Raw genomic sequence first — 53044 nt, 5'->3', positions numbered from 1 at the left:
AAGCCTCCGCTTGACAACACTCCTCACAGATCTTGGTCGACTGCTGTCTTACCTGGAGCCTCGCCCTCATCGGTGCCCGGGTCCGCCACACCCGCCTTGAGCTGCAAGGTCAGCTTGAAAATGGCTCAATGACCTGCGCGACGCCGTCACCGGACGTGACCCCACGATCGATGATCTCGTTGGGGAAAGCGACCGCGCAGGCGAGTTTCGCCCAGTCATCGGAGAGCCAGATGCGTCAGCACCTATCCCTCTGACCGGGTCATCCGGGGCCATGAAGCCTGGCGAGCAATTCGACGGCCTCCTTGACATCCTTCAGCCCAGTGCCGTCGCCTGCCGCACCGACCAGCGAGGCGCACAACCCTGCACCACGAACTCGTACCAGCGACTGCCGTTCAGCTGAAGCTCCAACGTCACCGTCCGGCGCGCGCCGTCGGCGGTGGCCACCGAAAGGCCCACCGGCACAGGCATTGCCGTTGCGCCGTCAACGCAGGTGACGGTCGCGCTCACAGGAAACCAGCCGGTCGCAGCTGGCGCGATCCGCTGCTGCCCCCTGACCATGACGTCGGCCGCCTTATCCGCGCCGGTGACTTCGACCGGCATCGGGCTGCCATTGGTAACCGCAATGCTCCCTTCGATGGTCACTCGGCCATCGCTGCCCGTTACGCTGTCCAACCCTGCGACAGCAAGGAACAATGATGCCTCAGCAGCCTGCCGGCTCCGCTCCTGACCGGCCTCCCAGCGCTGCCCAACTACTGCACCGACCAAGACGCTGAACAGCACCAACGCCACCACGCTGAACACCGGAACCCTCATCGACGCCACACGACGCCAACGACGCCACAACGGAGCAACAGGCTGCGGCGAGTGTTGCCCAGCCACATCGAGGTCGATAACACCGTCCATCGAAACCTCGCTCGCAGAATCGCGCACCGCGTCAGCCTACAGACGTCAGGCCGCACGTCTTGCGGCGTTGGCAATGGAACTACCGCTCCACCAGCCGGTAGTGCACCACGGGCGGGACCAAGTAGCACGACGCCGCGAACGCATGAACCGGCTGGACCGATGACACCAACCAGCCCAGCTCGCGCACCTCGAACAGCCGCCCCTGCTCCGCCCGGCCATCGACATCAGGGTCAACAGCAATGCCGTCCGACTCCACGATCCGAACCAGCGCCAAGGTCGCATCACGCAGCGACATCCCGGCGTGTTCCGCCAACCGAGTAGCGAAGACCAGACTCGCATGGCGGACCGGCCACCACGGATCTCCGCAAAGCCCGTCAACCGAGAACGACCACACCGTCACCCCGGCCTCATCGGCTCGCGCGTCTGGCTCGTCAGGCGACGCACCGCGCACACGCGACACCGCAACCACAACACGGTCATGCACGATCGAACTGCGCCACTGCGGCGACCCCGGCAGGTCAACTACCGCATCCCAGACCGGAAACGACACCGCTGCACCAGCAGCAACATCCGGCCCGCTCATAGCCTCAGCCTAACGAACACGAGCTTGTCCATCGCCACGCCGTGCCCGCCAAAGCGAAGCGGCGCCAGCTCCCCGGGCCGGACATCCAGGCCCTGCACGCTACCCGCGCCAGCCCCGATGGATGACTGCGAACGACATCCGAACTCCATGGGGCAACGTTGGCCCAGCGGGCGCATCCACCGTCACGGCAACGCAACCGTCAACGCTGCCAAGCCACCATCAAAACCCCGGCAATGTGCAGCGCCATGAGGAAAACGGCAGATCGATGAGACAGATCGCGGCGACAAATACGTGAGACGACCCGAGAAAGCCCAGCTCGGCCCTCAGCCCGGCGACACCTTCGATGAGATCCCACAATGACCTTTATGTGATTCGTACCAACTATTGCAGAATCTCAGCTCAAATGAATTGTCCCGTGAGCGGTCAGTGCGAGATTGCGATGGTGGAGTAGCTTGACCAGGTCGCCGGGATTCTGAAGCCCACGGAGGTCCGACGCGGTGATCACAAGGATCCGAATCCCGCGAACGAGTGCGGCAGCGCCGATTGCATGGGCGCGGCTCCGGTGTTCCTGGTGCCCCGTTATACCGTTCGCCGCGGCGAGGATTCCCAGGGAGCAACCTCGGTCAACTACGACATTGACAAAATAGCCGAGGGTCGTACTGTCAACCGGGTGTGACCAATTTTTGCACTCAACTAGGAAGATTTCAGGAAGCATGCGCAATCCACCATCCGCCTTCTCGTTGGCGACGGTGATGTCAACCTCTTCGGTGCCGTAGTAATTGAGTGTGTTTCGCTGCACATGGCATCCTGAAACTGCCTCAAGCAGGTAAGCCAGCATGTTCTCGTAGTGCCGTCCGTGACGTTCAGGAGGAACTCCGACCGCGCTAGCCCGCCTCAGGTAAGCGTCGACTCGGGGTTGGAATATGGACGTCATCTATTGCCCATTCCATGGACAATTGCATTCCGTTCGTTGTTGAGAATCTCTGCAAGACTTCTACGGGAAAGCTCTCCTGCGAGTTCTTCTATGTCGAAAATCATGACCAAGGGCCAAGTTCCGTCCCTTGGCAACTGAATTCTCTGGTTGCGATCCCATCTGTAATAGAGCAACAGCGACCATTTGCGCGTCGCGCGAAAGGGCGTAGAGTTGCAACTGGTCAAGCTTTGACCTATCAATTATGGGATCGCGCACCACGCGCAACTCGACGAGCAGCGGCCCGGGTATGAAGTTCTCTGTTCCTGGAACCCATACTGCGATATCTCCGATGCCATCCGCCCCCGTGGTCGCTTGGGCTTCCGCCCCGGCGGCGCGCAGCAAACGTATTGCGAGTTGTTCGACGCGACGTGCGGTCACGTGCATCGCCTCGCCGCTGCCGCCAACTGCAGTCGTTGGACGGAGAGATGCAAGCTCGTCTCGAACTGATCGCAGTTCAGCCGCATCAGGGCTGCGAGGTGGGGCGGCTGCTACAGGCGGACGTCCAATCGACTTCATAAACAACTGGATGTGAGCAGCCAGCACGGCCGAGCTTCTGGCAGGAACGCGAATAACTGGCAACAAGGACAGCGCTGCATCCAGGCGACGTGGCGGTTCGGCGATCACCAGGACGGGGATGGCCGACACGACTGCCTGACCGATCTCCAGAAACACGGATGCTGGCGTCTCCCAGCCGCGTTCGGCGGCGAAGAGCACACAGAGGAAGTCAACGTCTGGAAGCCAGCCACGACCCGAGTGGATTGAACTGTCGAAGGCATGGGCCGGCTCCACGACCTCCACACCGAGATCGCTCAGCGCTGCACGCACGGGCGATAGATCTGCGGGAGGTTCGGCGATCAGATAGCAGCGCACGCGGCAGACGATAGTCGCCCTGACGGCGTCGTGGTGGAGACAGGCTGGACCGAGCGCCGTAGCCAACACAGGGCCGCCGACGCGCCTCATGGTCGAGCCGGGTCCGGAGGATCAGGCAACCAAGCTCGTCCGCTCGAGGACGTCAGGCCTGGCCGGAGGTAGGTTCAGCGGCCAGCGGAATACAGGTCAGCTCGCATACAAGCGCCGCACCAGTTGTGGACGATCACCTAATTCGGTTCTGGCACGGGAAGTGTGGAGATTGCGGCTGTAGGTCAACGTCGGCGGGTCCGAGATCTTGACGGTGTCGACAGTGGACCGTGTGTTCCCTCGCCAGGTTGAAGTTGTTGACCAGCACCGCTTTGCGTCCGCTGCTTGATTGGTGATCGTGTCGCGGTGCGTGATGAGGGTGTTGACGGAATATTCCTGCCGCATCTGGTGGGCCTGATTGTTGACCGGCTGGAGGTCAGTGAGGGTCACGGCCGTCCCCGCCTCGCTTTAGACGTTGGCCTATCTACCGGAAGTTGATCTCGATTTTCGACGGTAGATAGGCCAACGCCGAGGAGGAACGCCCCAAACGGCGGCCAGCTCTGACAGTTAGGTTTGTCTATTGATTGACGGTCATCAGCACAGTACGCTGCGCATAGTCCGCCCCGGGGTCGGGCAACCTCACGCGTCAACGCTCATCAATGCCCTGACCTTCGACGGGAAGGATCTCCCCGTGCGCAAACCTGCCCGGGCCCTCGTACCCCTGGCCGGCGCCACCATCGGCGCGTTGCTCACCGCGCTGCTCGCCGCACCGGCCGGCGCCGCCGCACCGCAGTACGCCCATTACGGGTGCGCCGACAACACGACCTTCACCACCTGCGTCTCGGTGAACCCCGCACCGGCCATCATCGGGCAGGTCACCGTCGACCACCCCGGCTACTGGTCCGCCTGCTCCATCACGCTGACCGTCTTCGAGCCCGGCGGCGGCGGTACCCCGGTCAGCTCCGGCCCGGTCAACTGCCTCACCACCAGCGCCTGGGCGAGCACGCCGGCCGTGCTCGGCCACACGTACGTGGCCTGTTTCAGCGGTACCCTCGACTACCGCCAGGTCAGCGGGTGCAGCCCGTACCAGCTCGCCCAGCCGTGACCGCGCGCCTCGGGAGAGCCGGCGGCTCTCCCGAGGCGATGTCGGGCGCAGGCTAGGCGTCGCGGCTGACCCGCCAGGCGCCCAGTCCCAACGCCACCACCAGGTACCGGGCCAGATCCAGGTACGCCATGCCCAGCGACGGCAGCCGCGGCCCCACCGGGGACGAGGCGTGCACCCGGGCCAGCACCGTCGCGGCGTTGCTCAGGTTCAGGTGATCGGGCAGGTACGACCAGCTCTCCAGGGCCCGGGCGGCCGACCAGGACAGGGTGGCGCCGGCGAGCATGGTCGCGCAAGAACGGATCCGGCTGGCCCGCGAGCTGCTCGACGTGGTGGCGCACAGCGTGAGCGCGATCACGGTACAGGCCGGGTACGCCCATCTGGTCATCGACGAACACCCGCAACCGGCCCGCGCGGCGCTGGCCACGATCGAGACGCTGGGCCGCGACACCATGGCCGAGCTGTGCCGGCTGCTGTCGGTGCTGCGCGCCGACGACGGCCCGGGGCTCACCCCGGCGCCCGGGCTGGCCGACCTGAACCGGCTGGTGACCAGCAGTGGTCGGGCCGGGGTACGGGTGGACCTCGCCATCGAGGGCGAGCCGCGCCGGCTGCCGCCGGGCATCGACCTGGCCGCGTACCGGGTCCTGCAGGAGGCGCTGACCAACGTGGCCCGGCACGCCGCCGTGGACACCGCATCGGTACGCGTCGCGTACCGGCCCGAGGCGCTGCTGCTGGACGTCGTGGACCACGGCCGGGGGCCCGCCCGACACCGGCGGGCTGGGGCTGACCGGGATGCCGGAACGGGCCGGCCGCCGTCGATCGCCCTGGACCGGGTCGAGGATGTCGCCGGCGGGATCGCGTTCCCGCATGCCGAACAGGCCGTCAGGATCACCCGCACCCGCATCACCGCCGGCCGGACCAGCCGCGAAACCGCGTACCTGACCGTGTCCCTGCCCACCGCCGACGCACAGCCATCCGACCTGCAGCACTGGATCCGCCGCTACTGGCACATCGAGAATCGCCTGCACCACGTGCGGGACGTGACATTCCGCGAAGACCAACACCAAGCCCGAACCGGCACCGGACCCGCCGTCATCGCCACGCTGCGTAACACCGCGATCGGCTACCACCGCACCAGCAACGCAACCAACATCGCCCGCGCCACCCGACGCGCCAACCGCCGCTCACACGACCTCATCGACGCCGTGACCAGCGCCTACCCGACAACGCAATGACCCTGGAGGTCAGTGCCGCCGGCACGCCTGTGTTCGCTCGGGCCCGCGCCGAGGCCGTACCGTGTCCGGTGTGCACGATGGAGTCCACGTCGGTGCGCGGCCGGTCGCTGATACGCCGATCGGTGGCCGGCCGGTGTGGCTGCAACTGCAGGTGCGACGGTTCAATTGCCGTAACGACGGCTGTGTGGTGCGCACGTTCGTCGAGCAGGTGTCGGGCTTGACCGTCCGGCGCCGGCGGCGCAGTCAGCCGCTGCAGGATCTGCTGCACGGCATCGGCCGTGCTCTGGCCGGCAGGGCTGGGATGCGGCTGGCCGCCCACTTGTCGATGGATGCCTCTTGCACCACCCTCCTGCGACTGCTACGAGCCGCGCCGGAGCAGCCACTGGCGCGCTCTCCGCGGGTCCTCGGCGTGGACGACTTCGCCCTGCGCAGAGGACTGGTCTACGCCACGATTCTGCTCGACATGCAAACCCACCGGCCCGTCGACGTCCTGCCTGACCGAGAGGCCGGCACGCTCGCCGACTGGTTACGGGCCCATCCGGGCGCTGAAATCATCTGCCGGGACCGCGGCGGCGCCTACTCTGACGGCGCTCGCGCCGGCGCGCCGGACGCCATCCAGGTCGCTGACCGCTGGCGCATCTGGCACAACTGTCAACGGCGGACTAGAACTGGTTCTGGTTCTGGCCCCCTTTAGTCCGCGTCTCATTTGGGGCTGACAACGGCTCAAGGATGATGTTCAATCGGCATCCCGCGCTCGGCGAACTTCGCGAGTACCTCGGCTCCAGGCGAATGGACCCGTCCGACGAAACGGTGTGGTTGCCGAAGTGGGGACGCGCCTCGTGAGGCCGTCGCACACGTCCCCGGCCCCCGTTTGACGGCTGCGGCTACCTTCGGCGCGGTGAAACGGTTGTTCTCCCTCGTGCACGTCCGCACGCCGATCCTCGGCGTCCTCGGTGGCTGCCTGGCGATCGCTGTGGCGATCGGCGCGCAGCTCGTCGCCTGGGACAGCGATCCCGCGACGATCTGGGGCGCGGCGGTCGGTGTTCCGCTCGCCGCGCTGGCCGTCGTGCTGCCGGTCGTCGTATGGGCGTCGCAGCCCCGCCTGCACCTCGACGACCTCGACCGCATGCTGGCCGGCCAGGCATGGGCGCACTGGCGCTACGACGAGGCGGACTGGCGGGCCGCGAACGAGGCCGAGGCGCGCCGGGACCGCCGCAGCGCGCACGGCGCGGCATGGATGGCGCTCGTCGTCGGCCTCGTGATACTCGGCGCCGGTCTGCTGGGCGTTCCGGGGCTGGTCTCCGTCGGCGCGATGATCACCGGTCTCTACCTCGTGCTCATAGCCGTCGTCGCGGTGGCCGGCACCGGACCGGCCGCCCGCCGCGCCACGACGGGCGAGATCTTCGTCAGCCCGCTCGGCGTGTATCGGCGCCCGGGTGGCTACGTGATGCTGTTCGCGGTCGGGGTGGGGCTCGTGGCGGTCGAACTGGTCGAGGGGGACGTGCTCGTGATCCGGTTCATCGTGCAGGTGGTGAACCGGTTCGGGACGCGTCGTCTGGAAACGGCCGCCGAGGTCGCCGTGCCGCGTGGGCACGAGGCCGAGGCGAGGGCCCTCGTCGAGCGGTTCCGCACCGAGGTCCTCGCGGAGACCCGCTAGGCCGTTTCGCGCGCCTCGGTCGGAAGAATCCGGACAAGGAGGCTGGCGGGTATAAATCCGATAAGACCATGTCTCATTTGGGGTGTTTCGTGAGTTTGCGGTAGCAGATGAGGGTGCAGGCGATGGTGGTGAACGCGGCGAAGTGTTCGGCGTGGCGGTCGTAGCGGCGGACAAGGCGCCGGTAGCGCATGAGCCAGGACATGGTGCGTTCGATGACCCAGCGGTGTCGGCCGAGACGTTGGGAGGACTCGACCTTCTTGCGGGCGATCCGCACGGTGATGCCACGCCGGCGGACCTCGGCCCGCAGCGCTTTGTGGTCGTAGGCCTTGTCGGCGTGCAGCTTGTCCGGTCGGCGCCGCGGGCGGCCGACCCGGCCAGCGACCGGCGGCATGCCGTCCAGCAATGGCAGCAGCACCGCCGCGTCCGGGGTGTTCGCCGCGGAGATGGCGGTGGTGAGCGGCAGACCGCCACGCTCGGCCATGACATGGATCTTGCTGCCGGGTTTGCCACGGTCGACCGGGCTCGGCCCGGTCAGATCGCCCCCTTTTCAGCCCGGACCTGGATCGAGTCAATCACCGCCCGGGACCAGTCCAGGTCGCCATGGGCCTGGAGTTGTTGCAGCACCGCCAAGTGCAACGCCGGCCACAACCCGGCCTTCGTCCACTCGGTGAAGCGGCGGTGCGCGGTGGCGCGGGTGACGCCGAACATCGCCTCGGGCAGCTTCCACCACGAGCACCCAGCCTGGGTCAGATAGCAGATCGCGGCCAGCACCGCCCGGTCGTCCACCCGCCGCCGGCCCCCACCCTGCGGCCGCACCGGCGCAGGCGGGATCAACGGGGCTGAGATCTCCCACAGAGCATCAGGACACCAACGCTCCACATCGGACACGCCGAAGATTGAACATCATGCTTGAGCCGTTGTCAGCCCCAAATGAGACGCGGTCTTAGTTGATCGACGCAGACCGCTGTGCGGGCGCTGGTGTCCACTGTGTACGGTCCTGCCGGTGCACTAGCGGATCGCTCATCGTGTTGTTGCCGCATCTCGCACGGCTGGTGGTGGAGCGAGCCGAGGCCGTGAGCAGCAAGGTCCGTATCTGGGGTAGGTCGGCGCAGGCATCGGCTCGATGTCCTGGCTGTGGTCACCTGACGCGGCGGGTGCACCGCCGGTACCGGCGGCGAGTCGATGACATCGTGGTCGGCGGGCGGCAGGTCGAACTGGTGCTGCGGATGCGGATCTTCGTCTGCCAGCAGGGCGACTGCACGGTGACGAGATTCGCGGAGCAGATCGACGGTCTGACCCACCGCTACGGCCGGCGGACGTTACCGGCTCGGCACATTCTGCAGACGCTCGGGCTGGCCCTGGCGGGACGGCCGGCCGCCCGGCTCGCCACCAGTCTCGGGCTCCAGGCCGGGCGCAACACCCTGTTGCGGCTGGTCCGCGCGATCCCGGAACGCCAGGCCGGCGCAGTGACCGTGCTCGGCGTCGACGACTTCGCGCTCCGGCGTGGCCACCGCTACGGCACCATCCTGATCGACCTGGACACCCGCACCCCAGTCGACGTGCTGCCAGACCGCGAAACGGACACGCTCACCGCCTGGCTGAAAGCGAATCCGGGCGCGCAAGTGATCTGCCGCGACCGCGCTGGCGCCTACGCCGAAGCGGCCCGCCGCGGCGCTCCGGACGCCATCCAGGTCGCCGACCGGTGGCACCTCTGGCACAACCTCGCCCAACACGTCGAGAAAGCCGTCGCCCGCCATCAACGCTGCCTTACCCCACCTCCGCAGCCTGCAACGCCGCAGCCGACGCTCGACGCGGAACTCGTGGCGGCCCACGCAGCAGCCGCCGAGCGAGAGAGCCGTCTGGCCCGGCGCACCCGCGACCGTTTCGAGCAGGTCCAACGGCTGCGCAACGAAGGTCGCAGCATCAAGGCCATCGTCCGTGAACTCAGCCTGGCCCGCGAAACCGTCCGCCGCTACGCCCGGGCCACCGACATCGAAGACCTCGTCACCACCACCCGAACCGGCGCCCGGGCCAGCATCCTCGACCCCTACCTCGAGCACCTCCACCAACGATGGACCGCTGGCGGCACCGACGCCAAGGCGCTCTTCCACGAGCTCCGCGGCATCGGCTATCTCGGCAGCTACAGCGTGTTGCGCGACTACGTCCGAGCGCTGCGGTCCCTTACCGCAGCCCCGCCTCCAACGCCGCGGCCGCCCAAGGTCCGCCACGTGGTCAACTGGCTGCTACGCCACCCGCAACGCATGGAACCCGACGACCAGGCCAGCATCGCCGCCGTCCGCGCCCGCTGCCCCCACCTGGACCGCCTCGCCGCACACGTCACCGCCGTTGCCGTCATCCTCACCCAGCGCCGCGGCCACGAACTCGACGCCTGGATCAGCGCCGTCACCAAGGACGACCAACCCGACCTGCACTCATTCACCACCGGCCTGCAACGCGACTACGACGCCGTCCGCAACGGCCTCACCCTGTCCCACAACTCCGGCCCCGTCGAAGGCCACGTGAACCGGATCATTCTGTGGAATCAGAATTTGTCGATGGGTGCTGCTGATTCGTTCGGCGCCGGAGTCGGTGGCAGCACGGTCAGGGGCAGTTGCCTGCCGGGCTCGGCGCGTAGTTGGTTCGGCGTCGGGCCGGCCGGGGTGGCGACGTCGGCAAGGCGTTGCAGGAGGCGGTCGATGGCGGCTTGATCGTTGTCGACCGCGGCGCGTTCGTCGTCGGTGAGCGGGACGCCGATCAGCATGCGCTGCAGGCCTGTCTTCGCCTCGAGTAGCTGAGCGGAGCTGGAGGTCTTCGGGGCGTAGAAGTCGCAGCGGGCGCAGGCCATCCGGTGCTGGCACTGCTCGAAGAACGTGTAGCTGCAGTAGCCGTGGCCGAGGTCGTAGTGCTGCCAGGGTTCGCCGTTGGTGGTGGCCCCGGAGGCGACGGCGTCACGGTCGACAAGGACTTCGATGGTGCGCACGTTGCGGGCGAAGTAGCCGGCGTCCTGGTAGGCACGGGTCAAGGTGGTGGGGCTGATCTTCGTGTAGTACTGGGTCGATTGCGGGGACCGGTGGCCGAGCCAGGCTTGCAGCTCGAACAGGGTCATCGGTTCCTTGGCGTTGTAGAGCTGGCTGGCGATGATGGATCGGGCCCGGTGGCTGGTGATCGCGCCGCGAACGTCGGCGGCCGGGACGCCGCCCTTGCCGCAGAGCATCGGGATGACCGTGTTGTTGATGTAGGCGGTGGACACCCGGCTGGCGCGGGCGGCGAACAGCAGGTCGACGCTGTCGCCGGTGCGGCGGTCGGTGAACGGCGGCTGAGCGGGTCGGATGGCCTGCCAGGCTTCGATGGCGTGACCGAGGATCGGGTCGACCGGCTTGGTGAACGCGGTGCCAGTTTTGTGGGTGGGGACGTCGAGCAGGCAAACGGCGTCGCTAGCCAGCACGGTGGTGGAGTCGCCTGTGATTGGGGTGCCGTGGTGTTGCCAGCGGATGCAGCCGACGCGCAGCCGGGCGATCTCGTCGCTGCGCTGGCCGGAGAACAGACAGGTCAGAGTGACCGCGCGGACCAGCTCGAACGGGTAGTAGGGGCCGGACTGCGTGGTCGGCAGGTCGCCGGTGGTCAGGTTGAGCCCGGCCCAGAGCAGCTTCGCCCAGATGTCATCGGCGATCACGCGCGGGTTCGGGCCGAGCAGGGCGGCGATGCTGCGTGGGACGGCCAGTGCGCGTTGCGGGTCGAACCGGCGGGGCAGCCATTCCCATTCCTGGCAGTCCCCGAAGAATCTGCGCATTGCGCTGATCTGCCCGGCCTTGGTCGCTGCGGTCAACGGCTGGCCCAGCCGGTCGGTGAGGCCGGCGGTGCGCTGGACGAAATCGCCGACCCGCATGCGGTCCAGCGCGGCGATCCACGTCGCGCAGGTCTGCCGCGTCCACGCCGCCGGGTCGGCGACCTCGGGATGTTCCGCAGCCAGCCACCGACCGACCTTGAGCAGGTTCGCGCGGACACTGCCGCGGACCCGCCGGGTGAGCGTGGACGTGTCATACCAACGGTCCGCGGCCTGCTGCCAGGCCTCGGCGCCACCACTGGCCCTCGCGTGCTGGCCGGTGCGACCAAGCGGGGCCGCGCAGAACCCGAGCTCGGCGACCGCTCGCTGCACCGCGTGCACGGTGTTGAGCCGGACGCCGTCGAGCAGCCGCTGCTCGCGGACCCGGTCGAACAAGTCGGTGGTCATGTCCTGCAGGTGCGGGCTCCGGTTGGCCAGCATCAGCTGCGCGACGGTCAACGGCAGCAACGGGTCGTCGGCCCGGCCGAGCTGATAGCCCCAGCCGCCCAGCACCCGGCGGAGCTGACCGAGTTCACCATCGACGCGGCCACGGCCGAAGATCCGCCAGCACAGCACCAGCCGTTGGAAGCTGCCGAGCCGGTGAAACCCGGTGAACCCGCCCAGCAGGAACGCGTGCGCCGCCAGATAGGGACGGACCTCGTCACCCACCCAGGCCGGCGCACCGGCCCGGAACTCGGCCACGGTGCGGCCCAGCATGGCCTCCCACTGCTCGGCGGTCCAGTCCCAGTAGCTGCCGGCATCGGGCTGCGCGCAACGCGTCAGCAGCAAGGCGACAACGTCGAGCATGGCGCGGCGCCGGTGCGGCGTCGGCGGGGAGTCCAACCCGGCGTTGACCGCTTCCAACGGCCGCACCAGCCGAGCGATGACCGGCCAGCCCGGCGCGGCCGGATCGCCGGTCTTGAGCCGGCGCAGCGTGGCCAATCCGAGCGTGGTGATCGCGGCGGCTTCCTCGGCCCGCACGACGACCCGCAACCGCGGGCGGGTCACCGGCGGCAGCCACCGGCTCGGTCCCGTCGGCGACGGCTGCAACATCGCCGCGCTCATCAGCTTGTTCCTCCGCTGGCCATGCCGGCGAGCATCTCGACGCGCCAGGCGGGGATGTGCTGCATCCCGGCGGGGAGCTTGTCGGCCAGGTCCCGCCCGGACAGATGAATGTATTGCAGCGTGGAATCGGTATGCCGGTGACCGGCGAACGCGGCGATCGCATGAACCTCCCACCCCATCCGGGCCAGATCCGTCAGACAAAGATGCCGGGTGGTATGCGTCGAGAACCTCGGCAATCCCGCCGCCGACGCGACCCGCCGCACCACCTTCGACCAGGTCCACAACGTCACCGGCTGCGCAGTGTTGCGCCGCGACTCCGACAACAACAGCGGCCCCCGGGCCCGGCTCAACGCCGCCCGGTGCCGCAGATAGTCCGCCAGCAACACCCCGGTCGACGCCGAGTACGGCACCATGCGCTCCAACCGGTTCTTCGTCGTCTCCGCCCGCACCCGCAGCATCCGCCGTCCCGGATCGAGATCGTCGGTCCGCAGCGAACACAACTCCTCCCGCCGCAACGCCGCGTCATACGCCAACGCGAGCATCAACCGATTCCGCGCCGACTCGCCGCGGAACACCGTCAGCAACCCCAGCCACTCGGCCTCGGACGGGATCCATGGCAGCTTCGTCAGCCTCGGCACCAGGCCGCGCTGCTGCCCACCGAACCGGCGCCCAGGGGTATACCGACCCCGACCGACCGGGTTCGACTCGCGCACGCCCTCCTCGATCAGAAAGTCGAAGAACAGCCGCACCGGCACCAGACGCTGCTGCAACGTCGCGTTCGCCAGCCCCGAGCCCGAGTCGATCGACACCACGTTCGCGCCGTGCCGGCTCGGCCGTGATGTCAACACCCGGATGAACACCGCCACGTCCGCCCGCGACGCTCGGACCGGATCAACACCGGCGTCCTCGCACACCTCGAGGAACTCGGCCAAGCCCCGGGCATATGCGTCGATCGTCCGAGCAGCCCGACCCAAGTCCGTCCACACCCGCAGCCACTCAGCCGCACGCTCATGCCGGGCCAGAACCGGCCACTTCTCCTCGAGGATCATCACATCGTCAACCAGGGCGTCAACGCCCGGCAACGCCCTCGACCAGGGGTTCAGCCCACCGCGTGATTCCAAGTAACTTTAAAAATGCTGAAGCGACAGATGTATGGACGCGCTAACTTCGATCTCCTCCGCCGTCGCATCCTCCAACCCAACTGACGCAGCCATCGGCGGACCGACCACCATTCCCGTGCCAGAACCGAATTTCGTGATCGCCGACAAGCGATCCGGGCGCCGAGGGCTGAGGGTCGCGGACGTGTGTCGACTGTACGGCCCTGCGTTTGCTGGTTGGTGTGACCGGGGTGTGAGTGCCCGGGGTGAGATGTGCTGCTGGCGGATCTGTACTGGGGTTGGGCGCGGCATGCTGCCCGCATGGTTTACGGCCTCGGCGCGCCAGCGCCGGGGCCGGTTGCCGTGCGAGGCAGGTTCCCGCGCCCCAACATGCCAGTGCCCCACCACCTGAGCGGAGTCTCCCCGTATGCCGTCGACCACCCCGCACGGAAGCGGGTCGGTGCCGGGTGGGCCAGGCTCGCCGTAGGCGACCGCGTAGCGGCTTGGCCTGGCGCGCTCGGTGCCGGTCTGCTCGGCTGGCCTGGTCGATGGCGTGCGGGAGCGTAGCGACCCCCCGGAGCCAGAGATCCCGCCGGAGGCAAAGAGCGTGACTACCAGCGTAGGGCGAGGCTGCGGGAGCTACGGTCCTGTGCCCGACGAACATCGCGGTAGCTCGAAACTTCAACAGCACCCCGACGCAACGCCGAACCTGACCGTGCGGATTCCGGCTGGTTCCTCGACCCGTTGGAAAGCATTGCGGTCGGCCCAGCGTCGTGGAGCTGGACCGACCGGACTTGCGATGCGGTTTGCGGTTACGGCCCGCTGGACGTGCGTACGGGGAGGACTCGGGTAGTTGCCACCGTCGTCTCACCGATCACGACGTCGATGTGCAGGACTTCGCTATCCGCCGGCGGCGGGTCGAACACGGCGACGTGGAGGTATCGACCCTGCACACCTCCGGTCCCGACGCCGGTGGTTGCACGCCGTTGCAGCGTCACGCCTCGATCGGTCGTCACGACCACCTCGGGTGTCGGGTCGGCTGGGCCGGCGGGCGGCGGGCTGTCAAGGATGATGTGCAGGGCGGTGTCCTGGAGGCCGAGCACCACCGCGACGCCGTTGGTCGGTGGTGGTGCATCCCTGCTCGCGCGCCAGTACGTGTTCAGCGGCATGGGCAAGTATGGCTCATACGCAGGGGAAGTTGTGCGCTGGGCTGAGCCCCGGGTACGGAAGGAACGGGCCGGTCAGGTTGGCGTTGCCCCAGAACTTTGCCTGCCACGTGCCGGTGTTGCCCGCAAAGCACGCCGTCACGCTCCCAACGGAGCCGGTACTCCCGATGGTGGTCACGGAGACGGGGTTGTCAGCGGCCTCGTACGGCCCGGTAGGGGGCTTCACGAAGATCTGCACCTTGAGGCTGAGCTCTATTTCGGCAACGTCGAATACATGGCCTTGCGCCCACTTCTCCGTGGTGTCAACGTCAGGCCAGCCTCTGCTGCGGAGCGAGAACTGATCCGTGATCGCTATGGGATCGAAGCGGATCTTGATTGACTATGCATTTGTTGTTGATGATGGCCCGCCGCTTATCTTTGTGATATCGGGGAACCCGTCGTGGCGAGAGGCTCTCCGAGATGTGGATGAGCCGTCACTATTCGACTTCTCGCAGCCGTGGCCGCCCGGCCCGGAAATGAAATGGGGGACTGTTGAGTAAGCGGCGAACGATGGTGGGCCGTCGTAAGCGTTTGTGTATAGCTGATGACTACGCTGCGCGCTGACGTTCGCTGTCTACGGTTCCCGGGGCGGCGCCAGCCAGCCGGCCTCGATGCGTTCCCGCGGGGCCTGACACCAGGATCAGCTGGACGAGATGACCCTGGAAGCAGGCCAGCGTCTCCCGCCGTCTACACCAAGCGATCACGGCGACCTGCCGCCCCGCTCCGCGCCGCTCGCAAGGCCGCTGGCCTCCCGCCGCGTCTGCGTGCCCGGGTGAACGCATTGCGCGCGATGACCGTCTCGCCCATGGCCGCGGGACCGGTCGTGCCCGCCGAGGTGCTCACGGTGATCGCCCAAGCGTGCCGGGACAAGGAACGGCTGCGATTTCGTGACACCGCGCGCGGCGACCCCGACACCGAGCGGGAGGTCGAACCGCACCGCCTTGTCGCGCTCGGCGGCCGCTGGTACCTGGTCGCTCCGGACGCCGCCGAGCAGGTGTGGCAGAACGTCTACCAGGGCGTGGCCCTGGCGGAGCGGACCGGGTCGGCGGCCCTCGCCGACACCGTGCGCACCGCCTTCGTGGCCGGCGTCGACGCATCGCTGCTCTTCTCCATCGGCACCGCCGTCGCCGGCATCGCCATCGTCCTTGCGTTCCGGCTGACCCCCGCACGCGACCGGCGCTGAAATGCATCGCGGTTTCGTGCGCTACCTCTGCCGTGCATCACCGCCGTTGCTGCGCCTGGTCGATTCCCCACCGAACGAGTTCGGGAAAGTCCTCGGTGCGAAGATCCGGCGCGAAGTCGTACGACAGGAATGGCTCGAGGGCCCGGCCGATGTAGTCACCCACGACATCGGCGAGTTCTGGGTCGCGGGCGGCCCGCAGCAACGCGTCGAGCGCGTGTGGATGCTTCCAGTGCGCGAGGTCGATGAGGCCGATGGCTCGGAACTCCAGATCCTCCGACTCGTCGTGCAGCAATGTCGCGAGACGCTCGGCACGCCAGTCCCATGCCGGTTCATCGCTCACTCGCAGCGACTCCAGGAATACCTCGGGCGGGCGGTACCCGTGCTCCGTGACGTAGTGCAGGATCATCTCGGGAGCGGCGTATACCTCCCCGTCCGGGGCGTAGTAGTGGTACTCGCCGTTCCCCTCGTACCGCGCATGACTCGGACACCACTCGCATTGATGTCGGCCGAGCATCTCGCTGGCCACCCGCTGGGAAGCAGCGCGGAGTCGCTCGAGATCGGCGTTCGTCATCGGAGGTGCGTCCGCGCTCTGCAACCCATGCGTGCGGCCCAGCCAGCCGATGTTCCGCATTCCGAGCGGGAACGTGTAGTACGTGTATGGCGAGAGATCGATGTATTCCATGTGCACTTCCGGTGAGTCGTTGAGCTCGAGGGAAAGGGCCCGGCCAGCGGCGACGATCTCGGCCACGACGGCTCGGGCCTCGCCCGGCCGGTCCTGCCCGAGGAGCAAGAGGCATAGCGGGCGGACGAGGGCCGGGTCGGCGGAGGCCGCCGGCCCGCAGCACGGTGGTCGCCTGTCCTGAGCGAAGGTCGTCAGCACACGGCCGCGGACGCCAGCAGGGCGGCGGTCGGCAATGCCAGCAGTCCGTCGTCGCTGCGGTAGGCGGCGGTGAGCCGCTCGTACTCGTGCCGAATGCGGGTGATCATGCTCGGTGGCTGGTGCTCCATCAGCAGGCCCAGGGCGCCGATGCCGTTGGCGGGTCCGCTCCACCAGTCCTCTGGATCAGCGTGATGCGTCCAGGCGATCGTGCGGCAACGCACATCGGAGAGTCCAGCGCCGGCCAGTAGCGCCGAGAGGCCCGCGGGGTTGCGGGGAAAGTCCTTGTCGGCGTCCAGTCTGGGCATGGCGGCCGGGCGTCGGGCGCCGGAGGCATCGAAGATCTGGCCCCAGAGTTGTTGCAGGGGCGGCTGGGGGTGGGGCCACACCGTCACGGCAACCCGCCCGCCGGGACGCACCACGCGGCAGAGTTCGGCAACCGCGGCCGCAGGGTCGCCGACATGGTTGATCACAAAGTTGGCCACGGCCGCGTCGAAGCACCCGTCGGTGAACGGCAGGTGCGGCAGCATCGCCTGGTGCACTTCGGCATCGGGAACCCGTAGGCGTGCGGTGTCCACCATGCTCGGTTCCGCGTCGACCGCCACGACGGCAGCACCGCGTGCGCGTGCCAGAGCGGCGACGGTGCCGGGGCCGGTACCGGCGTCCAGCATCCGATGGCCGCCCTCGACCCCGGCCGCATCCAGCAGGGCCTCTGCAGGGTAGGCACACAGGGCTGCGAAGCTGCGTTGGTACGCCGCTGCGCGTCCCGTCCACCGTGAGCGTTCGTGCTCGTCGAACAACGTCATTGTCACTCCCTGCCCTCCGCCAGCAAGCTTGATCGACGAGGGTAGTCGTGATGCCCACGCGGCGTGGGGCCGCGGGCGGCGAGCTGTGCACCTACGCGGCGGCGCGGAAGGCGGGGATGCGGCCGCCGGCCAGGATCAGGCCGACCTGGCGGGCGGAGAGGCGGTGGCGGCAGCGGATGGTGCTGCCGCGGGTCGCGTTGCGGACCTCGACGTCGTGGCCGTCGCGCAGGGCGTCGGGCACGCCGGACACCTCCAGGCGGTCGCCGGCGGCGGGGATATCGGAGTCGTCGCCGTACTCCAGCGGCAGCACCCCGAAGTTGACCAGGTTCTGCCAGTGGATGCGGGCGTAGGAGCGGGCCAGCACCAGCCGCAGGCCGAGGAAGCGCGGGGCCAGCACGGCGTGCTCGCGGGAGGAGCCCTGGCCGTAGTTGCGGCCGGCGACGATCGCGTGGGGGTGCTCGGCGCGCTCGACGTAGCCGGCGTCGACGCGGCGGAAGGTGAACTCGGCGAGCTTCTCGATATTGCTGCGGAAGGGCAACGCTGATGCGCCCGCCTGCAGGATCTCGTCGGTCGAGATGTCGTCGCCGACCGTGATGGCGACGGTCGCCGCGAGGTCGGCCGGCATCGGGTCCAGGTCGGGCATGGAGCCGATGCTCGGCGCCTTCTCCAGCTCGGCCGGCTCGTCGGTGGGCGGCTCCAGCATCGCCCGGTTCACCGCCGAGCGCGACGGCAGCGACAGCGTCGGGTAGTCCATGTCCAGGGTGCGCGGGTCGGTGATGCGGCCGGTGAGGGCGGCCGCCGCGGCGGTCTCCGGGGAGCACAGCCAGACCCGGTCGTCGGCGGTGCCGGAGCGGCCGGGGAAGTTGCGCGGCATCGTGCGGAGGCTGTTGTGGCCGATCGCCGGGGCCTGGCCCATGCCGATGCAGCCCAGGCAGCCGGTCTGGTGCAGCCGGGCGCCGGACTGGATGAGGGCCGTCGTCGCGCCCATCGCGGTCAGGTCGGCGAGAATCTGCCGCGAGGACGGGTTGACGTCCAGCGACACCTGCGGGTGGGACTGCCGGCCCTCCAGGATCGCGGCCACGACGGCGAAGTCGCGCAGGCCCGGATTGGCCGACGAGCCAATGACCGCCTGGTGTACGTCGGCCCCGGCGACCTCCTGCACCGGCACCACGTCGCCGGGCGATCCCGGGCGGGCGATCAGCGGTACCAGTGCGGAAAGATCGATCTCGTCGGTCACGTCGTAGCCGGCGCCGTCGTCCGCCACGAGCCGCGTGAAGTCGTCCGCCCGGTCCTCGGCCTCGAGGAACTCGCGGACGCGGTCGTCGGCGGGCAAGACGCTCGTCGTGGCGCCCAGCTCGGCGCCCATGTTGGCGATGACGTGGCGGTCCATGGCGGACAGGCAGGCCAGGCCGGGGCCGTGGTACTCGATGATGCGGTGCACCCCGCCGGCCACCCCGTGGCGGCGCAGCATCTCCAGGATCACGTCCTTGGCGCTCACCCACGGCGGCAGCTCGCCGGTCAGGCGCACACCCCAGATCTCGGGCATGACCAGGTACAGCGGCTCGCCGGCCATGGCCATCGCCACGTCCAGGCCGCCGACGCCGATGGCCAGCATGCCCAGCGAGCCGGCGGCGCAGGTGTGCGAGTCGGAGCCGGCGAGCAGCTTCCCCGGCACGCCGAAGCGCTGCATGTGGGTGGGGTGGGACACGCCGTTGCCGGGCTTGGAGTACCACACGCCGAAACGCCGGCAGGCGGAGCGCAGGAACAGGTGGTCGGCCATGTTGCGCTCGTCGGCCTGCAGCAGGTTGTGGTCGACATACTGCACCGACTCGGTCCGCACCCGGTCGATCCCCAGCGCCTCGAGCTCCAGCATGACCATCGTGCCGGTCGCGTCCTGGGTGAGCGTCTGGTCGACCCGCAGCGCGATCTCCTCGCCGGGCGCCGGGTCGCCGCCTGCCAGGTGGGCGTGGATGAGCTTCTGTGCGAGGTTCATCGCCACGGTTGCCACGCTACCGCCGCCAGGTACTCTGGCCGCCGCCGACGCCCGACGAATGGGGATTCATGCGGAAATCAGCGGTTATCGTGGGTCTGGTGGTTGTCGCCGTGCTCGTGGCCCTTGCGCTGCACAGCCGGCCCGTGTCGAAGGGCTTGGCCACGCCCGCCACGCACAAAGGGCTGCACGTGAAGGGCTCGCAGATCGTCGAGGGAGACGGCAGTCCGTTCGTGATGCGCGGGGTCAGCCACCCGTACGCCTGGTACAAGGCCCAGAACCAGGTGTACGCCGACGTCAAGCGGCTCGGGGCCAACACGCTGCGCGTGGTCCTCGACGGCCAGGTCACGGCGAGCGAGGTGGCGGATATCGTCGCACACTGCAAGGCCAACCGGCTGATCTGCGTGCTGGAGTACCACGACACCACCGGACACGGGGAACAGGCCGGATCCGTCGGCCTGGACGCGGCCGCCGAATTCTGGGCCGGGCTCCGGCCGGTGCTGCAGGGCCAGGAGGACTACGTCGTGGTCAACCTCGGCAACGAGCCGTACGGCAACGCCGGCAACGAGGCGTGGACCGGCGCCACGAAGGCGGCGATCGCCCGGGTGCGCGCCGCCGGACTCGGCAACCTGCTCATGGTCGACGCGCCCGGCTGGGGCCAGGACTGGCAGGGCGTCATGCGCGGCAACGCACCGGCCGTGCTCGCGAGCGACCCGCGGCACAACGTCGCGTTCTCTGTGCACATGTACGGCGTGTACGACACCGCCGCCAAGGTGACCGGCTACTACGACGCCTTCGAACGGGCCGGCCTGCCCCTGGTGGTCGGCGAGTTCGGGTGGAAGCACACCGACGGCGCCGTTGACGCCGACACCATCATGCGCGAGGCCGGTGCCCGCGGGATCGGCTACCTCGGGTGGTCGTGGAGCGGCAACACCGGCGGCGTGGAGTACCTCGACGTGGCCACCGGCTTCGACGCGTCCAGCCTGACGCAGTGGGGCAAGCGGCTGTTCGACGGCCCGGACGGTATCCGGGCCACGGCGCGGGAGGCTGAGGTGTACGCCGCCCAGGCCGGGTAGACACCGCGGCGTGGAGCGATCGGAGGAGCTGCACCGCCGGCTGGCACGGTGGAGACCGACGTACCTGCCCCTGATCCTGTCCTTCGTCGTCGTCGTGGCGGGCGACCTGTGGCTCACCGGGTCGTACTCCGGGCGGCTCGGCTGGCCGCTGACCGTCGTCTGGACGTGGCCGCTCTTCACCACGCTGACCGGCATCGTCGGCATCCGAAGAACCCGCCGGGCCCTGCGCGAGTCGCACGAGCGCTGGTCCGGCCGCGCCCTGGAGCAAAGCGGCGAACAGCTCATCGTCGCGGTGCCCACCGTCGGGCGGCACGACACCTACCCGGCGCTGGAGCGCTCGGTGCGCTCGTACCTGAGCCACCTGCCGGACCGTTTCCCGCGGCTGCGGGTCGACGTCGTCGTCGACGAGGGCTGCGAGGCCGCCGGGCCCATCGCCGACCTCGCCGCGGGCAGCGACAAGGTCCGCGTGGTGACCGTGCCGGACAGCTACCGCACCCCGAACGGCACGCGGTTCAAGGCGCGCGCCACCCACTACCTGGCGGAGCAGCGCAGCCGGGAGGGGGAGGCGCGCGACGACGTGTGGGTGCTGCACATGGACGACGACACCGGGGTCGGCCCGGACACGGCCCAGGCAATGGCCCGGTTCGTGGCGGAGCAGGCGCAGGCCGGGCCCGAGCGCAAGCACCTGGCGCAGGGGATCCTGACGTACCCCCGCGAATATGCGGCGAACCGCCTGACCTGGCTCGCCGACTCGGCCCGCCCGGCGGAGGACGTCGGGCGCTTCTCCGCGTGGACCGGCGGCGGCACGCCACGGGCCGGCGTGCACGGTGAGCTGCTGCTGGTGCGGGCCTCGATCGAGGCGAGCATCGGCTGGGACTTCGGCCCCCGCAGCCTCGTCGAGGACGCCCAGTTCGCGTTGCTGTTCAGCGCCCGCTACGAGGGGCGCAGCGCCTGGTTCGGGGGCCGCTGCTACGGCGCCTCCCCGGCCAGCCTGCGCGACTTCGTCAAGCAGCGGGAGCGCTGGTCGTGGGGGCTGGCCGGGCTGGTCTTCAACCGCTCCCTGCAGCTGCGCAACCGGCTGCTGCTGGGCTACTCGGTCATCTCGTGGGTGATCGGCCCGTTCCAGAACGTGGCCGTGGTCATGCTCCTGGCCTTCCTCGTCGCGGACCGCAACACCTCCCCGGTGACGAACATCGTCATCCCGCTGTGGGCGCTGAACATGGCGTACGTCATCTGGATGTACTGGGAGGGCCTGCGGGTCAACGCCGCGGTCTCCGAGAACGGGCGCCGCCGCTGGTGGGAGCCCTTCGCCGTGATCGCGCTGATCCCGGTCTTCGGCCTGATGGAGGGGCTGTCGGGGCTGCGCGGCTTCGTGAAGTTCGCCCGCCGGGCCGAGAACAAGTTCCAGGTCATCGCGAAGCCGTCATGAGCCGGCTCAGTCGCCGGTGAGCCCGGCCTCGCGGGCCAGGACGATGGCCTGGGCGCGGTCGGCCACCTGCAGCTTGGTGAAGATGTTCGACACGTGGTTGCGCACGGTCTTCTGGCTCACCCCGAGCCGCTCGGCGATCTGCGGGTTGGTCAGGTGCCGGGCGATGTGGGCCAGGATCTGCCGTTCCCGCTGGGTGAGCTCCGGGAACGGGTCGGGGGCGGTGCGGTCCAGGGAGGCGAAGTACCCCATGAGCCGGGTCGCGATGGCCGGCCCGAAGATCGCCTCGCCGTCGGCGACCACCCGGATCGAGCGGATGATCTCCGACCGGCGGGCGCCCTTGAGGATGTAGCCGCGGGCGCCGGCGCGCACGGCGGCGAAGACCGAATCGTCGTCGTCGGCCATGCTCAGCACCAGGACCCGCACGTGCGGCATGTCGGCGGCGATCCGCGCGGCCGCCGCGATGCCGCCCATCCCGGGCATGACCAGGTCGAGCAGGACCACGTCGGGTTGCAGCCGGGGCAGCGCGGCCAGGGCCTCCTCGGCGCTGGCCGCCTCGCCGCACAGCTCGACCTCGGCGCTGGTGGCCAGCAGGGCGCGCAGCCCGGCCCGGAACTGCTCGTGGTCGTCGACGACGAGGACCCGCACCGGCTCGGTCATGCCTGCGCCGCCATCGGCAGGCGGGCGGACACGGTGGTGCCGCCCCGCGTGGACGTGACGGTCAGCTCGCCGCCCAGCTCGGCGGCCCGCTCACGCATCGAGTGCATCCCCACCCCGTCCGTTCCCGGCCGCGTGCCGCGCCCGTCGTCGCTGACTGTCAGCCGGAGCCCATCCTCGCCCAGACCGAGCCGCAGGTGTACCGCACCGGCCCCGGCGTGCCGGCGGGCGTTCGCGAGGGCCTCGATCGCGATCCGGTACGCCGCCACCTCGGTCGCCGCCGGCAGCGGCCCCAGGTCGTCGGGTGCGTCGAGCCGGACCCGCGGCCCGGCGGGCCAGCCGGCCAGGTGCGCCCGCAGCGCGCCGACGAGCCCGAGCGTGTCCAGGGCCGGCGGGCGCAGCCCCTCGACGAGCCGCCGCACGTCGGCGACCGCGGTCTGGGCGTCGGCCACGATCTCCTCCAGCAGCTGCCGCGCCTCCTCGCCGCCCACCTCCTGGGCCGCCTCGGCCCGCATGGTGAGGCCGGCGAGCGTCGGCCCGAGCCCGTCGTGCAGGTCGCGGCGCAGCCGCCGGCGCTCCTCCTCGCGGGCCACGACGAGCTGCTCGCGGGAGCGCTGCAGGGCCGCGGAGTAGCGCACCGCCTGCACGGCGACGCCGATCGGCCCGGCCAGGTCGGCCAGCAGCCGACGGTCGCGCCGCCCCAGGGCCGCCTCCCCGGGCCGCGGGCTGAGCCGCAGCGTGCCGACCGGCTCGCCCCCGGCCACGAGCGGCAGCGTGACCGGCTCGGCCGGCCGGGTGCCGAGCTCGTAGAGCGGGCCGCCGTCGACCTCGACGCCGACGTAGGACAGCCGCAGCGCCTCCCGGACCGTGCCGGTCGCCGTGGCCAGGATCGCCCCCGGGTCGGGCACGGCGGCCAGGCGCTCGCCGAGCCGGGTCAGCACCGTGTACGGGTCGTCGCGCTCGCCGTACACCAGGAGATTGACCCGGCGCTGCACCCACTCCCGCAGCCCGCCGAGGACCAGCGCGGCGGCCACGGCGGCGAGCACCGACGACGCGCCGAGCGCCCCGACGGCCAGCAGGTAGGCGCCGCTCACCGCGGCGGTGAGGACGGCGAAGACCGCGGTACGGCTGATGAGCAGATCGATGTCGAAGAGCCGGTGGCGCAGCACGGCCACCCCGACGCCGGCCGGGATGAGCGCGATGGCGAGCCCGTCGGCCACGTCCCAGGCCGCCCCCTCGTCCGGCCAGACCCGCTCCGGATGGCCGTCGAGCAGCCCGGCGGCCAGCCGCGCCAGCACGACGAGGGCGACGATCCCGCAGGTGTACGCCAGCCAGCGCGCCTGCTGCCGGGGCACCCGGTCGAGCCCCCGGGCGCGCAGCACCACGCCGGCCGCCCCGGCCACGAACACGAGGGCGGCGGCGAGCGTGAACGCCTTCTCGGCCACCGGCGTGACCCCGGCCATCGCGGCCACGCCGAGCGGGTTGGCCGGCGCCGCGGGCCGCACCTGGCCGTTGACCCCCGGCCGCAGCGCCCCGGTGACCGCGGCCACCGCTGCCAGCCCGAGCAGCCCGCGCACCGGCCATCGCCACCACCGGGCCGGCCGCCCGTCCGGGAAGTAGACGGGCAGCAGCGCGAGCCCGAGGTTGGCCGGCACCCACAGCCACGTCTGCGGCCACGCGAGCGCCCGGACCCCGGCCACCGCGGCCTGCCCGCAGCACTCCAGCAACGCGAACGACAGGCCGCTGGTGAGCAGCAGCCAGCCGACCGGGTTCCCGGGCCGCCGGGCGGCGATGAGCGCCCCGGCGACCGCGCACGCCGCGACCGCCGGCAGGTACGCGACCTCGCCCGCGGGCGCGCCGTTGCGCACCGCGAGCCATACGGCCACCCCGGCCAGCACCAGCCCCGCGGCGCCCAGCGGCCACGCCCTCATCGGCTGCACGTTAGACGACCGCCGCCCGTCCGCGCCCGCCGAAGGCGAAGCCCAGCCCGGCGACGAACACCCACAGGGCGCCGGGGAAGAGGGCGGCGTACTGCACCGGGAACGCCTGGGTGGCCAGGACGAGCACCGCGCAGACCCCGCTGACCGCGCCGAGCCACCGGCTCGCCGACCCGTGCCGCAGCCCGCCCACGGCCACCGCGGCGGCCGCGATCCCGGCCCCGGCCCACAGCCACGGCAGCGTGTTGTAGACCTCGACCAGCGCCGCGATCGTGTCGGGGTCCCAGCGCTGCGGCTCGCCGAGGGCCCAGTACAGCTCGGTGGAGATGCCGCCCCCGACGAGCAGCAGCACGGCGACCAGCCCGACGCCGCCCGCCGCCACCGCCGGCACCAGCCCGCCGGCCGGCTCCTGCGCCGCGAGGTGCCGCCGCAGGCCGGCCGCGAAGACGACCAGCAGCGCCGCCACCACGAAGCAGATCACCTGGGTGGCCCAGACGTACCCGCGCTGGCCGCTGATGGCCGCCACCACCAGCGCGTTGTCCTTGATCCCGTCGCCGACCTGCGCGGTGAGGTTGCTGCAGATGAAGAGGCCGATCAGCCCGGTGAGCCCGCCGAGGGCCCCGGCGAACGCCCATGTTCTCGAAGAAGTCATGCCGGCACTGTCCGGCGGGGCCGCCCCGGGCCGCAGGGTCCACCTGTCCTGGCCGCCCGGGAACGTTGTCCCGCCCCGGCGGGAGCCCGCGAGCCGGCGGCTCAGCCCCCGGAGTGGCCCAGGCCGGCGACCAGGTTGATGGTGGTCGCCAGGATGATCGCGCCGAAGAGGTACGACAGCAGGCTGTGCCGCAGCGCGGTCGCCCGGATGGCGCGGGTCTGCAGGTTGGTGTCCGAGACCTGGTACGTCATGCCGAGCGTGAACGCCAGGTAGGCGAAGTCGGCGTACGAGGGGTCCTCGTCCTGGTTGAAGCTGACGCCGCCCGGGGTGCCGGTGTAGTACAGCTCGGCGTAGCGCAGGGTGAACACCGTGTGCAGCAGCAGCCAGGACGCGACCACGTCGGCGATGCCCAGGGCGGCCGAGACGTCCGCGCCCACGCCCTTGGACGCGCCGGCCGCGAGGACGTAGAGGACGCCCGCGAGGCTGGCCAGGCTGGCCAGCACGACGACGAGGTCGGTGACCCGCCGGCCGGGGTCCTCGCGGGTGGCGTGCGCGGCGGTCTCGTGCGCCGACATGCGGCCGATGACCAACCAGGTGTGCCCGGCGTACACCAGGACGGCCACGCTCCAGCCGGCCACCGGCGCGTAGGGCCAGCCGAAGGCGGGGCCGATCGCGAAGGCGGCGATCAGGCCGAGCGCGGCCGCCACCGCGCCCCGCACCGCCGTCGGCCCATGGGGGCTGAGCATGGGTCCCGTCACGCCACTGAGCGTGGCACAGCCTGCGCCGTCCCGCTCGGTTGTGCGGGCGGCCCGCCGGGTCAGGTGCGGAAGCGGCCGACCAGGGCGGTGAGGCGGTTCGAGACCGCGCTGAGCTCGTCGGCGGCGTTGGTGACCTGGCCGATGCCGTTCGCGGTCACCTGGGCGATGTCGACGATGCTGCGCACGCTGCCGGCGATCGACGCGGCGCTGTCGGCGGCCCTGCCGATGTGCTGGCCGATGCTCGCCGTGCTGGCCGACTGCTCCTCGACGGCGCTGGCGATGCTGCTCTGGTAGCTGTTCACGTCGCCGATCACGTCGCCGGTGGCCGAGATCGCCGAGACCGCCTGGGACACGTCCTGCTGGATGGCGGCGATGCGGGCGGTGATGTTCTCCGTCGCCTCGGCGGTCTGCTGGGCCAGGCTGCGCACCTCGTCGGCGACCACGCCGAAGCCCTTGCCGGCCTCCCCGGCGCGGGCCGACTCGATGGTCGCGTTGAGGGCCAGCAGGTTCGTCTGCTTGGCGATCGCGCCGATCATGGCGAGCACGTCGTTGATGGCCGCCGAGGAGGCGCCGAGCCGCTCGACGGTGGCGTTGGCCTCCTCGGCCCGGGCCACGGCGTCGGTGCCGGCGGTGCTGGCCGAGGCGGCGCTCTGCGCGATCTCGTGGATCGAGCTGCCCATCTCCTGGGCGCCGGCGGCGACCGTCTGCACGCTGTGCGAGACGCTCTCGGCCGCCCCCGCGGCGGCCTGCGCCTCGGTGTGGGTGCGCTCGGCGTTGCGGGTCATGTCGGCGCTGATCGCCGACAGTTCATGGGCCGCGGCCGCCGCCGACCCGCCCGCCTCGGCGATGTCGCGCACCAGCCGGGCGATGTTGTCGGCGAACCGGTTGAACCGGCGGGCCAGGTCGCCGACCTCGTCGCGGCGGGACTCGTCCACCCGGCGGGTCAGGTCGCCGTCGCCGTCGGCGATCTCGGCGATGCGGTCGGCGAGCACGTTGATCGGGCGCACGATGCTGCGGGCCAGCCACAGCGAGATGATCAGCAGCAGGACCGCGGCCACCGCCGTGCCGCCGAGCACCACGCCCTTCGTGGTGCCGGCCAGCGTGTTCGACGTGGCCGTCATGTCGGCGATGTGCCGCTGCTGCGCGTCGAGCAGCTGCCCGGTGACGCGCTGCACGCCGGAGATGAGCCGCTGGGACCGGTCGGCGTCGGCGACCTTGCTGGCCGCGTCGATGCCGCTGCTCTTGCGGGCCTCGGTCATCCGGTCCATGAGGGCGAAGCTCGCGTCGACGAGCGGGTTGAGCTCGCGGATCAGGTCGCGCTGGTGCACGTCGGCGTACACGGTCTTGCCGACCGTGGCCACGCCGTCGATCGTGGCCTGCCTGGCCTTGGCGTACGCGGCCAGGTCGGCGGCGCCGCCGGAGATCACGTACGACTGGGCGCTGTACTGGGCGGACTGCAGGGTGCGCATGAGCGAGTCGAGGTCGCTCATGCGCGCGTGGGCCTGCTCCATCTGCCGGTCGTTGGAGGTCAGCCGGACCGTGTTGCGGTACGCGACCGCGCCGACGGCGACGATGAGCAGCAGGGCCACGCCGAAGCCGGCCAGCAGCCGGCGGCCGACCGTCCACCGGATGTCGCGAAGGGCGCCCATCAGGCGTTCCGGTGGAACTTGGTGATGGAGGAGTCGCGGGCCACCCCGTCGGCGGCGGCCTGCATCGCGGCGGCGAAGTCGGCCGCCCGCTTGGTCCTGCCGGACATGACGTCGGCGATGGCGGCCTCCCACGCCTTCTCCAGCGCCCCGTACCAGTCGCTGAACTTCCAGGTCATGAGGTTGTTCCCGGCGGCCTTCACCACGTTCGCGGCCGAGGCGAGCCCCGACGAGCCCGACACCCCTTCGGCCGAGTCCTTGCGGCTGGCCAGCGAGTTGGTCAGCGCCGAGAACTTCGACGCGCCCGCCTTGGAGAGCATGACGCGCAGGTACTCCAGCCCGCCGGCCTTGTTCTTGGCCATGGTCGGCACGACGAACGCGCCGCTGGCCCCCGCCCGGGCCGACCCGTAGGGCATGGCGTCCTTCGCCCCGGCGCTCCACACCGGCACGATGGTCAGCTTGGCCGACTGCGGCAGCGTGGCCTTCATCTCGTTCTCCAGCCAGGTGCCGCACGGGATCATCGCGCACTTGCCGTCGATGAGCGCCTGCTGCGACACCGTGTGCGACATCGTCTCGCTGCCGGGCATGACGAACCCGCGGCCGACGAGGTCGATGACCATGCCGGCGGCGTCGAGCACCGCCTGGTGCCGCCAGGCCCCGGGCTCCAGGTTGTCGATGGCCATCGCCACGGAGGAGCCGCCGATCTTGTGGATCCAGTCGGCCAAGGCCCAGCCCATGTAGTACGGGTACTTGCCCGCGTGTGCGAAGGGCGCGATCCCGGCCGCCTTGATCTTCGGGGCCAGGGCCAGGAACTGGTCCCACGTCTGCGGCGGCTCCCAGCCGTTGCTCTGCCAGCGGGCCGCGTCGTAGAAGAGGCCGAAGACGGTGTACATGTAGTTGAGCGCGTACACCTTGCCGTTGAACGTCCCGGACTCGACCGTGCCGGGCAGCAGCGTGTCGCGGACCTTCACGTTCCTGTCGTCGTAGCTGGGGCTGTCCAGCAGCTCGGTCAGGTCGAGCATGGCGCCGTCGTTGACCAGCTCGCCGATGGTGAACTGGTCGGCCCCGTCGTTGTTGAGCACGTCCGGCGGCTCGCCGGAGTCGAACCGCGGCTTCATGTCGGTGGCGATGGTCTTCGTCGCCTCGTGCACGACCTTGGCCTTCGGGTACTCCTTGCGGTACATCGCCTCGTGGGCCTTGGCGTAGTCGTCGCCGAAGCCGCCCGGGAAGATCACGACCTCCAGGGACCGGTCGGCCGTGATCCCGAACGGGTCGACCGCCGCCTCCGCCGTGTTCGCGCTGTCGCACGCCGCCGCGGCGCCCAGCAACGGCACCCCGGCCGCGCCCGCGAGCAGTGTCCGGCGCGAGACCGCGCCTCTTGCCTCAACCGTCAAGGGAACCTCCTCAACCCAGCAGGCAACTCGGCGGTTGAACGCACCACTTAAGGCAAACACTGCGGGTCCTCAGCTGCCTGATCCTCGACAGCAGCATTGATCTGTCCCGCGGTACCTCTGCAAAATGCGCTGCGTGGAAATGGGCGAGGCGGCGCCGGGGCGCCGGCGGTGGTGGAGCGACTGGTCCGGCTGTGATGTCAGCGGCTGTGATGTCAGCGGGTGTGACGGCTGCGACGGCTGTGACGTGCCCGGCTGCGACTGCAACTTCCTGATGTTCACCTCGCTGCTCTCGGCGATGGCGGTCGCGGCGCCGACCCGGCCGCCGCGGCGCTCGGCCAGCGGGCCCGGGCGGGCCGGGATGGCGGCCATCCGCGGCTACCAGCGCTTCCTCTCGCCGCACCTGCCGACGCGGTGCCGGCAGGTGCCCTCGTGCAGCAACTACGGCCTCGAGGCGGTGCGCCGCTACGGGCTGGTGACCGGTTCGCGGCTGACGGCGGCGCGGATCCGCCGCTGCAACCCGTCAACGCCGCGGGGGACGCACGACCCCGTGCCCTAGCCGTTTGGGCATTACGGTGCGCAATCTTGCGGATACTGAGGGTGATGTAGCTCTCGTTCGCATGATTGGAGGTCGCGCCATGCGCGCCGCGCTCAAGGTCGGGACCCTGGCCACCGCACTCCTCGTCACCGTGCCCCCAATGGCGGCCCACGCCGCGCCAACCCCCGCCTCCGCGCAGGACCGCGCGTTCGTCGAGGACGCCGGGCGCGCCGGGGCGTACGAGATCGCGGGCGGCCGGCTCGCGGCGACCCGGGCCGCCGATCCGCGGCTGCGGGCGTTCGGGATCCGCATGGTGACCGATCACACGCAGGGCGCGGCGGCGCTCGCCGACCTGGCCGCCGCGCTCGGGCTCGACGTCCCGTCGCGGCCGGACGCCACGCAGCGGACGATCCTCGACGTGTGGGGGTCGGTGCGGGGGCCCGCGTTCGACTGCTCCTACGCGCCGGCCGCCTACGCCGATCACGTCGCGGCGATCGGGGCGTTCGAGCGGGAGGCGGCCGACGGGCGCAACCCCGCGCTGCGGCAGTTCGCCTCGGACACGCTGCCGACGTTGCGCGAGCACCGGGCGGACGCGGCCCGGAACCTGCGCGGGCTGGACTGCGCCACGCCGATGCCGCTGCCGATTCCCATCCCGACTTCCCGGCCGACGCCTCGGCCCACCGTGACCCCGACGGCCCGGCCTACCGTGAGCCCTACCGCTCGGCCTACGGTCCGGCCTACGTTGTTGCCGACCGCGCTGCCGACCACGTTGCCGACCTTCTGGCCTCTCCCGCGGCCTTCCGGGTCCTGAGGGCCCGGGCCTGATAGGACTTTCGGCCCTGCTGTCTCATTCGGCTCGGCAACAGAATCGCTGACATGAGCGCCCTCGATCTCGCGCGGTGGCAGTTCGCGATCACCACCGTGTACCACTTCATCTTCGTGCCCATCACCATCGGCATGTCCGCGTTGGTCGCCGGTTTGCAGACCGCGTGGGTGCGCACGGGGAAGGAGAAGTACCTCAGGGCGACGAAGTTCTGGGGCAAGCTGTTCCTGATCAACTTCGCCATGGGCGTCGTCACCGGCATCGTGCAGGAGTTCCAGTTCGGCATGAACTGGAGCGCGTACTCGCGCTTCGTCGGCGACATCTTCGGCGCCCCGCTCGCGATCGAGGGCCTGCTCGCCTTCTTCCTGGAGTCGACCTTCCTCGGCCTGTGGATCTTCGGCTGGGACCGCCTGCCCAAGCGGGTGCACCTGGCCACGATCTGGCTGGCCGCGATCGGCACACAGCTGTCGGCGTACTTCATCCTGGCCGCGAACTCCTGGATGCAGCACCCCGTCGGCTACACCGTCGACGCCGAGCGCGGCCGCGCCGAGCTCACCGACATCTGGGCCGTGCTCACCAACAGCACCGCGCTGGTCACCTTCCCGCACACGATCACCGCCTGCTTCCTCACCGCCGGCGCCGTGCTGCTCGCGATCAGCTCCTGGCACCTGCGCCGCGGCAACCAGACCGACGTGTTCCGCCCCGGCCTGCGCCTGGGCGCCTGGGTGGTGCTCGTGGCCGGCGTCGGGGTGCTCATCACCGGCGACCTGCAGGCGCGCATCATGACCGAGCAGCAGCCGATGAAGATGGCCGCCGCCGAGGCGCTCTACAACACCAGCAAGCCCGCGTCGTTCTCGGTGTTCACCATCGGCTCGCTGGACGGCCGCGAGGAGGTCGCCAGCGTGCGCATCCCGTCGCTGCTGTCGTTCATGGCCACGGCCGACCCGCAGGGCGAGGTCGAGGGCATCAACGACATCCAGAAGCAGTACGAGCAGCGGTACGGCGACGGCGACTACGTGCCGTACGTGCCGATCACCTACTGGTCGTTCCGCCTGATGATCGGCTTCGGCGCGCTCGCCATGGCCGTGGCCGCGATGGCCCTGTGGTTCACGCGCAAGGGCCGCGCGCCCCGCAACCGCTGGCTCTGGCTGGCCGCCCTGTCCACCGTCGCGATGCCGCTGCTGGCCAACTCCTTCGGCTGGATCTTCACCGAGGTCGGCCGCCAGCCCTGGACCGTCTTCGGCCTGTTCAAGACCTCCCAGAGCGTGTCGCCGTCGGTCTCCGCGGCGACGGTGGCGACCTCGCTGATCGTGTTCACGCTGCTGTACGGCGGGCTCGCCGTCATCGAACTGATGCTCATGGTCAAGTACGCCAAGGCCGGCGCCCCCGAAATTGTCGTACCCCCGGACGAAGATGAGGCCGACCGTCCACTGGCATTCGCTTACTGAGGAGGGATTTCGTCATGGCACTCACCACCGTCTGGTTCGCGCTCATCGCCGTGCTCTGGTGCGGCTACTTCCTCCTCGAGGGCTTCGACTTCGGCGTCGGCCTCCTGCTGCCCGTCCTCGGCCGGGACGAGCGCGAGCGCCGCCTGCTCATCAACACCATCGGGCCCGTCTGGGACGGCAACGAGGTGTGGCTGCTCGTCGCTGGCGGCGCCACGTTCGCGGCCTTCCCGGAGTGGTACGCCACACTCTTCTCCGGCTTCTACCTCCCGCTGCTGCTCATCCTCGTGGCGCTGATCCTGCGGGGGCTGGCGTTCGAATACCGCGGCAAGATTGACAGTCCACAGTGGAGGCGCCGGTGGGACGCCGCCATCATCGGCGGCAGCCTGGTCCCGTCGATCCTGTGGGGCGTGGCGTTCGCCAACATCGTGCGCGGGGTACCGCTCAACGCCCAGCACGAGTACACCGGCACCCTCCTCACCCTGCTCAACCCCTACGCCCTGCTCGGCGGCCTGACCACGCTGTCGCTGTTCGCCCTGCACGGCGCGGTGTTCCTGGCCCTGAAGACCGACGGCGAGATCCGGCACCGCGCGGGCGCCCTGGCCTGGCGCCTGACCGCCCCGGCCGTCGCGCTGGCCGCCGCCTTCCTGCTGTGGACCCAGCTGACCCATCACGACGCGTGGGGCTGGGCGCTGTCCGCCGCGGCCGCCGCCGCCCTGCTGGCCGCGGTCCCCGCCGTGCGGGCCCGCCGCGAGGGCTGGGCCTTCGTGGCCACCGGTGCCACTCTGGTTCTGGCCGTGGCGGCACTGTTCGTGACGCTGTTCCCGGACGTCATGCCGACCACGCTCGCCGGGGGCGCGAGCCTGACGGTGACCAACGCGTCGTCCTCGCCGTACACCTTGAAGGTCATGACCTGGGTCGCCGCGTGCTTCACCCCGGTCGTGCTGGGCTACCAGTCCTGGAGCTACTGGGTCTTCCGCCGCCGCCTGCGCGTCGAGCACATCCCGGCGGCACACCAGTGACCCGGCCGTCCGCCCGCCCGGTCCGCCGGGCGGTGCGGCCCGGCCCGCCGGGCGCGGCACCGGCGGTGGGGCGGTGAAGCCGCTGGACCCGAGGCTGTTGCGCCATGCCCGGGCGGCCCGCTCCTACCTGGCGCTGTCGGTCGTGCTCGGCGCCGCCCTGGCCGGTCTGCTGGTCGCGCAGGCGACGCTGCTGGCCGGCGCGATCGCCGACGTGTACCTGCACGGCGCCGACCTGCGGCGCATCGGTCCCGCGCTCGGGGCGCTGGCCGCGGTGACCGCCGCCCGGGCCGCGGTCGCCTGGGCCCAGGAGGCGGCGGCCACCCGCGCCGCGGCCGCGGTCAAGCGCCAGCTGCGCTCCCGACTGCTCGCCCACGTCGCCGCGCTCGGCCCGGCCGCGGCCCCGCCGAGCGGCGAGGTCGCGACGCTGGCCACGCGGGGGCTGGACGCGCTGGACGCGTACTTCGCGCGGTACCTGCCGCAGCTCGTCCTGGCCGCCCTGGTCCCGCTGATCCTGCTGGCCCGCATCGCCCCCGCCGACCTGATCGCGGCCGGCACCATGGCGCTGACGCTGCCGCTCATCCCGGTCTTCATGGCCCTGGTCGGCCTGCAGACCGAGGCCGCCAACCGGCGCCAGTTCCGGCTGCTGAGCCGCCTGTCCCACCACTTCCTGGACGTGATCGCCGGCCTGCCCACGCTGCGCGTCTTCGGCCGTGCCCGCCGCCAGGCCGAGGTGATCGCCCAGATCAGCGCCGACCAGCGCCGCGTCACCATGCGCACGCTGCGCCTGGCCTTCCTGTCCTCGCTTGTCCTGGAGCTGCTGGGCACCCTGTCGGTCGCCCTGGTCGCCGTGGGCATCGGCCTGCGTCTGGTCGACGGCCGCCTGTCCCTGGCCACCGCCCTGCTGGTGCTGATCCTGGCTCCGGAGGTGTACCTCCCGCTGCGCCAGGTCGGCGCCAACTACCACGCCAGCGCGGAGGGCCTGGCCGCCGCCACGGACGTCTTCACCATCCTGGAGACCGAGCCCGCGTCCCCGGCCGCCGGTGCCGTGCCGCCGCCGGTCGGCGAGATCCGCTTCGAGGACCTGGTCGTCCGCCACCCGGGGCGGCCGGCCCTTCCGCCGTTCAGCGCGGTCGTCCGGCCCGGCGAGCTGGTCGCGCTGACCGGCCCGACCGGCTGCGGCAAGTCCAGCGCCCTGTCGGTGCTGATGGGGTTCACCACGCCCGCGTCCGGCCGCGTCACCGTCGACGGCCTCGACCTGTCCACGGTGGACGCCGACGCCTGGCGCCGCCGGGTCGCGTGGCTGCCGCAGCGCCCGTGGCTCTTCAGCGGCACGATCGCCGACAACATCCGCCTCGGCCTGGCCGACGCCGACGACGCCGCGGTCCGCGAGGCGGCCCGCCGGGCCGGCGCGCTGGAGTTCATCGACGACCTGCCCGACGGCCTGGCAACCCGCCTCGGCGACGACGGCGCGGGCCTGTCCGCCGGCCAGCGCCAGCGCATCGGCCTGGCCCGCGTCTTCCTCCGCGACGCGCCGCTGGTCCTGCTCGACGAGCCCACCGCGGGCCTGGACGCCGCCACCGAGGCGGCCGTGATGTCCGCCATCCGCGAGCACGCCGCGTCCCGCACCGTCATCATGGTCGCCCACCGCCCGTCGCTGCTGACCCTGGCCGACCGCGAGATCCCCCTGACCCCTTCGGCGGTGTCCTGATGACCGACCTCCTGCGCGGCCGCCCTTCCCGGCCCGCCCACCCCGCGGTGAACGCTGCGACGGGCGATGCTGCCCGTTCTGGCGCCGCGGCGTCCGGCCTTCCGCACGGGGACGCCCCGATGGCCCGCTACTCTCGCGCGAACAGGCCGGCCGAGGCCGAGCGCGGCGGTGTCGCAGCGGGTGACGGGTCGCGCGGGGACGGTCCGGAGGCTGCTGAGCGGCGCGCGGGGCGCAGGCGGCGGGGTTGGGCGGAGGCGGCGGGGCTGGTGCGGCCGGCGGCGGGGCGGCTCGGCGTCGCGCTCGTGGCCGGGATCGCCGCGGCGGGGGCGGCGGTCGGGCTCATGGCCACGTCGGCGTGGCTGATCTCGCGGGCGGCGCAGCATCCGCCGGTGCTGCACCTCATGGTGGCGATCGTCGCCGTGCGGGCGTTCGGGATCGGGCGGGGCGTGCTGCGGTACGCGGAGCGGCTGGCCGGCCACGACGCCGCGCTGCGGATGCTCGGGGCGCTGCGGGTACGGGTGTTCCGGCGACTGGTGCCGCTGGCGCCGGCCGGGCTGCGCGGGTTCCGGCGCGGGGACGTGGCGGTCCGGCTCGCCGCGGACGTGGACGCCGTGGTGGACCTGGTGGTCCGGGTCTTCCTGCCGATCGCCGTGGCGGCGGTGACCGGGCTGGCGGCGGTGCTGCTGGTCGGCGCCCTCGTGCCGGCCGCCGGGGCCGCGCTCGCCGTGGGACTGGTCGTGGCCGGCGTCGGGGTACCGCTGCTGCAGGCCGCGCTCGCCCGCCGGGCGGACGCTCGGCTGGCGCCGCTGCGGGGAGCACTCGCGGCCGGGGCCACCGACCTGGTGCACGGGCTGCCGGACCTCATCGCGGCGGGAGCGGTGGACGCGGCGCTGGAGGAGCTGGAGCGTACCGACCGGGAGCTGGTCGCGGCGAACCGGCGGTCCGCGGCGCTGACCGGGGTGTCGGCCGCGGTCACCGCGCTCTGCGTCGGGCTGAGCGTGCTGGCCGGGCTGGTCGCGGGCGCGATCGCGGTGCGGGCCGGGTCACTGCCGGGGGAGCTGCTGGCGGTCGTCGTGCTCACGCCGCTGGCGGTGTTCGAGACCGTCGCCGTCGTGCCCGTGGCGGCCCAGGGTCTCGCGGCCGCGCGGGCGGCCCTGGCCCGGCTCGCCGAGCTCACGAACCTCGCCGACCCGACCCCGGACCCGGCGAGCCCGGCCGGCCTGCCGCCCCCGATCGCCGCGGCCCTGCGGCCGGTCGTGGCCCTGCGGCCGGTCCCGGCCCGCGCCGCCGACCCGTCGAAGCCGTCCGGCGAAGCCGCTGGGCCGAAGCGGGACCGGATCGCACAGGACAGCGCAAGCGATGCAGAGGCGTCCCGGGCCGGCGGGGCGGCGCATCTCGGCGGGAATGCTCAGCCCCGGACGGCGGGCACCGACGGGCCGGGGACGGCGTCTGGCGCGGTGCTGCGGCTGGAGAACGTCACGGCCGGGTGGGTCGAAGGCAGGCCCGTGGTGCGGGACCTGTCGTTCGAGGTCGGGGCGGGGCGGCGGGTCGCGCTCGTCGGGCCGAGCGGGGCGGGGAAGACCACCGTCGCGGCGTTGCTGTTGCGGTGGCTGGACCCGGCGGCCGGGCGGGTCACGCTCGGCGGGGTGGACCTGCGCGAGCTGAGCGGGGACGACGTGCGGCGGGTGGTGGGGCTGCTGTCCGACGATGCGTACCTGTTCGACACCACCATCGAGGCGAACCTCCGGGTGGGGCGGGCCGAGGCCACCGAGGAGGAGCTGTTCGCGGCGCTGCGCGCGGCCCGGATCGACGGGTGGGTGCGGTCGTTGCCGGACGGGCTGGGGACGCTCGTCGGGGAGCACGGGGCCGCGGTGTCCGGCGGGCAGCGGCGGCGGCTCGCGCTGGCCCGGGTACTGCTGGCCGGGTTCCCGGTGCTGGTGCTCGACGAGCCCACCGAGCACCTGGACGAGCAGACCGCCGGGGAGCTGCTGGACGATCTGCTCGACGCGACCGTGGGGCGGACCGTGGTGCTGATCACGCACCGTACCGATGTGGCGGACCGGGTCGACGACGTCGTCGTGCTGGAGCAGAGCAGGCCTGCCGCCGCCGCATGACGCCCGCCGCGGGCTGCCGGGGCGTCGGGGACACAGGGGCGAGCGTGGGGGTGTCGGGGACGCCGGAGCGACCGTTGGGGCGCCGGGGACGCCGGGGCGAGCGTCGGGGTGTCGGGGCGAGCGTCGGGGCGTCGGGGACGCCGGAGCGACCGTTGGGGCGCCGGGGCGAGTGTCGGGGTGTCGGGGACGCCCGGGTGTCAGGGGAGGGCGCGGGCCGTCAGGGCGAGGTTCCAGGGGACGATGCGGCCGTCGGCCGGGGCCGGCTGCCACGGGCGCATGGTGGTGTCCAGCTCCTGCAGGGACTCCAGGCGCAGGGCGGGCTGGGACAGGAAGGCGTTGAGGAACGTGGCCAGGGTCAGGTTGCGCGAGCCCACCCGGCTGTGGACGGGAAAGCGGCCCGTCGGGTCGTGGCGCAGGCCCTCGTCTCCGTAGCCGGGGGACAGGCGCAACTCCTGATCCTCCGGCTCGGTCTGGCGGGGCAGGAAGGCGCCCACGAAGGCCGGGTGCAGGCCGAGGTACACCAGGCGCCCGCCCGGGCGGAGAACCCGTACGACCTCGGACACCGCGGCGGGAAAGTCGTCGACGTCCGTGTGGACGAACGTCATGCAGACGGACGGGAAGTGCCCGGCGGGGAACGGGAGCCGGCGCGCGTCGGCGCGGATGACCAGATCCGTGCGGGCGGCGGCGAGGCGCAGCTGGTCGGCGGAGAGGTCCACGCCCACGACGCGGTGGCCGCGGGCGCGGACGGCGGCGAAGTGCAGGCCCGTGCCGCAGCCGACGTCCAGGCAGGCCGGGTCGTCCGGGGCGGGCGGGCCCAGCAGCTCGGCCAGCAGGCCGGCGGAGCCGGTCGGGGCGCCGTAGCGGTGGAACGTCGCGTCGTACCAGTCGGCGTGGCCGTCGTACCTCGCGTGGGACACGGGAACATCGAAGCACGAGTAAGGGCCCGGGTGGCGCTGGGGCGCCACCCGGGCCTCGGGGGAAGGGATTGAGGTCAGATGAGCCAGCGGTTGCGCTGGACGATGGGGAGCTTGGCCCAGCGGCGGCCGAGGCCCCAGGTGTGGCCGGCGTAGGCGGTGGCGAGGGCGATCATGACGGCGGCGTAGATGACGTGGTAGTCGGTGATCGGGTTGGTGGAGGCGGTGGTGGTGGGCGGGAACTCGGCGAGCCACATCATGGTCATCATGAGGGTGCCGGCGGCGGCGGTGATGCGCAGGGCGATGCCGGCGGTGAGGGCGAGGCCGATGCCGAGGAGGCCGGCCATGAAGAGCCAGTTGGCGTACCAGGTGCCGGCGATGGTGTGGAAGAAGTTTTGGAGGGGGCCGGCGTGGACGCTGGCGAGGAAGCCTTTGGTGGGGTTGCCGCCGTGGATCCAGGCTTTGGCGGTGGGGGTGCTGTAGCCGAGGCCGAGGAGTTTGTCGGCGAAGGCCCAGAGGAAGACGAAGCCGGTGGCGTAGCGCAGGACGGCGAGGGTTTTGGCGGCGGTGCGGGTGAGCATGGCGCCGGGGGCTTCGACCGTTTCGAGGTGGTGGGCCGGGGTGCGGTGGATGTGCGCGGTGCTCATGGTCGGCCTCCTGGTGCCGGTTCGTCCTGGTGACGGGTTCAGCTTCGCCCGGGGCAGGCATCGACGCGTGTGCCGAACCTCCCGAACCGCCGGGACCAAGGGCCCGCGGGCATTGGGACGCCGGACACGCCCTCGTCACCGGGCCGCCGCGCGGCGATCACGTCCACGTCGAGCGCAACCTTGGTAACGTCCTGAGCGGGGGTGCCGGGCCGCTCCACTATGGACGTGGAGGTATGGACGTGGCGGCGGAGCGCGTTTCCGGTGAAGCTCAGTGGGGATGAATGCCGGAAGGGTCCCGGGCGGGTCGGGACCACCGGCCCTAGTGCGTGGCGGCGTGGCGGGCGAAGGTGGAAGCAGGATCGACGCAGACACCGAAGAGGGGAGCATGGCCATGACGCAGGCAGCCCGCGCCGGCATCGACCAGGTCGCCGAGGCCTCGATCGCGGCCCTGCGTGCCCCGTCCGTGTTCAACACGCAGCCCTGGCGCTGGCGGCTGGCCGGCGACCGCGGGGAGCTGTGGGCCGACCGCTCGCGCCAGCTGTCCGGGCTCGATCCGGAGGGCCACCTGCTGCTCCTCAGCTGCGGCGCGGCCCTGCACCACGCGACCGTGGCGCTGCGCGCGGCCGGATACGCCGCCGCCGTCGACCGGCTGCCCGACCCCGAGCGGCCCGACCTGGTCGCCTGGCTGCGGACCGGGGAGCGGGTGGAGCGCGACGAGCGGCTGTTCCGGGCGATCTACCAGCGGCGCACCGACCGGCGGCCGTTCGGCGACGAGCGGCCCGGCGCGGCCGTGCTCGACGAGCTGCGGGCCGTCGCCCGGCGGCACGGCGTACAGCTGCGGCTCGTGCGGGACGATCAGGTGCCGGCGTTCGCGGCCGCCGTGGCGCACGCCGGGACGGTCGAGCACGGCGACCCGCGGTTCCGCGACGACCTGCTGGCCTGGACGACCCGCGCGGGGTTCCAGCGCGACGGCGTGTCGGCGCGCACTGTCGTGGCGGCCGGCGGGCGCACGGTCGCGCGGCGGGACTTCGCCCAGGCGTGGCCGGCCGGGCTGGCCGCAGGGGAGGGGACGGACCGGGGGACCGTGTACGCGGTGCTGGCCACCGAGGCCGACGAGCCCCGCGACTGGCTGGCCGCCGGCGAGGCGCTCTCCGACGTCTGGCTGACCCTCACCGCGAGCGGGCTGGCCGCCTCGCCGATCAGCGAGGTGGTGGAGGTGCCGGGGGTGCGCGAGGCGCTGCGCCGGCTGATCGGCGGCGTCGGGCGTCCGGCGATCGCCATGCGCATCGGGATCCCCCTGCCGGGTAGCGAGGCAGTGCCGCCCAGCGCCCGGCGTTCCGGCACCGAGATGGTCGGGCTGGCGTGACAGGAAGCCAGGCTCATGCAGTACCGAATCCAAAGGAAGGAACCCTGAGGTGAACACTCTCGGCGACGAGGAAGTCGCACGGCTCGACGCCTGGTGGCGGGCCAACAACTACCTCACCATCGGCCAGATCTACCTCAAGGACAACCCGCTGCTGCGCCGGCCGCTCACGCCGGAGGACATCAAGCCGAGGCTCCTGGGGCACTGGGGGACGAGTCCGGGCCTGTCGTTCATCTACGCCCACGTGTCGCGCCTCATCGGGCGCACCGGGCAGCAGGCGATCTACCTGGCCGGCCCCGGACACGGTGGCCCGGCGCTGGTCGCGGCCGGCTACCTGGAGGGCACGTACAGCGAGATCTACCCGAAGGTCAGCCTCGACGAGGCCGGCATGCTGCGGCTGTTCCGGCAGTTCTCCAGCCCCGGCGGCATCCCCAGCCACGTCTCCGTCACCACCCCCGGCTCCATCCACGAGGGCGGCGAGCTCGGGTACGTCCTGGTCCACGCGTTCGGCGCGGTGATGGACAACCCGGACCTGCTGGCCGTGGCCGTCGTCGGCGACGGCGAGGCGGAGACCGGCCCGCTCGAGGGCTCGTGGAAGGGCATCTCGTTCCTGAACCCGGCCCGCGACGGCGCGGTCCTGCCGATCCTGCACCTCAACGGGGCCAAGATCGCCGGCCCGACGGTGCTGGGCCGCAAGGACCCGGCCGAGGTGCGCTCGCTGCTGGAGGGGCACGGCTACGAGGTGCTGGAGGTCTCGGGCTCCGACGTGCCCGGCATGCACCACCGCTTCGCGGCCACCCTGGAGGAGGCGCACGGCAAGATCCGCGCGATCAAGGAGGCCGGCTGGACCGGCGCCCGCCCGCGCTGGCCGCTCATCGTCCTGCGCACCCCGAAGGGCTGGACCGGCCCCGAACAGGTCGACGGCATCCAGGTGACCGGCACCTGGCGCTCCCACCAGGTGCCCCTCGCCGGCGTGAAGGAGAACCCGGAGCACCTGGCGCTGCTGGAGCAGTGGCTGCGCTCGTACCGCCCCGAGGAGCTCTTCGACGACAGCGGCACCCCGGTCGAGCTGGTCCGCTCCCTGGCCCCGGCCGGCGAGCTGCGCATGAGCGCCAACCCGCACGCCAACGGCGGCCTGCTCACCCGCGACCTGGTGCTGCCCGACTTCCGCAAGTACGCGATCGACGTCCCGGCCCCGGCGACCGAGCGGGCCGAGTCGACCCGCCGCCTCGGCGAGATGCTGCGCGACGTGTACCGCGACAACCCCGACAGCTTCCGCCTCTTCTGTCCCGACGAGACCAACAGCAACCGCCTCGGCGCCGTGTTCGACGTCTCGGACCGGGCGTTCGCCGAGCGGGTCACCGACGCCGACGTGTCCATCTCCCACGACGGGCGGGTCATGGAGGTGCTCTCGGAGCACAACTGCCACGGCTGGCTGGAGGGCTACAACCTCACCGGCCGGCACGGCATGTTCGCCACGTACGAGGCCTTCGCGATGGTCTCGGCGTCGCAGACCGTGCAGCACGGCAAGTGGCTGCAGGAGGGTGACCGGCTGCCGTGGCGGGCCAAGGTGCCCAGCTTCAACATCCTGCTCACCTCCACCGCCTGGCGCAACGACCACAACGGCTTCTCGCACCAGGGGCCCGGGCTGATCCAGGTCGTGCTCACCCAGCGCGGCGACATCGCCCGGGTGTACCTCCCGCCGGACGCCAACTGCCTGCTGTCGGTGGCCGATCACTGCCTGCGGTCGCGCTCGTACATCAACTGCATCGTCATCGACAAGCAGCCGCAGCTGCAGTACCTCGACATGGACGCCGCCGCCGAGCACTGCGCCCGCGGCGCGGGGATCTGGTCCTGGGCCGGCACCGACGACGGCAGCACCGACCCGGACGTCGTGCTGGCCTGCGCCGGCGACGTGGTGACCATGGAGACCGTGGCGGCCGCGCAGATCCTGCGGGAGCGGCTGCCCAAGTTCCGGGTCCGGGTCGTCAACGTCGTGGACCTCATGACCCTGCCGCGGCGCAAGGACCACCCGCACGGCATGAGCGAGACGATGTTCACCGAGCTGTTCACCGACACCGTGGACGTCGTGTTCGCCTTCCACGGCTACCCGGGCGCCATCCACCAGCTCGTGCACGGCCGGCCGGACGCCGACCGGTTCCGGGTGCGCGGGTTCATCGAGGAGGGCACGACCACCACGCCGTTCGACATGACCGTGCGGAACCGGGTCTCGCGGTACCACCTGGTCATGGATGCCATCAACAACGCCAAGCGGCTCCCGCCCGGCGCCACCGAGCTCAAGGAGTGGTGCGAGCGTAAGCTGGCCGAGCACGCCGAGTACGTCGTCGAGCACCTCGAGGACATGCCGGACGTGCGGGACTGGAGTCTGTGATGACGACCGGCACGACCGATCGGCTGGCCGCGGCGGCGGATGCCGCCCGGCTGGCCCCCTCGGTGCACAACACCCAGCCGTGGCGCTGGGTGGTGCGCGAGGACCAGCTGGAGCTCTACGCGGAGCCCGGCCGGCAGCTGCGCGAGCAGGATCCGGACGGCCGCCTGCTGACCCTGAGCTGCGGCGCAGCGCTGCACCACGCCCTGGTGGCGCTGACCGCCGAGGGCTTCGCCGCGCGGGTGGAACGTCCCGCCGCGACGCCCCTCGCGGTCGTGCACGCCGAGCCCCACGGCCCGGCCGACCCCGCGGCGATGCGGCGCCTGCAGCTGCTGCGCGTGCGGCACACGGACCGCCGGGTGGCCTCCGAGGAGCCGATTTCCGCGGAGGTACTGCATGAGCTCACCGAAGCCGCCCGGCGCGCCGGGGCGCGGCTGGCCGTGCTGAACCGCGACCAGGTCCTCCAGCTGGCGGTGATGATCGAGCACTCCGGGGAGGCCCAGCAGCACGACGAGCGGATGCGCGCCGAGACCGCCGAGTGGGTGGGCGGCGAGCGGTCCGAGGGCACCGGCCTGCCCGACACCGTCATCCCGGCCGAGCTGCCCCTCACCACGGTCGCCGAGCGCGACTTCGGGGTCAGCACCGGCAAGCTGGACGCCGGGACCGGGCACGACACGGCGGCGCAGTACGCGATCCTGCACGGCGACGGCGACGACCCCGCGGACTGGCTGCGGGCCGGCGAGGCGCTGTCGGAGCTGTGGCTGGCCGCCACCGAGCACGGCGCCGCGGTACTGCCGCTGAGCAGCCCCGTGGAGATGGGCTTCACGCGGCAGGCGCTGCGGCGGATGCTCGGCGAGACCGGCTACCCGTTCCTGGTCCTGCGCCTGGGCACGGCGGACCCGGACCACGCCGGTCCACCGCACACCCCGCGTCTGTCGGCCGAGCAGGTCATCGAGATCGTTTAGATAGGGATCTGCCAGCGGACCTGCGTGCCGCCCGCGTCCGCCGGCCCGACGGTGCACTCACCGCCGAGGTCGGTGGCGCGGGCGCTCATGTTCGGCAGGCCGTTGCCGCCCTTGGCCGGGTCGCCGAGGCCCCGCCCGTCGTCCTCGACGGTGAGGCCGAGGCGCCCGCCGCCGACGGCGATGGTCACCTTGGCCGATCCGGCCTGGGCGTGCTTGGCCACGTTGCTCAGCGACTCCCGCAGCACCGCCAGCAGCGCCGTGCGGCAGTGGTCCGGCACCGCGGTGTCGATCGGCCCGTCGAGGTGCAGCGTGGGCCGGAAGCCCAGCGACTCGCCGGCCTCGTCGAGCAGGTCCCGGATCTCCTTGCGCAGGCTGTGCTGGGAGGCCCCGCGCAGCTCGAAGATCGCCCCGCGGATGTCGCGGATCGTCGTGTCGAGGTCCTCGGTGACCCGGCCGATGCGCTCGCGCACGTCGTCCTGCGTGGTGCGGTACGCGGCCCCCTGCAGCTGCATGCCGGCCGCGAACAGCCGCTGGATGACCACGTCGTGCAGGTCGCGGGCGATGCGCTCGCGGTCGCCGACCACGGCCAGCATCTCCCGCTCGTCCTGGGCCCGGGCCCGCTCCAGGGCCAGCGCCGCCTGCCCGGCGAACGACTCGACCATCGCGAGCTCGTCGCCCTCGGTGATCGGCGTGCCGTTTCGCCCGAACGCGACGACCAGCGCGCCCAGCGCCACCCCGCCCACGGCCAGCGGCACGAGCAGCGCGGTGCCGGTCGGCAGCAGGATCGGCCAGTTCGCCGCCGAGCCGAGGTCCGCGCTCACGGCCAGCCGCCGATGCTGCAGCACCTCGGCGAACTCGCTGCCGGCGACCGGGATCGACCAGCCGGTCGAGCCCTCCGGGCCGCCGGCGGCGACCTCGACGGTGAGCCGCTCGCCGTACTCGTCGGCCAGCAGCACCATGGCCAGCTGGGCCCCCGCCACCTCGCGGGCCCGGGTGGCGACCAGCGCCAGGGCCTCGGTGCGGCGCACCTCCCCGAGCAGCACCGCGGTGATCTCGGCCGCCGCCAGCAGCCAGCGCTGGCGCCGCTCGGCCTGCGCGTAGAGGCGGGCGTTGTCGATCGCCGCGCCGGCCGCCACCGACAGGGCCGACATCAGGTCCTCGTCGTCCTGCGTGAACGACTCCCCGCCGCGCTTCTCGGCGAGGTACAGATTCCCGAACACATGGTCCCGGATGCGCACCGGCACGCCGAGGAAGCTGTGCATGGGCGGGTGGTTGGGCGGGAACCCGTAGGCGCGCGGGTGCTTGGTGATGTCGTCGAGCCGGATCGCGCGGGGCTCGTCGATGAGCAGCCCGAGCACACCGTGCCCGCGGGGCAGGTCCCCGATCGCCGCCCGCTCCTCGTCGCTGACCCCGTGGTTGATGAACTCGACGAGCATCCGGTCCGCGCCGATGACGCCGAGCGCGCCGTACCGCGCGTCGGCCAGCCGGCACGCGGCCTGCACGATGCGCTGCAGCGTGCTGTGCAGGTCGAGGTCGGACCCGACGGCCACGACGGCGTCGAGCAGGGCGCTGAGCCGCTCTCGGCTCGTCATGACCTCGCCGACGCGGGCGAGGAGCTCCTGCAGCAGGGCGTCGAGGTCGACGCGCGAGAGTTCGGGGAGCGGCAGCGACGTCACGGCTTCTTTTGTATCAAGCGCGAGGCGAGCACCGCCGCCTGCGTCCGCCGCTCCAGCCCAAGCTTGGCCAGCAGGCTGGAGACGTAGTTCTTGACCGTCTTCTCGGCCAGGAACATCCGCTCGGCGATCTCGCGGTTGGTCAGCCCCTCGGCCACCAGCAGCAGGATCTTGCGCTCCTGCTCGGTGAGGTCCTTGAACTCGTCGGGCTGCTCGGGCCCGCGCCGGATCCGCTCCAGCACCCGCGCCGTGACCGCGGGGTCGAGCAGCGACTGCCCGGCGGCCACCCGCCGCACGGCGTCGACGAGGTCGGTCCCGTGGATCTGCTTGAGCACGTACCCGGCCGCCCCGGCCATGATCGCCGCGAACAGGGCCTCGTCGTCGTCGTACGACGTGAGGATCAGCGCGTTGATCGTCGGGTCGACGGACCGGATCTCCCGGCACACGTCGATCCCGCTGCCGTCGGGCAGCCGCCCGTCGAGGACGGCGACGTCGGGTCGCAGCGCGGGGATGCGGTGTGCGGCCTCGACGGCCGAGCCGGACTCCCCGACGACCTCGATGTCCCCTTCGCGCTCGAGCATCTCGCGGAGACCGAAGCGGACCACCTCGTGGTCGTCGAGCAGAAAGACGCGGATCATAGGTTCCTTCCTACCTGAATTCGTCCACTCTCGCCCGGGTCCAAGGTCCCGTGTTGCAGCCAGGATATTCCCACGCCGGTTCTCTATGTATATAGAGTTATGGCATGACGCGAGCGAGGCGGCCCTCCCCGCAGGCCGCGGCCGTGCTGCGGGCGCTGGCCGCAGCGCCCGACCGGTGGCGCTACGGCTACGACCTGGGGCGCGAGGTCGGGCTGCGGGCCGGCTCGCTGTATCCGATCCTGATCCGGCTCTGCGACCGCGGCCTGCTCGACGCCTCCTGGGAGTCCGGCCCGCCACCGGGGCGGCCGCCGCGGCACCTGTACCGGCTGACGGGCGCGGGCCGCGCGCTCGCCGCCGAGCTGGTAGCGGCCCCGCCGGCTCCGGCCCGGGCGGCGCGTCCTGATCTGCGGGCCGCGTGGTGAGCGCGGGCGGCGCCGACCGGCTGCTGGCCCTGGTGGTGCGGCTGCTGCCGCCGGGGCGCGCCGAGTGGGGCCGGGCCATGCGGGCCGAGGCCACGGCGATCGAACCCGGCCTGCCGCGGTGGGGCTACGTGCTGGGCTGCGTGCGGGTGGTGCTGGTCCAGTCGCCGGTGGGGTTGCTTGCCCTGGCCGCCCGCCGTGCCGGCGCCCGCGGCCCGGCGCTGGGCACCGGGGCGGCCGCCTCGCTCGCCGCAGCCGCCTGGTGGCTCGCGGCGCAGCTGCTGTTCCCGCCGGTGCCGGCCGGCATCGGCGGCGCGGTGGTGGTCGCCGGGCTCGCGATCGGGGCCGTGGTGTACCGCGGCGCCCGCCGCGACGACCGCGCCCAGGACACGCTGCTCGCCGCGCTCGGCGTCGCGACGTGCGGTACCGCTTCGTGCTCGACCTGTCCGATGTGGGCTGACGCGCACCGATCCTCACGGCTACGTCATCATCAACACCGTGACCGGCGAAGCACTGCTCACGATTGACCTCACGGACGATGAGCGGTACGTGCTGTTTCGCGGCCTTGCGGAATGGGGCGGACCGGCCCACTGCACCGACGCCCTGGCTGCCGCCATGGACTTCGGCGACGCCGACGGGTTGCTCGAAGAGGCCCGCCGCCTCAAGCCCCTGGTCCGCGCCGGGCAGCCGCTCAGCCGCCGGGACTGGCGACGCGTGCTCATCGCGACCGAACTCGCGTTCGCCAGCGATGTGTTCGGCTCCGGTTGGGACTGGTCAATAACTTGCGGCCTCTCGGACGAGGAGACCATCAAGATCCTTCGGGCCCTTCAGCGGAAGATCGCACGCTCGGTAAAGATCCATCAGTGATGTTCGAAGCCCGTAAGGTGTGGCGAATGGGGTGGGAGGCGCTCGGGCAGTGGGGTGAGGACGTCGCTCGGATCGAGCCGCTCGCTGGTGGAGTCGCCAACGACGTGTGGAGTGTGCGCGTCAACGGGCACCTCGCGGTCGGTCGTCTCGGCGGCAGGAGCGATGCTGATCTCGCGTGGGAGACCGAGCTTCTCCAATATCTCGATCGTGAAGGTCTGACCGTGCCGGTGCCGATCCCAACCACGGACGGCCGGTTGTTCGCCGGCGGTCTGGTGGTGATGACCTACCTGGAGGGCGGACCGCCCGAGACGCAGGCCGACTGGCGTCGCGTGGCCGACACGCTCCGCGAGCTGCATCGGTTGACGCGGGGCTGGCCGCAGCGCCCAGGCTGGCGGTCGTCGACCGACCTCCTGCACGCCGAGACCGGGACGAAGATCGACCTCGGTGCGATGCCTGTTGAGGGCGTTGCTCGCTGCCGGGCAGCGTGGGCGCGGCTCGCCGGACGTCAGACCTGTGTCGTGCACGGCGACCCTAACCCTGGCAATGTCCGCATGACGGCGGGTCACGTCGGGCTGATCGACTGGGACGAGGCGCACGTCGACGTCCCCGACCTGGATCTCGTGCTGCCCGGCAACGCCGCCGGGCTCGACGACGGTGTGTACGACATCGCCGCGCAAGCGTCGGCCGCTTGGGAGGCCGCGGTCTGCTGGGACGACGAGTACGCAGTCAAGCGGCTCGCCGAAGTTCGAGCGGTCTGATGGTCGAGCACTGCGGCTCGCCCTGAGCCCACGCTCCGCACCCCGGTGAACCGCACCGCGTTGGCTCGCCCATCCGGCTCCCTGCCGTCGGTGCGCCGCCACCGTCAGTGCGGCAGGTGACCAGCCGGAGCCGGGCCTGCAGACTGCGCCGCGGCCGGACCCGGACTTCGGCGGGCCTGCGGACCGCGCCTCGGCCGGACCTGGACCCCAGCCCCCGGCAGGCCCGCCGAGGTTCGGACTGGGCCTGCTGGCTGGTCGATCGGCAAATACGTAGCGAGTTGGTGCGCGTGTGGGGACACTGCCTCGATGACCGGTTCTGCACTGCCTCAACTGCTTCGACCTCGTGCCCTGAGGCCCGGTGATCTCGTCGCTATCGCAGCGCTTTCCGGGCCACTCCCTGCCGCTTACGAGCCCAATGTCGAGCAGGCGGTGGTGGTGCTCGAGCGGATGGGATTCCGCGTGCGTCGGGCACCGCTCCTCGAAGTAGGGCGCCACCATTGGTGGAGCGCGGCTACGCCGGCGGAGATCGCCGCGGAGCTCAACGGTCTGCTGCGTGATGCCGAGGTGCGCGCGATCATCGCGAATGACGGCGGCCAGACGGCGTTCGGCTACCTCGACCTGATCGACATGGAGGCGATCAAGGCCGACCCCAAGCCGATCCTCGGCTACAGCGACATCTCGCTGCTGCATCTGGTGCTCTACGCGCGCACGGGTCTGGTCGGGTTCCATGCTGACATGGCCGTCCCCGGCTTCGGCGGGCACTGGCAGGCCGTGCCGACGACACGCCGAGCGGAATTCGAGAAGCTCTACTCCAGGTTGCTGACCGGCACCGAGGCGATCGGTGCGCTGCCGGCGAGCCCGTCGTGGGAGTGCTGGCGCGCCGGTCGTGCCGAGGGCCGGCTGATCGGCGGGGTGATCAATCGCATCGCGCTGGTGCAGGCTACGCGGTTCGCGGTACCGCTCGAATGGTTCGACGGTGCGGTGCTGTTCTGGGAGGAGATGGGCGGCCAGGCTTCCTACGTGTGGAGCTATCTGCAGGTGCTGCGGCACTGCGGCATTCTCGATCGGATCTCCGGCATGGTCGTGGGCGTTCCGCGCGAGATCGCCGGACTCGAGGCGCCCGACGCGTCCCCGACGCTCGCCGAGATAGTCCTGGACGTCCTCGGCGACCGTGACATCCCGGTCCTGGGTAACGTGGAGTTCGGTCATGCCGGCCCGAATCTGCCGATGCCGGTCGGCATCCGCGTCGGCCTTGATGCGCAGCAGCTGACATTGTCCCTACTCGAACCAGCAGTGCAGCCGCTCGCGACAACACCACTGGCGGCTGGCACCGCGGATGCGTGATGCACACGCCGCCGAACGGCCGGGAGACCGCCGCACTGTGGTGGCAGCGAACCGCCACGACGACGGCCGGGTGCCGCGTCAGGCGGGGGTGATCAGGGCGCAGCCGCCGTCGTAGCGGCGGTAGGCCAGGTTGCCCCGGCCGGTGGCGGGGTCGGTGAAGAAGAGGAACGGCAGCCAGCCCTCGGCCAGGTAGGCGGCGGCCTCCGCCGGGGCGAGCACCGGGGTCGGGCGGGGGTTCACGGTCGGAGTCGGGGTGCCGTTGCGGCCGGCCGGGTGGCGGCTGTACTGCCGGGAGAGCTGCAGGCCGGTCGGCCCCGCCCGGTGTACCAGCGCGTCCTCGCCCGTCTCGGCGTCGGTGAACAGGTGGGCGTCGTAGTCCATGGCGGCCAGGTGGGCGCCGGCCTGGCAGGAGCGCTGGCGGCGCAGGCGGACCGGCTTGTGGCGGGTGAACTCGGCGCGGCCGGGGACCGCGAGGGGGCGCCGCTCCGGGTCGGGCCACGGCCAGGGGTCCCAGGCGGTGGTGAGGCGGCGGATCTGGCGGTCCAGGCGCACCGTGGCGGCGGCCAGCGCGGCCGCGGGGGAGGGGCCGGCCACCTGGATGCGGGCCGGCGCGCCGCAGACCCTGAGGTTGACCTGGATGAGCGTCGGGCCGTCAGGACAGGCGGCGGCGCTCACCCGGACCTCGGGGCCGCCGGCGCCGCCGTGGCGGCCCACCACCGCGGTGATCATCGCCCGGGCCGCCGTCTCCACTGTCTGCGACATGAGGTCACTGTGCTCGTGCCGTACGCCCGCGCAACAGTGCCGAAAGTCCCGGCCTCAGGCGGCCTCGAGGTCCACGGCGAACACGGAGCCGCCGGCCGGCTCGAACACGTCCGCAGTCCGACGTCCCCACGGGGTTCTTCGGCACGCGGGGCGCGGACCGGAGTGGCAACATCGGCTGGATGACCAGACAGACGCGTCATCTGAGTGTGTACATCGACCGCCCCGTCGCCGAGGTCTACGCGTTCGCGTCCGACCCCGCCAACCTGCCCCGCTGGGCGCCCGGGCTGGGCAGCTCGGTGGTGCGGGAGGACGGCGCCTGGTTCGTGGAGACGCCCGAGGGCCGGGTCCGGGTGACGTTCGCGCCGCCGAACGAGTACGGCGTGCTCGACCACGAGGTGCTGACCCCGTCCGGGGACGTCGTGTACGTGCCGCTGCGGGCCATCGCCGACGGCACCGGCTGCGAGGTGGTCTTCTCGCTGCGCCGCCTGCCGGGCATGACCGACGACGAGTTCGACCGCGACACCGGCCTGGTCAGCGGCGACCTGGCCCGGCTCAAGCAGGTCCTCGAGGTCGCCTGAGCCTCACTACGGCCTGGATTCGTAGTCCTCTGACACGGATAGGCTGGTGGCACGAACTGGGGAGTCTTAGCTACTACGACCGATAGTAGTGTTTGGCATGCGGCCGGCACGGCACGCCACCATCCCCGAAAGGAATCCGCACATGAGCGAGTACGGCGACTTCAGCATGGGTCACGAGTCCGGCGGGCTGGAGCAGCTGCACCAGGAGGCCGGCAGCGAGCAGGACTACAACTCGCAGTTCGGCGTCTTCGGCCAGGACCACAGCGCGGCCGAGTCGACCGACTTCGAGACCGGCCGGCACGTCGAGTTCACCGGCGCGGACGGCAGCCACTTCGAGTCGACCGACTACACCAGCTACTCCAACGACTCGACGGAGTCCGACTCGGTGTTCGCCGCCGAGGGCAGCGAGTCCTCGCACTTCGCCGAGTTCTCCGGCCTCGACGCGCTGCGGGCCCAGTTCGACACGAGTTTCGCCGAGGGTACGCAGCTCAGCGGCGGCGACGCCGGGCTGTCGATCGCCTCGGCCTGACCGCGGCGGGCATGGCCGGGCCGGTTTCCGGTCATGCCCGTTCCCGGGCCCTTGCGCGGGCGGATACGCTGACAACATATGCGGACTTTCGCATGAGTCTGCCGGGGCATGGAGCTGACACCTTGGATCACCACCACGAGGACCACGACGACGGCCACAGCCACGACGACGGCCACAGCCACGACGACGGCCACAGCCACGGCGTCGCCGCGGACGCGGACCGGCGCTGGCTGGGCTTGGCGCTCGGCCTGATCGCGGTGTTCATGGCCGCGGAGGTCGTGGTCGGGCTGCTGGCCGGGTCGCTGGCACTGCTGTCCGACGCCGCCCACATGCTCACCGACGCCGGGGCGATCGTCCTGGCGCTGGTCGCGATGCGGCTGGCCGCGCGCCCCCCGCGGGGCGGCTACACCTTCGGGCTCAAGCGGGCCGAGATCCTGTCGGCGCAGGCCAACGGGCTGACGATGCTCCTGCTCGCGGTGTGGCTGGGCGTCGAGGCGGTGCAGCGGCTGGTGCACCCGCCCGCGGTCACCGGCTGGCCGGTGCTCGTGACCGCGTTGGCCGGCATTTTGGTGAACGTGGCCGCCGCGTGGGCGATGTCGCGGGCCAACCGCTCGAGCCTCAACGTGGAGGGCGCCTTCCAGCACGTCCTCAACGACCTGTTCGCGTTCATCGCCACCGCGGTGGCCGGCGTGATCATGGTGACGACCGGGTTCACCCGGGCCGACCCGATCGCCACGCTGGTCGTGGTCGTACTCATGATCAAGGCCGGGCTGGCGCTGGTCCGGGCCTCGGGCCGGATCTTCCTGGAGGCGGCCCCGCCGGGCATCGAGCCGTCCGCGCTGGGCACCCGGCTGGCCGGCCTCCCGGACGTGGTCGAGGTGCACGACCTGCACGTGTGGGAGATCACCTCGGGCGAGCCGGCGCTGTCGGCGCACGTGCTGGTGGCCGAGGGCGGCGACTGCCACGCCGTGCGGCAGGCGATCGAGCAGCTGCTGCGCCGGGAGTACCGCATCACGCACAGCACGCTGCAGGTCGACCACGCCGGCGGCGACCCGGCGGTGCCATCCGGCGGCGAGGCCGGCCTCGACGGGGCCGACCCGCACTGCACCGACCCGCACGGCGCGATGTACCGCCCCGCGGCGACCTGACCCGGGCCGCGCGCCGGGGCGTGCGGTCCGCGCGGGCTTCGCTACGGGGTCAGCGGGTCGTCGATCGCCGCCGGACGACCACCACGAGCACGAGCACGCCGGCGACGAGCAGCAGCGCGACGGTCATGAGCCCGATCGCGGCGAGCGTGCCGGTGGTGTTCCCTTCGGTGGGCGCCGGCTGGGCGATGTCCGGGCCCGCGATGTCGGGCGCGCCGCCCGTGGCGCTCGGCCCGGCCGCCGGGGCGCCGGTGACGCTCTGCGCGGCCGCCGGGCGCAGCGCCAGCACCGGCGCCGGGTGCTCGGGCTCCGGGTTGCCGGCCTCGGGCAGGTCGATCCAGCGCGCGACGCTGCCGTCGCTGTAGGTCTCCAGGGTCTTGAAGGCCAGCGCCCGCGCCGTGGCGGGCAGCCGGGCGACGCGGATCGTGTGCACGGCGTCGGCGCGCGGCCGCAGGGCCGGCCCGGAAACGGTGTAGCCGTCCTCCGCCGCGGTGAACGTCCATCCCGGCGGCGCCGACACCAGCTCCACGTCGGCGACGGCGATGCCGGCCGGCAGCACCACCCGCTCGGCCTCGATGCCGGCCCGCGAGGACTCGCCCTCGCCGGTGAACGTGATCGTCACGTCCCGGGCGCCCGCCTGCGCCTTGTCGGCGGCGACCTTCACGTGCGCGGCGGCGGGTGTGGCGGTGAGCAGGACGGCCGCCGCGCCGGTCGCGATCGCGACCGGGTACGCAACCGCTGGCCGCAGACGGCGTGTCGGCATGGTGACCCTCCTCGTGGCCCAGGGGTGAGCTGCTGGCACCGTACTACTATCGTCCATAGCAGTGCGAGGCGGTGTGGGGAGGAGGCATTCGTGCAGGGCTTCGGCGACCTGGAGGCGGCGCTCATGGAGCTGCTGTGGCGGCGCGGGACCGCCACGACGGTCCGGGAGGCGCTGGCCGAGCTGCGCTGGCACCGGGAACTGGCGTACACGACCGTCATGACCGTGTTCGACAACCTGCACCGCAAGGGCTGGCTGACCCGCGAGTCGGCCGGCCGCGCCTACCGCTACACCCCGGCGATGACCCGCGACCAGTACGTGGCCCAGACCATGCACGACGCCCTCGTCGACAGCGGCGACCGGCTGGAGGCGCTGACGGCCTTCGTCGGCAAGATGACCCTCGACGAGGCGGCGGCGCTGCGGGCCGCGCTGAGCACCTACGAGCGCCGGATCGGCGGCCGGTGAGCCCCCTGCTGCTGCTGTGCTTCGCCGCCGCGACGGCGCCCGCCGCGCCCCGGCTCGCCGCGGCCGGCTGGCCGGTGCGGGCGCCGCGCCTGGCGGTCCTGCTCTGGCTGGCGCTGTCCGGTGCGACCGTCGGCAGTGCGGCCCTGGCGGGACTGGGCCTGGCCCTGTACTGGGACCGCACCCACGAGCTGGTCGGCGGCGCCTGGCACGTGTGCCTCGACGCGCTGCTGGGCAGCGTG

Annotated in this window: 51 protein-coding genes and 1 pseudogene; 27 read left to right on the top strand and 25 right to left on the bottom strand. The window is 71.6% G+C overall.

Going from position 1 to position 53044, the window contains the following annotated elements; all coding sequences use genetic code 11:
* Window positions 1-312 precede the first annotated feature (312 nt).
* The 5 genes from ABD352_RS39225 to ABD352_RS39205 form a co-directional block, all read right to left on the bottom strand.
* Window positions 313-930, bottom strand: coding sequence for a hypothetical protein (locus tag ABD352_RS39225; RefSeq protein WP_344617638.1), 618 nt, complete (start codon window positions 928-930; stop codon window positions 313-315).
* Window positions 931-982: 52 nt separating this feature from the next.
* Entirely contained in the window at window positions 983-1486 is a 504-nt protein-coding gene (locus ABD352_RS39220; RefSeq protein ID WP_344617637.1) for a hypothetical protein, read from the bottom strand.
* A gap of 394 nt (window positions 1487-1880) precedes the next feature.
* On the bottom strand, window positions 1881-2420 hold the full coding sequence (locus ABD352_RS39215) for a restriction endonuclease (protein ID WP_344617636.1): 540 nt from the start codon (window positions 2418-2420) through the stop codon (window positions 1881-1883).
* A gap of 60 nt (window positions 2421-2480) precedes the next feature.
* Window positions 2481-3329, bottom strand: coding sequence for a hypothetical protein (locus ABD352_RS39210; protein ID WP_344617635.1), 849 nt, complete (start codon window positions 3327-3329; stop codon window positions 2481-2483).
* A gap of 186 nt (window positions 3330-3515) precedes the next feature.
* Complete coding sequence (locus ABD352_RS39205; RefSeq protein ID WP_344617634.1) at window positions 3516-3806, bottom strand: hypothetical protein; 291 nt, start codon at window positions 3804-3806, stop codon at window positions 3516-3518.
* A gap of 241 nt (window positions 3807-4047) precedes the next feature.
* Between ABD352_RS39205 and ABD352_RS39200 the strand changes: the two genes are divergently transcribed.
* Window positions 4048-4461, top strand: coding sequence for a hypothetical protein (locus ABD352_RS39200; RefSeq protein WP_344617633.1), 414 nt, complete (start codon window positions 4048-4050; stop codon window positions 4459-4461).
* Between the two features lie 52 nt (window positions 4462-4513).
* On the opposite strand, the gene ABD352_RS39195 is transcribed toward ABD352_RS39200, so the two are convergent.
* Window positions 4514-4744 carry a hypothetical protein gene (locus ABD352_RS39195; protein WP_344617632.1) on the bottom strand — a complete coding sequence of 77 codons (231 nt, stop codon included), beginning with the start codon at window positions 4742-4744 and terminating at the stop codon, window positions 4514-4516.
* Between ABD352_RS39195 and ABD352_RS39190 the strand changes: the two genes are divergently transcribed.
* From ABD352_RS39190 to ABD352_RS39180, 3 genes are all read left to right on the top strand, one after another.
* The gene (locus ABD352_RS39190) at window positions 4743-5693 is read left to right on the top strand and encodes a histidine kinase (protein WP_344617631.1); all 951 of its coding nucleotides are present in this window, start codon (window positions 4743-4745) and stop codon (window positions 5691-5693) included. The two genes, ABD352_RS39195 and ABD352_RS39190, sit on opposite strands and share 2 nt — an antisense overlap.
* 61 nt (window positions 5694-5754) lie before the next feature.
* Window positions 5755-6387, top strand: a complete 633-nt coding sequence (locus ABD352_RS39185) for an ISL3 family transposase (protein ID WP_344617630.1) — start codon at window positions 5755-5757, stop codon at window positions 6385-6387.
* Window positions 6388-6591: 204 nt separating this feature from the next.
* Window positions 6592-7350 (top strand): hypothetical protein, encoded by a 759-nt coding sequence (locus ABD352_RS39180; RefSeq protein WP_344617629.1) that lies wholly within the window; start codon window positions 6592-6594, stop codon window positions 7348-7350.
* A gap of 73 nt (window positions 7351-7423) precedes the next feature.
* Here the strand turns inward: ABD352_RS39180 and ABD352_RS39175 are convergent.
* A protein-coding gene (locus ABD352_RS39175; protein ID WP_425553845.1) for an IS5 family transposase occupies window positions 7424-8229 on the bottom strand; the annotation gives its coding sequence in 2 pieces (ribosomal slippage) (window positions 7424-7899 and window positions 7899-8229; 807 coding nt in all).
* Between the two features lie 146 nt (window positions 8230-8375).
* Here ABD352_RS39175 and ABD352_RS39170 point away from each other — a divergent pair.
* Window positions 8376-9872: pseudogene (locus ABD352_RS39170) on the top strand (ISL3 family transposase); the annotation flags it as partial.
* Between the two features lie 20 nt (window positions 9873-9892).
* Here the strand turns inward: ABD352_RS39170 and ABD352_RS39165 are convergent.
* The 3 genes from ABD352_RS39165 to ABD352_RS39155 form a co-directional block, all read right to left on the bottom strand.
* Entirely contained in the window at window positions 9893-12238 is a 2346-nt protein-coding gene (locus tag ABD352_RS39165; protein ID WP_344617628.1) for a tyrosine-type recombinase/integrase, read from the bottom strand.
* On the bottom strand, window positions 12238-13170 hold the full coding sequence (locus tag ABD352_RS39160) for a tyrosine-type recombinase/integrase (protein ID WP_344617627.1): 933 nt from the start codon (window positions 13168-13170) through the stop codon (window positions 12238-12240). The genes ABD352_RS39165 and ABD352_RS39160 overlap by 1 nt, the downstream gene beginning before the upstream one ends.
* A 977-nt stretch (window positions 13171-14147) precedes the next feature.
* Entirely contained in the window at window positions 14148-14510 is a 363-nt protein-coding gene (locus tag ABD352_RS39155) for a hypothetical protein (RefSeq protein WP_344617626.1), read from the bottom strand.
* 835 nt (window positions 14511-15345) lie between these two features.
* Between ABD352_RS39155 and ABD352_RS39150 the strand changes: the two genes are divergently transcribed.
* On the top strand, window positions 15346-15723 hold the full coding sequence (locus ABD352_RS39150) for a WYL domain-containing protein (RefSeq protein WP_344617625.1): 378 nt from the start codon (window positions 15346-15348) through the stop codon (window positions 15721-15723).
* 37 nt (window positions 15724-15760) lie between these two features.
* On the opposite strand, the gene ABD352_RS39145 is transcribed toward ABD352_RS39150, so the two are convergent.
* The 3 genes from ABD352_RS39145 to ABD352_RS39135 form a co-directional block, all read right to left on the bottom strand.
* The gene (locus tag ABD352_RS39145; protein ID WP_344617624.1) at window positions 15761-16471 is read right to left on the bottom strand and encodes a DUF7919 family protein; all 711 of its coding nucleotides are present in this window, start codon (window positions 16469-16471) and stop codon (window positions 15761-15763) included.
* Window positions 16472-16596: 125 nt separating this feature from the next.
* Window positions 16597-17406, bottom strand: a complete 810-nt coding sequence (locus ABD352_RS39140; RefSeq protein ID WP_344617623.1) for a class I SAM-dependent methyltransferase — start codon at window positions 17404-17406, stop codon at window positions 16597-16599.
* 91 nt (window positions 17407-17497) lie between these two features.
* The gene (locus ABD352_RS39135) at window positions 17498-19399 is read right to left on the bottom strand and encodes an aconitate hydratase (RefSeq protein WP_344617646.1); all 1902 of its coding nucleotides are present in this window, start codon (window positions 19397-19399) and stop codon (window positions 17498-17500) included.
* Between the two features lie 98 nt (window positions 19400-19497).
* Between ABD352_RS39135 and ABD352_RS39130 the strand changes: the two genes are divergently transcribed.
* Together ABD352_RS39130 and ABD352_RS39125 are read left to right on the top strand one after the other, a co-directional pair.
* Window positions 19498-20472 (top strand): glycoside hydrolase family 5 protein, encoded by a 975-nt coding sequence (locus ABD352_RS39130; RefSeq protein WP_344617622.1) that lies wholly within the window; start codon window positions 19498-19500, stop codon window positions 20470-20472.
* A 10-nt stretch (window positions 20473-20482) separates the two neighbouring features.
* Complete coding sequence (locus ABD352_RS39125) at window positions 20483-21901, top strand: glycosyltransferase family 2 protein (protein WP_344617621.1); 1419 nt, start codon at window positions 20483-20485, stop codon at window positions 21899-21901.
* A 6-nt stretch (window positions 21902-21907) separates the two neighbouring features.
* Here the strand turns inward: ABD352_RS39125 and ABD352_RS39120 are convergent, their stop codons facing one another.
* The 6 genes from ABD352_RS39120 to ngcE all read right to left on the bottom strand — a co-directional run bounded on the left by ABD352_RS39120 (window position 21908) and on the right by ngcE (window position 28942).
* Window positions 21908-22558 (bottom strand): response regulator, encoded by a 651-nt coding sequence (locus ABD352_RS39120; RefSeq protein WP_344617620.1) that lies wholly within the window; start codon window positions 22556-22558, stop codon window positions 21908-21910.
* Window positions 22555-24486, bottom strand: a complete 1932-nt coding sequence (locus ABD352_RS39115) for a sensor histidine kinase (RefSeq protein ID WP_344617619.1) — start codon at window positions 24484-24486, stop codon at window positions 22555-22557. The genes ABD352_RS39120 and ABD352_RS39115 overlap by 4 nt, the downstream gene beginning before the upstream one ends.
* A gap of 10 nt (window positions 24487-24496) precedes the next feature.
* The gene (locus tag ABD352_RS39110) at window positions 24497-25144 is read right to left on the bottom strand and encodes a hypothetical protein (RefSeq protein WP_344617618.1); all 648 of its coding nucleotides are present in this window, start codon (window positions 25142-25144) and stop codon (window positions 24497-24499) included.
* 101 nt (window positions 25145-25245) lie between these two features.
* Window positions 25246-25902 (bottom strand): DUF1345 domain-containing protein, encoded by a 657-nt coding sequence (locus tag ABD352_RS39105; RefSeq protein ID WP_344617617.1) that lies wholly within the window; start codon window positions 25900-25902, stop codon window positions 25246-25248.
* A gap of 59 nt (window positions 25903-25961) precedes the next feature.
* Entirely contained in the window at window positions 25962-27551 is a 1590-nt protein-coding gene (locus ABD352_RS39100) for a methyl-accepting chemotaxis protein (protein WP_344617616.1), read from the bottom strand.
* Window positions 27551-28942, bottom strand: a complete 1392-nt coding sequence (gene ngcE / locus ABD352_RS39095) for an N-acetylglucosamine/diacetylchitobiose ABC transporter substrate-binding protein (protein WP_344617615.1) — start codon at window positions 28940-28942, stop codon at window positions 27551-27553. Before ngcE ends, ABD352_RS39100 begins: the two co-directional genes overlap by 1 nt.
* 139 nt (window positions 28943-29081) lie before the next feature.
* Here ngcE and yidD point away from each other — a divergent pair, with 139 nt between their 5' ends.
* The 6 genes from yidD (at window position 29082) to ABD352_RS39065 (ending at window position 36589) form a co-directional block, all read left to right on the top strand.
* Window positions 29082-29498, top strand: a complete 417-nt coding sequence (yidD, locus tag ABD352_RS39090; protein WP_344617645.1) for a membrane protein insertion efficiency factor YidD — start codon at window positions 29082-29084, stop codon at window positions 29496-29498.
* Window positions 29499-29577: 79 nt separating this feature from the next.
* Window positions 29578-30288 carry a DUF4142 domain-containing protein gene (locus ABD352_RS39085; RefSeq protein ID WP_344617614.1) on the top strand — a complete coding sequence of 237 codons (711 nt, stop codon included), beginning with the start codon at window positions 29578-29580 and terminating at the stop codon, window positions 30286-30288.
* Window positions 30289-30353: 65 nt separating this feature from the next.
* The gene (locus tag ABD352_RS39080) at window positions 30354-31748 is read left to right on the top strand and encodes a cytochrome ubiquinol oxidase subunit I (RefSeq protein ID WP_344617613.1); all 1395 of its coding nucleotides are present in this window, start codon (window positions 30354-30356) and stop codon (window positions 31746-31748) included.
* A 14-nt stretch (window positions 31749-31762) separates the two neighbouring features.
* A complete protein-coding gene (cydB, locus tag ABD352_RS39075; protein ID WP_344617612.1) occupies window positions 31763-32767 on the top strand; it encodes a cytochrome d ubiquinol oxidase subunit II in 1005 nt (334 codons plus the stop codon).
* 73 nt (window positions 32768-32840) lie between these two features.
* Window positions 32841-34475: a thiol reductant ABC exporter subunit CydD gene (cydD, locus tag ABD352_RS39070; protein WP_344617611.1), complete on the top strand. Its 1635-nt coding sequence runs from the start codon at window positions 32841-32843 to the stop codon at window positions 34473-34475.
* A gap of 266 nt (window positions 34476-34741) precedes the next feature.
* Window positions 34742-36589 carry an amino acid ABC transporter ATP-binding/permease protein gene (locus ABD352_RS39065; RefSeq protein ID WP_344617610.1) on the top strand — a complete coding sequence of 616 codons (1848 nt, stop codon included), beginning with the start codon at window positions 34742-34744 and terminating at the stop codon, window positions 36587-36589.
* A 197-nt stretch (window positions 36590-36786) separates the two neighbouring features.
* Here the strand turns inward: ABD352_RS39065 and ABD352_RS39060 are convergent, their stop codons facing one another.
* A complete protein-coding gene (locus ABD352_RS39060; RefSeq protein ID WP_344617609.1) occupies window positions 36787-37506 on the bottom strand; it encodes a class I SAM-dependent methyltransferase in 720 nt (239 codons plus the stop codon).
* A 74-nt stretch (window positions 37507-37580) separates the two neighbouring features.
* Window positions 37581-38150: a hypothetical protein gene (locus ABD352_RS39055; protein WP_344617608.1), complete on the bottom strand. Its 570-nt coding sequence runs from the start codon at window positions 38148-38150 to the stop codon at window positions 37581-37583.
* 391 nt (window positions 38151-38541) lie between these two features.
* Here ABD352_RS39055 and ABD352_RS39050 point away from each other — a divergent pair, with 391 nt between their 5' ends.
* The 3 genes from ABD352_RS39050 to ABD352_RS39040 are packed head-to-tail and all read left to right on the top strand — an operon-like array spanning window position 38542 to window position 42867.
* Window positions 38542-39516 carry an Acg family FMN-binding oxidoreductase gene (locus ABD352_RS39050; protein WP_344617607.1) on the top strand — a complete coding sequence of 325 codons (975 nt, stop codon included), beginning with the start codon at window positions 38542-38544 and terminating at the stop codon, window positions 39514-39516.
* A 49-nt stretch (window positions 39517-39565) separates the two neighbouring features.
* Window positions 39566-41905 carry a phosphoketolase family protein gene (locus ABD352_RS39045; RefSeq protein ID WP_344617606.1) on the top strand — a complete coding sequence of 780 codons (2340 nt, stop codon included), beginning with the start codon at window positions 39566-39568 and terminating at the stop codon, window positions 41903-41905.
* A complete protein-coding gene (locus ABD352_RS39040; protein WP_344617605.1) occupies window positions 41905-42867 on the top strand; it encodes an Acg family FMN-binding oxidoreductase in 963 nt (320 codons plus the stop codon). The genes ABD352_RS39045 and ABD352_RS39040 overlap by 1 nt, the downstream gene beginning before the upstream one ends.
* On the opposite strand, the gene ABD352_RS39035 is transcribed toward ABD352_RS39040, so the two are convergent.
* Together ABD352_RS39035 and ABD352_RS39030 are read right to left on the bottom strand one after the other, a co-directional pair.
* Window positions 42864-44459, bottom strand: coding sequence for a sensor histidine kinase (locus ABD352_RS39035; protein ID WP_344617644.1), 1596 nt, complete (start codon window positions 44457-44459; stop codon window positions 42864-42866). The genes ABD352_RS39040 and ABD352_RS39035 overlap by 4 nt on opposite strands.
* Window positions 44460-44539: 80 nt before the next feature.
* Entirely contained in the window at window positions 44540-45178 is a 639-nt protein-coding gene (locus tag ABD352_RS39030) for a response regulator (protein ID WP_344617604.1), read from the bottom strand.
* Between the two features lie 104 nt (window positions 45179-45282).
* Here ABD352_RS39030 and ABD352_RS39025 point away from each other — a divergent pair, with 104 nt between their 5' ends.
* From ABD352_RS39025 to ABD352_RS39005, 5 genes are all read left to right on the top strand, one after another.
* On the top strand, window positions 45283-45600 hold the full coding sequence (locus ABD352_RS39025) for a PadR family transcriptional regulator (protein WP_344617603.1): 318 nt from the start codon (window positions 45283-45285) through the stop codon (window positions 45598-45600).
* Window positions 45597-46124, top strand: a complete 528-nt coding sequence (locus ABD352_RS39020; protein ID WP_344617602.1) for a hypothetical protein — start codon at window positions 45597-45599, stop codon at window positions 46122-46124. The genes ABD352_RS39025 and ABD352_RS39020 overlap by 4 nt, the downstream gene beginning before the upstream one ends.
* On the top strand, window positions 46096-46464 hold the full coding sequence (locus ABD352_RS39015; protein WP_344617601.1) for a hypothetical protein: 369 nt from the start codon (window positions 46096-46098) through the stop codon (window positions 46462-46464). Before ABD352_RS39020 ends, ABD352_RS39015 begins: the two co-directional genes overlap by 29 nt.
* Entirely contained in the window at window positions 46464-47222 is a 759-nt protein-coding gene (locus ABD352_RS39010) for a phosphotransferase enzyme family protein (RefSeq protein ID WP_344617643.1), read from the top strand. The genes ABD352_RS39015 and ABD352_RS39010 overlap by 1 nt, the downstream gene beginning before the upstream one ends.
* A 306-nt stretch (window positions 47223-47528) precedes the next feature.
* A complete protein-coding gene (locus ABD352_RS39005) occupies window positions 47529-48566 on the top strand; it encodes a S66 peptidase family protein (RefSeq protein WP_344617600.1) in 1038 nt (345 codons plus the stop codon).
* A 78-nt stretch (window positions 48567-48644) separates the two neighbouring features.
* On the opposite strand, the gene ABD352_RS39000 is transcribed toward ABD352_RS39005, so the two are convergent.
* Window positions 48645-49328 (bottom strand): hypothetical protein, encoded by a 684-nt coding sequence (locus ABD352_RS39000; RefSeq protein ID WP_344617599.1) that lies wholly within the window; start codon window positions 49326-49328, stop codon window positions 48645-48647.
* 179 nt (window positions 49329-49507) lie between these two features.
* Here ABD352_RS39000 and ABD352_RS38995 point away from each other — a divergent pair, with 179 nt between their 5' ends.
* The 3 genes from ABD352_RS38995 (at window position 49508) to ABD352_RS38985 (ending at window position 51583) form a co-directional block, all read left to right on the top strand.
* Window positions 49508-49906 (top strand): SRPBCC family protein, encoded by a 399-nt coding sequence (locus ABD352_RS38995; RefSeq protein ID WP_344617598.1) that lies wholly within the window; start codon window positions 49508-49510, stop codon window positions 49904-49906.
* Between the two features lie 142 nt (window positions 49907-50048).
* Window positions 50049-50435: a hypothetical protein gene (locus ABD352_RS38990; protein ID WP_344617597.1), complete on the top strand. Its 387-nt coding sequence runs from the start codon at window positions 50049-50051 to the stop codon at window positions 50433-50435.
* A 122-nt stretch (window positions 50436-50557) separates the two neighbouring features.
* Entirely contained in the window at window positions 50558-51583 is a 1026-nt protein-coding gene (locus tag ABD352_RS38985) for a cation diffusion facilitator family transporter (RefSeq protein ID WP_344617596.1), read from the top strand.
* Window positions 51584-51632: 49 nt separating this feature from the next.
* Here the strand turns inward: ABD352_RS38985 and ABD352_RS38980 are convergent, their stop codons facing one another.
* Entirely contained in the window at window positions 51633-52343 is a 711-nt protein-coding gene (locus ABD352_RS38980) for a DUF1775 domain-containing protein (protein WP_344617595.1), read from the bottom strand.
* 90 nt (window positions 52344-52433) lie between these two features.
* Between ABD352_RS38980 and ABD352_RS38975 the strand changes: the two genes are divergently transcribed.
* Together ABD352_RS38975 and ABD352_RS38970 are read left to right on the top strand one after the other, a co-directional pair.
* A complete protein-coding gene (locus ABD352_RS38975; protein ID WP_344617594.1) occupies window positions 52434-52805 on the top strand; it encodes a BlaI/MecI/CopY family transcriptional regulator in 372 nt (123 codons plus the stop codon).
* Window positions 52802-53044: hypothetical protein (locus ABD352_RS38970; protein WP_344617593.1), on the top strand; the 243-nt coding region annotated here is incomplete at its 3' end. The genes ABD352_RS38975 and ABD352_RS38970, both read left to right, overlap by 4 nt.

Origin of the sequence: Dactylosporangium salmoneum (assembly GCF_039532525.1) — a bacterium.
In the GTDB taxonomy this organism is placed as follows: Bacteria; Actinomycetota; Actinomycetes; order Mycobacteriales; family Micromonosporaceae; genus Dactylosporangium; species Dactylosporangium salmoneum.
Note: the sequence above shows the minus strand (reverse complement) of the source record. Positions and strands in the feature narration are given on the sequence as shown.

Excerpts from the sequence above, each read along its gene's own strand:
- ABD352_RS39220 (WP_344617637.1), bottom strand. The coding sequence starts at position 1,486 with ATGAGCGGGCCGGATGTTGCTGCTGGTGCAGCGGTGTCGTTTCCGGTC.
- ABD352_RS39215 (WP_344617636.1), bottom strand. The coding sequence starts at position 2,420 with ATGACGTCCATATTCCAACCCCGAGTCGACGCTTACCTGAGGCGGGCT.
- ABD352_RS39190 (WP_344617631.1), top strand. The coding sequence starts at position 4,743 with ATGGTCGCGCAAGAACGGATCCGGCTGGCCCGCGAGCTGCTCGACGTG.
- ABD352_RS39195 (WP_344617632.1), bottom strand. The coding sequence starts at position 4,744 with ATGCTCGCCGGCGCCACCCTGTCCTGGTCGGCCGCCCGGGCCCTGGAG.
- ABD352_RS39165 (WP_344617628.1), bottom strand. The coding sequence starts at position 12,238 with ATGAGCGCGGCGATGTTGCAGCCGTCGCCGACGGGACCGAGCCGGTGG.
- ABD352_RS39150 (WP_344617625.1), top strand. The coding sequence starts at position 15,346 with ATGGCCGCGGGACCGGTCGTGCCCGCCGAGGTGCTCACGGTGATCGCC.
- ABD352_RS39140 (WP_344617623.1), bottom strand. The coding sequence starts at position 17,406 with ATGACGTTGTTCGACGAGCACGAACGCTCACGGTGGACGGGACGCGCA.
- ABD352_RS39135 (WP_344617646.1), bottom strand. The coding sequence starts at position 19,399 with ATGAACCTCGCACAGAAGCTCATCCACGCCCACCTGGCAGGCGGCGAC.
- ABD352_RS39120 (WP_344617620.1), bottom strand. The coding sequence starts at position 22,558 with ATGACCGAGCCGGTGCGGGTCCTCGTCGTCGACGACCACGAGCAGTTC.
- ABD352_RS39115 (WP_344617619.1), bottom strand. The coding sequence starts at position 24,486 with ATGAGGGCGTGGCCGCTGGGCGCCGCGGGGCTGGTGCTGGCCGGGGTG.
- ABD352_RS39110 (WP_344617618.1), bottom strand. The coding sequence starts at position 25,144 with ATGACTTCTTCGAGAACATGGGCGTTCGCCGGGGCCCTCGGCGGGCTC.
- ABD352_RS39100 (WP_344617616.1), bottom strand. The coding sequence starts at position 27,551 with ATGGGCGCCCTTCGCGACATCCGGTGGACGGTCGGCCGCCGGCTGCTG.
- yidD (WP_344617645.1), top strand. The coding sequence starts at position 29,082 with ATGGGCGAGGCGGCGCCGGGGCGCCGGCGGTGGTGGAGCGACTGGTCC.
- ABD352_RS39085 (WP_344617614.1), top strand. The coding sequence starts at position 29,578 with ATGCGCGCCGCGCTCAAGGTCGGGACCCTGGCCACCGCACTCCTCGTC.
- ABD352_RS39080 (WP_344617613.1), top strand. The coding sequence starts at position 30,354 with ATGAGCGCCCTCGATCTCGCGCGGTGGCAGTTCGCGATCACCACCGTG.
- cydB (WP_344617612.1), top strand. The coding sequence starts at position 31,763 with ATGGCACTCACCACCGTCTGGTTCGCGCTCATCGCCGTGCTCTGGTGC.
- ABD352_RS39055 (WP_344617608.1), bottom strand. The coding sequence starts at position 38,150 with ATGAGCACCGCGCACATCCACCGCACCCCGGCCCACCACCTCGAAACG.
- ABD352_RS39050 (WP_344617607.1), top strand. The coding sequence starts at position 38,542 with ATGACGCAGGCAGCCCGCGCCGGCATCGACCAGGTCGCCGAGGCCTCG.
- ABD352_RS39040 (WP_344617605.1), top strand. The coding sequence starts at position 41,905 with ATGACGACCGGCACGACCGATCGGCTGGCCGCGGCGGCGGATGCCGCC.
- ABD352_RS39035 (WP_344617644.1), bottom strand. The coding sequence starts at position 44,459 with ATGACGAGCCGAGAGCGGCTCAGCGCCCTGCTCGACGCCGTCGTGGCC.
- ABD352_RS39030 (WP_344617604.1), bottom strand. The coding sequence starts at position 45,178 with ATGATCCGCGTCTTTCTGCTCGACGACCACGAGGTGGTCCGCTTCGGT.
- ABD352_RS39025 (WP_344617603.1), top strand. The coding sequence starts at position 45,283 with ATGACGCGAGCGAGGCGGCCCTCCCCGCAGGCCGCGGCCGTGCTGCGG.
- ABD352_RS39010 (WP_344617643.1), top strand. The coding sequence starts at position 46,464 with ATGTTCGAAGCCCGTAAGGTGTGGCGAATGGGGTGGGAGGCGCTCGGG.
- ABD352_RS39005 (WP_344617600.1), top strand. The coding sequence starts at position 47,529 with ATGACCGGTTCTGCACTGCCTCAACTGCTTCGACCTCGTGCCCTGAGG.
- ABD352_RS39000 (WP_344617599.1), bottom strand. The coding sequence starts at position 49,328 with ATGTCGCAGACAGTGGAGACGGCGGCCCGGGCGATGATCACCGCGGTG.
- ABD352_RS38995 (WP_344617598.1), top strand. The coding sequence starts at position 49,508 with ATGACCAGACAGACGCGTCATCTGAGTGTGTACATCGACCGCCCCGTC.
- ABD352_RS38990 (WP_344617597.1), top strand. The coding sequence starts at position 50,049 with ATGAGCGAGTACGGCGACTTCAGCATGGGTCACGAGTCCGGCGGGCTG.
- ABD352_RS38980 (WP_344617595.1), bottom strand. The coding sequence starts at position 52,343 with ATGCCGACACGCCGTCTGCGGCCAGCGGTTGCGTACCCGGTCGCGATC.